The organism is Grimontia sp. THUN1695 (genome assembly GCF_059704325.2).
The window spans coordinates 2364531-2422201 of record NZ_AP046577.1 but is presented as its reverse complement, the minus strand read 5'-3'; the positions used below and the strand labels follow the sequence as shown (position 1 = coordinate 2422201).

The following is a 57671-nucleotide window of genomic DNA, read 5'->3' as shown; positions in this document are numbered from 1 at the left end:
TCGTAGTCAAACAGGCCACTGAAAATTTCATCCAGACAGAGACGGATAATGTTGTCGAGCAGGATGATGGTTTTTCGGCGGCGTCTGCCTTTAGGCTCCGGCACCTTGATGAAACGTTCGATCTCATCGGTTGGGATTTCAATCAAGGCGTAATAGGGAAGCTGGTCTGCTTTTCTCAGTTCGATGGCCAGATAGGAGTAGGCATCTTTTAGAAATGCCAGCACATCCATGTCGTCTGTCAGGATAATCGGCGTGATGTGGGGGAGCAGGTTGCTGACAAAGTGTCTTTTCAGCCAGTTTTGCTGGTATTCGGTCAGTTGTCTTTCGTTGACCAGAAAGATGTGGCGCCGCGCCATTTCCAGCAGAATGTCGTTATAAAGGTGATCGAAATCCTGATTGAGTTTGAGGACTTTATTCTGGATTTTATTGAGGAGCTTTTTGGCTTTGTTGTCGCCACCTTGCTCCTCGTTGATCAATATGCGGCGCTTTACATCGGCAAACCGGACTTGGTAGAACTCATCGAGGTTGCTGGAAAAAATCCCCAGAAAGCGAACCCGTTCGATGATGGGGACGTTTTTGTCTGCCGCTTCCTGCAATACCCGTTCGTTAAAAGACAACCAGCTTAACTCTTTATCAATGTAAAGCGTCTCCTCGCTCATCTTTTTCCCTTTATTCTAGGTTATATCGCTTTCATCAAACTCCACGATCAGATCATCAGAAAGCTGTTCCAGTGCGTCACCAAGATCGTCCAGCGAGAGGGTGTTGGCGATGTCGAGATCAAACTCGGCGTTGAATATCACGCCGCCAAAATTGGCCGCGCTTTGAGTGTTTGTTTCCAGATTGTTGATGTTGATTCCAAACTTGGCAATTTCACGCGTGACTTCCTGCACTATCCCGGGGCGGTCGTTCCCTGTGACGGACAGCGTATGGGTGGTGGTGTCCATTTCTGTTTGTGGTGTTGCGTTTGCGATAAGGACATTTAAATCGGGAATGCGGTTCAGCGCTTCTTTGAGAGCATAAGCATTGTCTTCATTGATATCAATTTGGACAATGCCAGCGAATTTACCTGCAAGTTTACTCAGGCTGCTGGCTTGCCAACTTCCCTGATGCTGGAATACGGTATCGGAGAGCGTTTCTACCAGACCTGGGCGATCTGTGCCGATGAGGGTAATAACTAGCTGCTTCATGGTCGAATCCTTTACGTCAACAGCGGAAGGGGAAATGCTCATTATTAGAGCGGTTTGAAACCCCTGTCTACCTTGGGCGAAACAAGCACTTCCGATCTGTGCCTCATATCAATGTTAATCGAGACTATCGATGTTTTATTACACTTTGATTTCGGGTGAGTAATAGCGTCTTAGAGGATGGGCTGTCACATTTGTGTCATCAAAAATAAATATTATAAACCGCTTAACTAATCGATGAGGTACCAATGGCAAACGCCACCCATGCGCTGACCCAGGGAGACATCCGGCGGCGTTTCAAAGACAGACTTGCGCGCCTTTCCGTCACGGGTGGTGGCATTGCGGTGTTACTGGCTCTGTTGTTGATTTTCTTCTACCTCGCTTATGTGGTGTTGCCGCTGTTCAAAAGCCCGTCGGTTTCGGTTGATCATGTTCTGGATATTGGCTTTGAGCATCCTGCCGAACAACTGGGCATCGATGATAATAACCAGTTGGGTTATCGCTATTCTGATCAGGGCATGTTGACCGTTTTTTCACTGGAGGGCGAAGGCAATGTCGTCGCTCGTGAGCAATTGGCTGTCGCACCAACCAGCTTTTATTCTCCCCACCCTTATGCCGGGATCAGTGCATATGGATTGAAAGATGGCACTGTCAGCTTTCAGCACCTGCGTTTTCTTTCCCACTATGTTGATGGCGTGCGCACGTTTACTCCGGATATCCAGAAACTGGATAGCGTGAAACTTGGGAACGGTGACCCTATTTCCAGCTTGTCTTTTGCCCAGAGAAACAATGGCCGGGTGATTGCTGCGGTGACGGGAAATATGCTCAATGTGGTGATTGATAATGCGGGCAAAGAGCAACATATTGAATTACCGACTCAGATCGGTGCCAATGTTGTGATCACCCCCAATGGGCGTAAGCTGTTTGAATTAGCTGGCCATACGTTGAATGTGTATTCGCTTTCAGAGCGTGAGTTGACGCTGCGTGAGTCGGTCGATATTGCCGAAGTAACGGGAGCCATGCCTCAATCCATGACACTACTTGCCGGTGGCCATTCGTTGATGGTGCGCCTTGATGACGGCAGGATCACCCAATGGTTTGATGTGGCGAAAGCCAACCAGCGTTCGTTAACCATGGTTCGTGAGTTCGCATCAGAAAATGGTCTGCTGGCGGTAGAACCTCACCGCAGTGTATTCGTGAATCTATCATCCAGTGGGGCGTTGACGTTCTGGCATGCCCCGAGTGAAACCCTGGATGTATTCGATGTACCGGATGTTGCTGGTCAGATTGATGCGTTGGCTTTTTCTCCCCGTGCCGATCGTTTGCTGGTTGAAAAGGGCGGCTTACTGATCCTGCTGAAGGTGGATAATCCACACCCGGACGTGAGCATCGGTTCACTGTGGAAGAAAATCTGGTATGAAGGGTATGAAGCGCCCGGTTACGTTTGGCAGTCAACCTCTGGCAGTGAGTCGTTTGAAGGTAAGCTCAGTGTCATGCCGGTGGTGTTCGGTACCATCAAGGTGGCTGCTTATGCCCTGTTTTTTGCCATTCCTCTGGCGGTTGGTGGGGCTATCTATACGGCCTATTTTATGCCCGCTAGCATGAGGAAAGTGGTAAAGCCTACCATTGAAATCATGGAAGCGTTGCCCACGGTAATTCTCGGTTTTCTTGCCGGGCTCTGGCTTGCACCTGTTATCGAAACTCGCCTTCCGGCTGTGCTCCTGATGTTTGTCTCTATGCCGGTTTCATTCCTGCTTTCCGCAGTTATTTGGGCGTTTTTGCCTAAGGTTGTCCGCAAGAGATTGCCCCCCGGAGGTCACCTGTTTGTGCTGGTTCCTCTGATATTGGTGTTAGGTTATGTGTCACTCGCACTTGGGCCTTGGATAGAAAATACCTTTTTAGGTGGAGACAGCCGGGTGTTTGTCACTGACGTGCTGGGTGTAAATTTTGATCAGCGCAACGCCATTGTTGTCGGTATTGCGATGGGCTTTGCGGTGATCCCAACCATTTTTACCATTGCAGAAGATGCAATTTTTTCGGTGCCGAGCCACTTAACGAATGGATCACTCGCACTCGGTGCAACCCACTGGCAAACATTGACTCGGGTTGTGCTGCTCACCGCCAGTCCCGGGATTTTCTCTGCCATTATGATGGGACTGGGACGTGCGGTAGGAGAAACCATGATTGTGCTGATGGCAACAGGTAATACACCATTGATGGAATGGAATCCCTTTGAAGGATTGAGAACCCTGTCAGCCAATATTGCCGTGGAAATGCCGGAATCGGAAGTGGGCAGCTCGCACTATCGTGTGTTGTTTCTGACGGCATTCATTCTGTTCTCATTTACTTTTTTGTTTAACACTGTGGCTGAGTTTGTCCGTCAGCAGTTACGGGAAAAATACCGTGCCTTGTAACTTTATCATTTCCATCCATTTACTCGTTTTGGGGCCAGCAAATGCTTAAGCGGTTAAACAGCAGCTCTCCGTGGGTGTGGGTGACCGCCGGTATGGTTAGCCTGTGTCTGGTGGCGGTGTTGGGCGTGATGTTATTGATTGGCTGGAAAGGGCTTGCTTATTTCTGGCCTGCACCTGTGTATGAATTCAAGATAGAAACGCCCCACGGTGAGGATACGGTGTTTGGCCAGATTTATGGTGTTGAGATGGTTTCCCGCCAGCAACTGGAAGAAGCGGGTGTGACCCTGAAAGATCCTAATCTTGATGAGTATCAGCGCTTGCTTATCAAGGTTGCTAACCGGGAGCGGGAAGCGCACGATTTTATCTCAGTGCTGCAACAGGACATTCTCTTACAAACCGCAAATCCTCATATAGCGGTCATCGAACGCACGGGAAATGGGGTATTTTTTGGCATACCGGTTGGCTATATCGACGGCGGGGAACATGTGATTGATGCGCCGGATCACGTGTTTTTTGAACAGAAAATTGCCTCGGCAGATACCCGTAGAAAAGCGATTGCCCAGATTGAACAGCGTGAGATTGAGACGGTTAATTATCAGCTGACCGCGCTGAAAAATGAGAGGTCCGCTTATATCAAAAAGAGACAAGCGGTACCGGCAAAAGTGGAAGAAGGAATTGCAACGCTGCAGCTTCGCTATCAGTCATTGGAAGACGTGCTGATGCAGCGGCGTAATGAGCTGTCGCTGGACCGTTTAGTGGTGAAAGACCGCCATGGCGAGACCGTTACTATCGCATTAAATGACGTGCTCCGGCTTTGGTATCCTAACGATATGGATTGGCCTGAAAAGGTGACACATTGGGCACAGCAAATTGCCCATTTCGTGACGGAAAACCCACGTGAAGCCAATTCTGAAGGCGGCGTGTTCCCGGCGATATTTGGCACGGTATTGATGGTGTTACTGATGTCTGTCATGGTGACACCGCTTGGTGTATTGGCAGCGGTTTACCTGCATGAGTACGCAGGTAAGAATACCTTTACCCGCATTATTCGCATTGCCGTGGTCAACCTTGCCGGTGTGCCATCGATTGTTTATGGCGTGTTTGGCCTTGGATTTTTCGTTTATTTCGTGGGAGGCAGCATTGATTCGCTGTTTTATTCTGATGCGTTGCCAAACCCGACATTCGGTACGCCGGGGATACTATGGTCATCTCTGACACTGGCTATTTTGACCCTTCCAGTGGTGATTGTTTCTACTGAAGAGGGGTTAGCGCGTATTCCAACGTCGGTTCGCCATGGCTCGATGGCGCTTGGAGCGACACAGGCTGAAACCTTGTGGCGCATCGTATTACCGATGGCAAGCCCTGCTATCATGACCGGATTGATCCTGGCGATAGCGCGGGCGGCAGGTGAAGTAGCTCCTTTGATGTTGGTCGGTGTGGTAAAAGTGGCTCCGGCGTTGCCGCTGGACGGTCACTTCCCGTTTTTGCATTTGGACAGAAAGTTCATGCACCTTGGCTATCATGTTTATGACGTGGGCTTTCAGAGCCCGAACATTGAGACGGCAAGGCCACTGGTTTATGCCACTTCACTGCTACTGGTGACGGTAATTGTTAGCCTCAACCTGGCCGCGATCACTATTCGTAACCATTTGCGGGAAAAGTACCGCGCGCTGGAACAAGAGATTTAGGAAGACTTGGGTTTAAACGAAATGATATCTATCAATGCCAATATTGGATTACCAGGTCCGGTCGATCTCTCATCACTTCCCGATGAGCAGACCGCATTGGTGATCCGTAATCTCAATCTGTATTACAGCAATACCCAGGCATTGTTTGATATCAATATGCGTATTCCCAAAGGAAAGGTGACAGCATTTATTGGTCCGTCCGGTTGCGGCAAATCAACCTTGCTGCGCTGCATCAACCGTATGAACGATTTGGTAGATGGGTGCAAAGTTGAAGGTGAAATCCTCTTGCATGGCACCAATGTGTACGATGAATCCATCGATGTGCCTGCGCTCCGTCGACAGGTTGGTATGGTGTTCCAACGCCCCAACCCGTTTCCCAAGTCTATCTATGAGAATGTGATTTACGGTTTGCGCCTACAAGGCGTGAAGGAGGTACGTACGCTGGATGATGCCGTTGAGCGCTCGTTACGTGCCGCGGCCCTTTGGGATGAAGTCAAAGATCGCCTGCACGACAATGCGTTTGGTTTATCGGGTGGTCAGCAGCAGCGGTTGGTGATTGCCCGTGCAATTGCGATTGAACCGGAAGTGTTGTTGCTTGATGAGCCGACATCCGCACTTGACCCAATTTCTACGTTGACGATTGAAGAGCTCATTAACGATTTGAAGCGTAAATACACCGTGGTCATTGTGACACATAACATGCAGCAGGCCGCACGCGTCTCTGATCAAACCGCCTTTATCAACTTAGGCAAATTGGTAGAATATGCCGATACCGACACACTGTTTACGACACCGAAAAACAAACAAACCGAAGATTACATCACCGGCCGTTATGGTTAAGGAAACACACGCAAATGGATAATCAAAATATCAGTCGCCACATTTCCGGTCAGTTTAATACTGAGCTGGAAGCAATCCGCACCCATGTGCTGGCAATGGGGGGGCTGGTTGAGCGTCAGTTAACGGACGCACTGCGTGCGATACACTATCAGGACATCGAGCTGGCAAAAAAGGTGATCCGTGAAGATCATAAAGTCAACTCGATGGAAGTGGCTATCGATGAGGCTTGCACCCGTATCATTGCTAAACGTCAGCCGACAGCTGGTGACTTGCGGTTAGTGATTGCCATTATCAAAACCATTACCGATCTTGAGCGAATCGGTGATGTGGCTGACAGCATCGCGAGAATGGCGCTGGACAATTTTTCCAATCACCAACAACCATTCTTGGTTTCGCTGGAAAACCTTGGTCACAAAGCGGCGCGGATGTTGCACGATGTTTTGGATGCGTTTGCCCGTATGGATGTGGACGCAGCGATGCAGGTTTACCATCGTGATGATCACTTGGATAAAGAGTATGAGGCGATTTTACGCCAGTTGATGACGTACATGATGGAAGACCCACGCTCGATTCCCAATGTGCTTAAAGTGATGTGGTCAGCCCGTGCTATTGAGCGGGTAGGAGACCGCTGCCAGAACATCTGTGAGTACATTATTTACTTTGTGAAAGGCAAAGATATCCGCCACACCAACAAAGAGCAGTTGGAGAAAATGCTGAAATAGCGATTGTCTGGATACAGATCTGAGAGACAATAAGAAACCCGCATCTGCGGGTTTTTATTGCATAACTTCAAAAAAACCGGAACTTGGTTGATAGTCCCCTTTCATGCCAATCAACAAACTATTGTTGTCGAAAGAGAGGATCAGCTCTTTTTGTTCAGACTCTTCATGTCCGGGTTTTACATATTGAACAAAATACCAAGTTTTAGGATAGCCAGATTCGACTAGCATTGGTGAACCAAGCAAGAATTTAACTTGCTCTTTGGTCATACCGAATTTGAGCTCTTCAACCGCATTTTGGTCGATGTAATTTCCCTGATTGATGTCTATGCGGTAAACCAGCTTGTTGGCCCAAGAGCAACCTGAAAGGCTGATCAGAACAAGTGCTGCCGTAACGATCTTTTTCCAATGCATGACGTCTTACTTTATGTCCCAAATAAGAAATGATAATAAACGAGCTGGTGATAGAAGTAAAAAATTCTTGTCTCAATTTTCCTATTCAACTGTGCATTTTGGAATAGTTTGTTTTCTCAGGCAGTAACCAGTAATTCCTTGGCGTTTGCCAGTGTATGCTCGGTAATTTCACTGCCACCGAGCAAGCGTGCCAACTCTTTGACCCGCGATGGGGTATCCAGCGGGATCATGCTGGTGGTGGTATTGCCTTTCACACTGGTCTTGGCCACAAACATCTGCTGATGGCCGCAACCGGCAACCTGCGGCAGGTGTGTGACACACATAACTTGTGTGGATTCACCGAGTTTGCGCAGCAGCTTACCAACAATAGCGGCTGTTGGGCCACTGATGCCTACATCCACTTCGTCGAAAATCAGGCTTGGGGTATCAACTTTCTGTGCTGTTATTACCTGGATGGCGAGCGAGATACGTGACAGCTCCCCACCAGATGCCACACGCCCTAGTGCCTGCATGGGTTGGCCGGGGTTAGTAGAAACCAGAAACTCGATATTGTCGATTCCCAGCGGTGATAAGTGGCTGGTTGGCTGGCTATCAAGGGCGATATGAAACTTGCCGTTTTCCATACTGAGTTCATGCATGCTGGCTGATATCAGATTGTCCAGCTCTTTGGCATAACGTTTACGGCTCTTGCTGAGTTTTTCTGCAGCGACCAGACATGCCTGATGTTTTAGATCTACATTAGCGGTCAGTTGATCAATTTGATTGTCACTGTTATTCAGGTTTTCCAGCTCATTGACCAGAGCTTGATGGGTAACGAAGAGTTCCTCTGGTGATACCTGATGCTTGCGCGACAGGCGCATAATGGTTGCCATGCGCTCGTCCAGATAACTCAGCCGTGCCGGATCCATATCCAGGCGATCCATATAACTTGAGATCTCATGGCTGGCTTCCTGCACCTGGATACACGCTTCATCCAACATCTGGGTCAGTTCATTGAACCGGCTGTCCATCGCGGCAAGCTCTGCCAGTTTTTGCTGGGCAAATTGCAGCAGTTGCATGGCGTTGTTTTCTTCATTATCGCTCAGTGCCTGCAGCACACTTTGACTACAAATGGCGATGTCACCGCAATTTGAAAGACGACGGTGCTCTTCCTCAAGCTCTGGGTATTCATTTTCACCCAATGCCAGTTCGTTGAGCTCATTGACCTGATACTCCAGCAACTGGCGCTGTGCTTCCAATGCTTCTTTGTTTTTCTCCAGTTGCTTGAGCTCATTTTTCGCCGCGCGCCAGTCCTGGTAGCGTTGTTGCATTGTGGAGAGAAGGTGCTGGTGGCCTGCATACTGATCGAGCAGTGTCAGCTGGTAATCATTTTTCATCAGCAGTTGGTGGGCATGCTGGCCATGGATATTGATCAGGTGCTGTCCCAGTGATTTTTGTTGGGAAGCCGGAACAGGATTGCCATTGATATAGGCGCGAGAGCGGCCTTCTTTAGAGATAACACGCCGCAAAATACATTCCTCACCATCGGCCAGTTCATTGTCTTCAAGCCAACGTCTTGCTGCCGGGTTATTTTGCAAATGAAACTGCACCACAATGTCGGCTTTATCTTCGCCGGGACGAACCATGGCAGCGTCAGCGCGATCGCCTAGACATAAGCCTAATGCATCAATCGCGATCGATTTACCCGCACCGGTTTCACCGGTAATAGTGGTCATTCCCGGCTGGAAGTCCAGCTCGAGTGCTTTAACAATGGCAAAGTTTTGAATTGTGATGTGTGCCAGCATGACTATATACCTGTATTTATCACCACCTGTTGTTTTGCACAGTATATACTGTGTTTGTATACAGTAAAGATGTTCAGGAATGAATTTGCCATCAAATTGTGATGCGGGTTGAAAAATGAACAGATGGCAACTCAAGCATAAAAAAGAGCAGTCTAAACTGCTCTTTTTTATCGATATGTTCTGTTCCCTAAAATAGCTTACTGGACCAGCCCAGCTTGGTACGCAGAGTTTTGTAATAACTGTAGTTTTTGGGATGAATCAACTTAAGCAGTGAAGGGCTGCGGTAAATGTGTACTTCATCACCCGGGTTTACCGGCAGGGAAACCTGGCTGTCGCAACTGACTTCCAGTGTGCTGCCATTATCCGGCGACACCACCAGTTTGATATGGCGCTTGGCATCCACCACCAATGGCCGGCTTGATAACGTGTGAGGAAACATCGGCACCAGCGAGATAGCGTCAATACTGGGCGACAGAATGGGTCCGCCACCAGACAGGCTGTATGCGGTGGAGCCCGTCGGTGTAGAAATAATGATGCCATCTGAGCGTTGAGAAAACGCGAAGTTGTCATCGATATAGACTTCAAACTCAATCATATGGGCTACTTGCCCCGGATGAAGGACAGCTTCATTGAGCGCGGCATTGTGGCTTTTTATCTGGCCATGGCGGTGCACTTCTGCTTCTAAGAGAAAGCGGTGATCTTCCACGTATTCGCCTGCCAGCACCGAGCTTAATGCGTTTTCATAGTCATCAGGATCGAGATCGGTCAAAAAACCGAGGTTGCCCCGGTTTACACCGACAACAGAAATATCAAAGCGGGAAAGGACACGGGCAGCTCCCAGCATATTGCCATCACCACCAATCACAATGGCAAGATCAGCTTTTGCGCCCAAAGAGAGCAGGTCGTGAAAATCTTCGGCAGGGATATCCAGGTAGTTATCAAGCCTGTTGTCGATCAGCGTGCGATAACCTTGATGTGTCAACCATTTATAGAGGCTTTCATGGGTTGCAACCGCGTCGGGGTTTCGCGGTTTTCCGACCAAAGCAATAGTGTTGAAACGCTTTGCCATCTTATTGATCCTGCACTGTTTAGTGGCTTGAGTATAAGTGATTGCCCTTCCGTTGTCGTGCTTTCGGGGAACAGACACCTTGAAACGTGAATATTCATCCCCATAATAAGCAAAACCGTCGAGATTGATGCCCCAATGTATGAGATTTTGGGGGATCAACACAGTGTATTGTGTCGGAGAGAGCATGAGCAAAGAAGAAAACAAGATCCAGGAAGAAGAGTTGCAAAATGAAGCGGTGGACGCACAGGCTGAAGAAAATGCCCTAGATGCTGAAACCGATGCAATGATCAGCCGGATCACTGAGCTTGAGGCTGCACTTGAAGCAAGTGAAGCAAAAGTCAAAGAGCAACAAGACAGCGTACTGCGTGCACGTGCAGATGTGGAAAACATGCGTCGTCGCACAGAGCAGGAAATCGATAAGGCGCGTAAGTTTGCTCTGGAGCGTTTTGCCAACGAATTGCTTCCTGTTATCGACAACATGGAACGCGCGGTGGAAATGGCTGACCGCGAAAACGAGACCCTGAAACCGATGGTTGAAGGTGTTGAGCTGACACTGAAAACCATGAAAGATGCCGTCGAGAAATTTGGTTTGAAAGAGCTGAACCCACAGGGCGAACCGTTTAACCCTGAATTCCATCAGGCAATGTCTATTCAGGAAAGCGAAGAGCACGCCCCAAACACTGTGATGCTGGTGATGCAAAAGGGCTATGAGCTGAATGGCCGCGTTGTTCGCCCAGCAATGGTCATGGTGTCAAAAGCCCCCGCTGGTAACGTAGATGAGCAAGCGTAACTGGCATTTTCAAAGAAAAACCCGCATGTTGCGGGTTTTTTTCATTTCAGGCCTTGAAAGACAATAAGTCGCCCTTATTTAAAAGGCATTAAAAAGAAAATTTAAAAATTTTTCTTGTGCAGGGTTGAACCCTAAAACGCGACCCCCATATATGGGTTAACGTAACATAGACATAAGACGAATTTTCGGAGAAAACCAAATGGGTAAGATCATTGGTATCGACTTGGGTACTACCAACTCATGTGTAGCAGTACTGGACGGTGACAAGCCACGCGTAATCGAAAACGCGGAAGGCGATCGCACAACGCCATCAATCATCGCGTACACCCAGGATGGTGAAACCCTGGTGGGTCAGCCAGCAAAACGTCAGGCAGTGACCAACCCAGAAAACACGCTGTTTGCAATCAAACGACTGATCGGTCGTCGCTTCGAAGACGAAGAAGTTCAGCGTGATATCGAAATCATGCCTTACAAGATCGTTAAGGCTGACAACGGCGACGCTTGGGTTGAAGCAAAAGGCCAGAAAATGGCGGCGCCTCAGGTTTCTGCTGAAGTTCTGAAAAAAATGAAGAAAACTGCGGAAGACTTCTTGGGTGAGGAAGTGACTGGCGCGGTTATCACTGTACCTGCGTACTTCAACGACGCACAACGTCAGGCTACCAAAGACGCTGGCCGTATCGCAGGTCTGGAAGTTAAACGTATTATCAACGAACCCACTGCGGCTGCACTGGCTTACGGCCTGGACAAGCAAGGTGGTGATCGCACTATCGCGGTATACGACCTGGGTGGTGGTACGTTCGATATCTCTATCATCGAAATTGACGAAGTTGACGGCGAGAAGACCTTCGAAGTGCTGGCAACCAACGGTGATACTCACCTGGGTGGTGAAGACTTCGACAACCGCATGATCAACTATCTGGTTGACGAGTTCAAGAAAGACCAGGGCATCGACCTGCGTAAAGACCCGCTGGCAATGCAGCGTCTGAAAGAAGCGGCTGAGAAAGCGAAGATCGAACTGTCTTCCGCACAACAAACTGACGTGAACCTGCCATACATCACGGCAGATGCGACAGGTCCTAAGCACATGAACATCAAAGTGACCCGTGCGAAACTGGAGTCACTGGTTGAAGATCTGGTTCAGCGCTCTCTGGAGCCTCTGAAAGTGGCGTTGGCTGACGCTGACCTGTCTGTGAACGACATCAACGACGTTATCCTGGTTGGTGGCCAGACCCGTATGCCTCTGGTACAGGCGAAAGTGGCTGAATTCTTCGGTAAGGAAGCACGTAAAGACGTGAACCCTGACGAAGCAGTAGCAGTGGGTGCAGCAGTTCAGGGCGGTGTACTGGCTGGTGAAGTGAAAGACGTACTGCTGCTGGACGTAACGCCTCTGTCTCTGGGTATCGAAACCATGGGCGGTGTGATGACCAAGCTCATCGAGAAGAACACCACTATCCCTACTAAGGCGAACCAAGTGTTCTCTACTGCTGAAGACAACCAAAGTGCAGTAACTATCCACGTACTGCAAGGTGAACGTAAGCAGGCGATGTACAACAAGTCTCTGGGTCAATTCAACCTGGAAGGCATCAACCCAGCGCCACGTGGTATGCCACAAATCGAAGTTGTGTTCGACCTGGATGCTGACGGTATTCTTCATGTGTCTGCGAAAGACAAGCAGACTGGCAAAGAGCAGAAGATCACTATCCAGGCATCTGGCGGTCTGAGCGACGAAGAAATCGAGAAAATGGTACAGGAAGCGGAAGCGAACAAAGAAGCTGACAAGAAGTTCGAAGAACTGGCGACTGCGCGCAACCAAGCAGACCAAATGATCCACGGCACTCGTAAGCAAATTGAAGAAGCAGGCGATGCGCTGCCAGCAGACGAGAAAGAGAAGATTGAAGCGGCTATCAACGAGCTGGAAACAGCGCGTAAAGGCGAAGACAAAGCGGCGATCGACGAGAAAGTGCAAGCACTTATCACAGCATCTCAGAAGCTGATGGAAGTGGCTCAGCAGCAAGCACAAGCTGCCCAAGGCGCCGGTGCAGAACAAACTAAGCAAGACGACGATGTTGTTGACGCTGAGTTTGAAGAAGTAAAAGACGACAAAAAATAAAACTGGAAGCAATCCCAGAAACAGGCCTTGCTACTGAAAGAGGGCAAGGCCTGAATCGAAAGATTTAACCGTTTTATTTCGCACGGGCGCAGGAGGAACCTCTCCTTCGCCCGTAGTTGTATGATACGGGGCAAACTTTATCTGTCCGGTATAAGAGCAGGTGACAAGCAAAACATGTCAAAACGTGATTTTTATGAAGTACTTGGCGTAAGCCGCGACGCCAGTGAGCGTGACATCAAAAAGGCGTATAAGCGCCTTGCGATGAAGTACCACCCGGATAAAAACCCGGGTGATGAAACGGCAGCCGAGAAATTTAAAGAAGTGAAGCTGGCGTACGAAATCCTCACCGACGATCATAAACGCGCAGCTTATGACCAATACGGTCATGCAGCCTTTGAACATGGTGGCATGGGCGGTGGCGGCGGCTTTGGTGGCGGCGCAGACTTCAGCGATATCTTTGGTGACGTGTTTGGTGACATTTTTGGTGGTGGCCGTCGCGGTGGTCAGGCGCGTGCGCAGCGTGGCGCAGACCTCCGTTACAACATGGAGCTGACGTTAGAAGAGGCGGTTCGTGGTGTAACCAAAGAAATTGATGTCCCTACCTATGTTGGCTGTGACAAGTGTGGTGGCAGCGGCTCTAAACCTGGCTCGTCTCCCCAAACGTGTGGTACCTGTCATGGCCAGGGCCAGGTACAAATGCGTCAGGGATTCTTCGCTGTTCAGCAAACCTGTCCAACCTGTCATGGTCGCGGTAAGATCATTAAAGACCCATGTGATAGCTGCCACGGTCAGGGTCGGGTACAGAAGACCAAGACACTGAGCGTGAAAATTCCAGCCGGTGTTGATACCGGTGACCGCATTCGTCTGACTGGCGAAGGCGAAGCGGGTGAATTTGGTGCACCAGCAGGGGATTTGTATGTGCAGGTACATGTACGTGATCACCACATCTTCACCCGTGATGGTAACAATCTCTATTGTGAAGTCCCTGTGAGCTTTACCATGGCAGCGCTGGGTGGTGAAGTTGAAGTACCAACACTGGATGGTCGTGTAAGCCTGAAAGTACCGGCTGAGACCCAAACTGGCCGCATGTTCCGCATGCGTGGTAAAGGCGTTCAGTCAGTGCGAGGTGGTGGCCTGGGCGACCTGATTTGTAAGCTGGTAGTAGAAACGCCAGTGAACCTCAGCAGTAAGCAAAAAGAGTTGCTGCGTGAGTTTGAAGAGTCGTTAGGCGGCAGTGCAGCGAAAAAGCACAAGCCTAAGTCAGAAGGCTTCTTTGATGGCGTGAAGAAGTTTTTTGATGACCTGACCCGCTAATTACCCATACCCATTGAAAAACCGGCGACATGATTGCCGGTTTTTTATATCCAGCACTTCCCGTTGTCTGCAATAGCATCCCCTTCTTTTGTCAAATTTGATTGCTCAGAGGCGGCGTTGATAACCATGGTATGGCAATCCGTATCTTTGTCCTGCCGGGATGTGGATTTGGGCTTGGCCTGGATTTTATACACATTGTTACCAGAACCACTGGTTGTTATCGAGAAATCATAGTCATCAGACACCTGGCATTTTGCACAAACCAAACTGTTGTTATCGGGATAACTGCCTGTTGCCGTGTATGTCTGTTCGGTATGGGTTTGGAGTTGATACAAATCTACCTGAGCCCGACTGCGCTCAGACTTTATCAAATACTTTCCTACTGCGGGCACTGCAATGGTTGTGATGGCACCGATGATCGCAATCGCTATCAGGATTTCGATCAATGTCATACCTGTATGTAATGTCTTCGTTCTTGGCGTCATTTTTTGGTTCATTACTCGGAAAATCCAATTTAATTCCAGAAACCTACGTTATCGCCGTTGATAGTATGGAAACAAGGTACAGCAGACGCTAAAGGTATTTGTTGTGAGATATTGGAATCTACAGCGCGGATTTAGCTTAATTGAAATGATAACGACGGTGACGGTATTGGCAGTCGTCACAGCCGTTGCTGTGCCAGCGTATGTTTCTTCTCATAAAGCGGCGGTGGTTGAAAGCAAAACCTCTCAATTGCTTTCTGTGTTGGAAGTTGGCCAATCTGAGTCTTTACGCCGCCATCGTAATATCTATGTGCATTATGTCCCTGTGACCGAAACGGATAATGGCTGCATTGGATTGAGTGAAAAGTCTGACGTGGCGACGTTTAGTTGCTCTGATAGTGAAGGACTGCAGAAAGTCATATTAGAGAAGGGAGCCAAGGTGAATATTCAAGAGCCAGCGTTGACGGATCCAGCGAAACTTTTTTACTTCTCTCCGTTATCTGGCATGCCCTCAACCAACAAAACTCTGAAACTGGCACATGGTGAGGAAACCGGTAAAGAGTCGGGTATTTTGATCCGTCAATATTCAGGGCTGAAAGGGTGTAGCAACACAATAGTGACAGGCTGGGAGTCTTGTTCATCATGATACGTGCCCGGGGCTACACGCTGGTCGAAATGATAGTGGGGATGACAGTTAGTCTCGTTGTCCTTGCTTCTTCTTTAGCACTTTTTACCGTCAATACAGAATTCGGCACAAAGCAACTCCAGAATGACTTTCTGCGAACCCAGTTAACGATCATTGCTGACACCATGAAAAATGAAATTGCCCGTGCGGGGTTTTGTTTCGATTGCACTTTTGTAAATCCATTTATTCACATCGATGCTGCTGGCGCTTCCTCTTCAATATTGATTGATGACAGCGTTTCAAAGGTAATTGCAGGTGAGTGCATAAGGTTCGCTTACAACCATGATAAGCGCTCAGGCGCTTTGTCTTTAAATAAAGATGATGCCAAGGGCTATCGCCTTGGCAAAGACAGCAATGACAATCCCGTCATCGAAACGTACGAGAACTGGAAAGGCCTGACCAATTGGCATTGCGAAAGTGACAGTTCAAATGGTGGTGTATCAGGGTACTGGCGAGATATGACATATGATCGCTTGTATCTGGAGTCACTTAGCTTCAAACGCACCATTCTTGAGGGGGTTGCCTCAACGAACAAAATCCAGACTGTCGAAGTGACGCTCTCTGCTTCATTGAAAAATGACCGCGCAATAAAGGACACGGTAACCTTTACAGTGTACTTGCCGAATGTAGGTGTATAACGAGTATGAATCGTCAGAATGGAATGGCAACATTGGCCGTTGTAAGTGGTGTGTTACTTATCGTTGCCTTGTTTGCTATATCAGTGGCGAGTTCGGGGTTTGCAGATATCAAAAAAAACCAGAATCTCGTCTTGGATGCAAAGCAGCGGGCAAAAGCAAAAGCTGGATTGGATTGCGCCATTGCAGTGTTTGAGCAAAAGGAACTAAATCCGAACGATGCCGGCTTTGATGCAAACTTTAATGTGTGTGAAACCGCATCAGGAAGTTTGATTGGGGCAGATTCCCTTCCTGCACATTGGGTGTTAACGTCGACCTCGGGCTATGCCTCGTCAAGTATTTTGATAAAACATATTGGCGGCAAGCATGCCGCATTTAAAACGACCGGCGACCTCGTTTTGGAAGGTGGGCAAGATTGGACGTCGGTAAAAGGGAAATATCTTGGGGATAAGTATGAATGTACGGCGATCATTGCTGGCGGTTCAGTCTCTATCGATGTTGGGAACAGTGCCGCTGAATTCAAAACAATAACACCTGACTGTTCTGATGATTACAGCACAAATGTCGCTGCCAATACCCCGAAAATTACCAATGCTTTTGAGAGTGACATATTGGTCAACCAAAACGCGTTAACTCTCGACGAGCCGATGGACATCTTTGAAGAGCTTTTCGGTGTTCCCCGGGAGCAGTATCAAAGTGTGATTAATAAACATAACCCTAAGCAGATTCACATCGCCAATGGTGATATGGCGAGTTGTGGTGCAACAATAAAAGATCGGGTTGATGATGGAGACAATGAATCTGGTGTTGCTGATTTTATCTGGGTGAAGGGGGATTGCCTGCTTGATGGAATAACCCAAGTTGGGACGGATGAAAAGCCTGTGATCATTGTTATTCAAAATGGAGTGGTTGCGGTAAATGGTGGCGTTGCGGATTTTAAAGGCACTATTTTTCAGTATGCAGATAGTTCGGCGACGGGTGATATGCGTATGTCCTCTTGGGGAGTCGAGGAAGATAGCGATGGTAACTTGTCATGTACTGCTAACGCGCCAGTTGTCAGTCTGTGCAGCGAGCTGATTAATTCGGAAGACATGACAAAAGAGAAGTGGGAGTCACTAGCATTTTTCTTCAGGGGGGCATTTACCAGTTCGGGGAGTTACATGGTGGATGTTCCAGGAGGGACATCAATAATGAAAGGTTCATTTAACGGTGGTGCTCCTGATGATCCGAAAGGGTTTCTTTCCGGGAAGTTGGCGTTGGTTAAAGGAAGCATACATGACTTCTAATAAGGGCTTTTCGCTTATTGAAACGCTTATTGCTATCTTCGTGGTTGTTCTCTCGGGCGTAGGAACGCTTAAGCTCTACAGCTACCTCGAAGTAGAAAAAGCCAATGCGCTGATGTTTACCGAAGCCAAGCAAATCGCTGAATCCCAAATGGCATTAATACAAACGCTGAACACGACAGGCTCTGTTTGTGAAGGTAAAACTGTTGAGAATATACAAAGCTGCGTGATCGTTTTAGCTGAGGATTCGGCATATCTTCTTACTGTTACGCCGACGGAGACACTTCAACACACGCCGGCCGGTGGTGTTGCTGCAACTTACGCAAAAGTCTTGGATGTGAAAGTAAGCTGGGATGACAGAAATGGTCATGCGCAAGCGTTGATCTTTCCTGTTTCTGTTTCCAAATCCACCAATCTGCTCAATTAATGATTTGTTGGGCGTTGTTTTGGTTTTTTTCTAAAAAAAGCCCTTGCCAGATTTTTACGCCTCCCTATAATGCCGCCTCACCGACACGGAGAGCGGCTCCCAATGCGGAAATGTTCATCCAAACCGGTACGGCGAAGGCCTTAAAAACTGAGACGAAAATAAACGCTTGACGCGTTAAAGTAGAACAGTAAAATGGCCGCCCGCTTCGAAGGGAAATTACCCCGAGAGGCAAGTCAACAAGGTATTTTGAGGTTTGTGCAAATCACGCTGAAAAATCTCAAAATTTCTTCTTGACTTCATCGCCCGGCAGCGTAGAATTCGCAGCCCTGACGGTGAGAAGCGAGGCTTCTTAAAGTCAACGTTCTTTAACAATTTGACCTATGCAATCTGTGTGGGCACTCGTCATTGATAGACAAAAGATTTATCGATGAAACTGAGTGACCAAAACGAAAGCTCTTCGGGGTTATCGGCACAGTCAATTTATACAGTATTTCATCGAGCCGCCTTTGTTCACTTTTTCAAAGTGAGGAAGGGCAGAAAAGATTCTAATTGAAGAGTTTGATCATGGCTCAGATTGAACGCTGGCGGCAGGCCTAACACATGCAAGTCGAGCGGCAGCGACAATAAAGATTCTTCGGATGATTTATTGGGCGGCGAGCGGCGGACGGGTGAGTAAAGGCTGGGAACCTGCCCTGACGAGGGGGATAACCACTGGAAACGGTGGCTAATACCGCATAATGTCTTCGGACCAAAGAGGGGGACCTTCGGGCCTCTCGCGTCAGGATGGGCCCAGTTGGGATTAGCTGGTTGGTGAGGTAAAGGCTCACCAAGGCGACGATCCCTAGCTGGTTTGAGAGGATGATCAGCCACACTGGAACTGAGACACGGTCCAGACTCCTACGGGAGGCAGCAGTGGGGAATATTGCACAATGGGCGCAAGCCTGATGCAGCCATGCCGCGTGTGTGAAGAAGGCCTTCGGGTTGTAAAGCACTTTCAGCCGTGAGGAAGGTTACGTAGTTAATAGCTGCGTAATTTGACGTTAGCGGCAGAAGAAGCACCGGCTAACTCCGTGCCAGCAGCCGCGGTAATACGGAGGGTGCGAGCGTTAATCGGAATTACTGGGCGTAAAGCGCATGCAGGCGGTCTGTTAAGCAAGATGTGAAAGCCCCGGGCTTAACCTGGGAGTGGCATTTTGAACTGGCAGGCTAGAGTCTTGTAGAGGGGGGTAGAATTTCAGGTGTAGCGGTGAAATGCGTAGAGATCTGAAGGAATACCGGTGGCGAAGGCGGCCCCCTGGACAAAGACTGACGCTCAGATGCGAAAGCGTGGGGAGCAAACAGGATTAGATACCCTGGTAGTCCACGCTGTAAACGATGTCTACTTGGAGGCTGTTGTCTAGAACAGTGGCTTTCGGAGCTAACGCGTTAAGTAGACCGCCTGGGGAGTACGGTCGCAAGATTAAAACTCAAATGAATTGACGGGGGCCCGCACAAGCGGTGGAGCATGTGGTTTAATTCGATGCAACGCGAAGAACCTTACCTACTCTTGACATCCAGAGAACTTTCCAGAGATGGATTGGTGCCTTCGGGAGCTCTGAGACAGGTGCTGCATGGCTGTCGTCAGCTCGTGTTGTGAAATGTTGGGTTAAGTCCCGCAACGAGCGCAACCCTTATCCTTGTTTGCCAGCACTTCGGGTGGGAACTCCAGGGAGACTGCCGGTGATAAACCGGAGGAAGGTGGGGACGACGTCAAGTCATCATGGCCCTTACGAGTAGGGCTACACACGTGCTACAATGGTGCATACAGAGGGCAGCGAGACCGCGAGGTGGAGCGAATCCCAGAAAGTGCATCGTAGTCCGGATTGGAGTCTGCAACTCGACTCCATGAAGTCGGAATCGCTAGTAATCGTGGATCAGAATGCCACGGTGAATACGTTCCCGGGCCTTGTACACACCGCCCGTCACACCATGGGAGTGGGCTGCACCAGAAGTAGATAGCTTAACCTTCGGGAGGGCGTTTACCACGGTGTGGTTCATGACTGGGGTGAAGTCGTAACAAGGTAGCCCTAGGGGAACCTGGGGCTGGATCACCTCCTTAACGAAGCTATGAATGCGAGTGTTCACACAGATTGTATAGGTTGAAAAAGTAAAGAGTGGTTTGGTATCCCAATACCAGACATTGTGTTTTTCGGTATGATGTCGCTTCTCGCAAGCTCGTCACTCCACTAACACAACGTTAGCGAAACATGTTTCGCTGACAAACGTTGTGTCCCATTCGTCTAGAGGCCTAGGACACCGCCCTTTCACGGCGGTAACAGGGGTTCGACTCCCCTATGGGACGCCATTGGGTCGTTAGCTCAGTTGGTAGAGCAGTTGACTTTTAATCAATTGGTCGCAGGTTCGAATCCTGCACGACCCACCATCTTCCCCACAGAGGATGTAAAACGCAGTTTGGGTTTTGCCTTTTCAAAGGTGAAAACAAACAATGTGGGCGATTAGCTCAGTTGGGAGAGCACCTCCCTTACAAGGAGGGGGTCACTGGTTCGAGCCCGGTATCGCCCACCACTTTTCCTTTATGCTGCGTTGAAGGTTTTCTCGTTTAGCGAGCTAAACGTCGGAATACTTCGCCTTGCCGAAAGGAAAAGGTCATTTGATGGGGCTATAGCTCAGCTGGGAGAGCGCTTGATTTGCATTCAAGAGGTCTGCGGTTCGATCCCGCATAGCTCCACCACTCTTTAAGTGTTCTTGCGAGAATATTTAAAAAGTGGTTTTAACATCACTTTGCTCTTTAAAAATCTGGAAAGCTGACTAAACAACTTTGTTTCGAAAGAGATAAAGCTTGTTTGTAAAAGTTCTCAAATGTTAACTCTTAAGAGTTAACACCAAACACATTCAAGTGTTCTTGGAATTTGAGTCCGGCGAAATCGTCATCGAACGATGACAAACCTTGGTTGTTTAAAGCTACGAAACCTCTTGGGGTTGTAGGGTTAAGTGACTAAGCGTACACGGTGGATGCCTAGGCAGTCAGAGGCGAAGAAGGACGTGCTAACCTGCGATAAGCCGAGAGAAGACGGTAAGAGTCACGATACTCTCGGATTTCCGAATGGGGAAACCCACTGGCATAAGCCAGTATCATTAACTGAATCCATAGGTTAATGAGGCGAACTCGGGGAACTGAAACATCTAAGTACCCGAAGGAAAAGAAATCAATTGAGATTCCGGCAGTAGCGGCGAGCGACCCCGGACCAGCCCTTAAGCTGATTGTGCGTTAGTGGAAGCCTCTGGAAAGTGGCGCGATACAGGGTGATAGCCCCGTACACGACAACGCACAGTGAGTGAAAACGAGTAAGACGGGACACGTGTTATCTTGTCTGAAGATGGGGGGACCATCCTCCAAGGCTAAATACTCCTGACTGACCGATAGTGAACCAGTACCGTGAGGGAAAGGCGAAAAGAACCCCTGTGAGGGGAGTGAAATAGAACCTGAAACCGTGTACGTACAAGCAGTGGGAGCCCCATCACTAAGTTACTGAGACTTAGTGGTCCAGGTACCTTACTTGAAAGGCGGTTAACAACGCGACGCGTTGGTCAACCTCCCCAATCAAGCAGAGGTGGCTTAGTGATGGGGTGACTGCGTACCTTTTGTATAATGGGTCAGCGACTTACGTTATGTAGCAAGGTTAACCGTATAGGGGAGCCGTAGGGAAACCGAGTCTTAACTGGGCGTTCAGTTGCATGACGTAGACCCGAAACCGGGTGATCTAGCCATGGGCAGGTTGAAGATTGAGTAACATCAATTGGAGGACCGAACCGACTAATGTTGAAAAATTAGCGGATGACTTGTGGCTAGGGGTGAAAGGCCAATCAAACCCGGAGATAGCTGGTTCTCCCCGAAAGCTATTTAGGTAGCGCCTCGGACGAATACTACTGGGGGTAGAGCACTGTTAAGGCTAGGGGGTCATCCCGACTTACCAACCCTTTGCAAACTCCGAATACCAGTAAGTAGTATCCGGGAGACACACGGCGGGTGCTAACGTCCGTCGTGGAGAGGGAAACAACCCAGACCGCCAGCTAAGGTCCCCAAGTTATCGCTAAGTGGGAAACGATGTGGGAAGGCTCAGACAGCCAGGATGTTGGCTTAGAAGCAGCCATCATTTAAAGAAAGCGTAATAGCTCACTGGTCGAGTCGGCCTGCGCGGAAGATGTAACGGGGCTAAGCGATACACCGAAGCTGCGGCAGTGTGTTTAGGCACATTGGGTAGGGGAGCGTTCTGTAAGCGGTTGAAGGTGTGCTGTAAGGCATGCTGGACGTATCAGAAGTGCGAATGCTGACATGAGTAACGATAAAGGGGGTGAAAAACCTCCTCGCCGGAAGACCAAGGGTTCCTGTCCAACGTTAATCGGGGCAGGGTAAGTCGGCCCCTAAGGCGAGGCCGAAAGGCGTAGTCGATGGGAAACGGGTTAATATTCCCGTACTGCTGATAACTGCGATGGGGGGACGGAGAAGGCTAGGTGGGCCAGGCGACGGTTGTCCTGGTTCAAGTGCGTAGGTGGGCGAGTTAGGCAAATCCGGCTTGCTATACACTGAGACACGATGTCGAGCTACTACGGTAGTGAAGTCATTGATGCCCTGCTTCCGGGAAAAGCCTCTAAGCTTCAGGTTATCAGTAACCGTACCCCAAACCGACACAGGTGGTCGGGTAGAGAATACCAAGGCGCTTGAGAGAACTCGGGTGAAGGAACTAGGCAAAATGGTACCGTAACTTCGGGAGAAGGTACGCTGCCCGCGGTGAAGTCCCTGGCGGATGGAGCTATGGGCAGTCGCAGATACCAGGTGGCTGCAACTGTTTATTAAAAACATAGCACTGTGCAAACTCGAAAGAGGACGTATACGGTGTGACGCCTGCCCGGTGCTGGAAGGTTAATTGATGGGGTTATCCTTAGGGAGAAGCTCTTGATCGAAGCCCCAGTAAACGGCGGCCGTAACTATAACGGTCCTAAGGTAGCGAAATTCCTTGTCGGGTAAGTTCCGACCTGCACGAATGGCGTAATGATGGCCACGCTGTCTCCACCCGAGACTCAGTGAAATTGAAATCGCAGTGAAGATGCTGTGTACCCGCGGCTAGACGGAAAGACCCCGTGAACCTTTACTACAGCTTGGCACTGAACATTGAGCCTACATGTGTAGGATAGGTGGGAGGCTAAGAAGCGGTGACGCCAGTTGCCGTGGAGCCATCCTTGAAATACCACCCTTGTATGTTTGATGTTCTAACTTGGCCCCATAATCTGGGGTGAGGACAGTGTCTGGTGGGTAGTTTGACTGGGGCGGTCTCCTCCCAAAGCGTAACGGAGGAGCACGAAGGTGGGCTAATCACGGTCGGACATCGTGAGGTTAGTGCAATGGCAAAAGCCCGCTTGACTGCGAGAATGACGGTTCGAGCAGGTGCGAAAGCAGGTCATAGTGATCCGGTGGTTCTGAATGGAAGGGCCATCGCTCAACGGATAAAAGGTACTCCGGGGATAACAGGCTGATACCGCCCAAGAGTTCATATCGACGGCGGTGTTTGGCACCTCGATGTCGGCTCATCACATCCTGGGGCTGAAGTCGGTCCCAAGGGTATGGCTGTTCGCCATTTAAAGTGGTACGCGAGCTGGGTTTAGAACGTCGTGAGACAGTTCGGTCCCTATCTGCCGTGGGCGTTGGAGAATTGAGAGGGGCTGCTCCTAGTACGAGAGGACCGGAGTGGACGAACCTCTGGTGTTCGGGTTGTCACGCCAGTGGCATTGCCCGGTAGCTAAGTTCGGAATTGATAACCGCTGAAAGCATCTAAGCGGGAAGCGAGCCTCGAGATGAGTTCTCCCTGATACTTAAAGTATCCTGAAGGGTTGTTGGAGACGACGACGTAGATAGGCAGGGTGTGTAAGCGCTGTGAGGCGTTGAGCTAACCTGTACTAATTGCCCGAGAGGCTTAACCCTACAACACCCAAGGGGTTTTGGCGGACTCAAACAGAACATTGAATGTGTTGAGAACAGACAGCTTTCCAAGATTTTAATGGGTGTTCCCAGGGCCGAGTTACCCAGGACCGAGAACCCCAATAAAGAATTTGCTTGGCGACCATAGCGTTATGGACCCACCTGACTCCATGCCGAACTCAGAAGTGAAACGTAACAGCGCCGATGGTAGTGTGGGGTCTCCCCATGTGAGAGTAGGACATCGCCAGGCGTCTAATTTTCTTTCACTTTTTGAAAAAGTGAAGACAAAAAGTACGTTGAAAAGGCCATCCGCAGGGATGGTCTTTTTGCGTTGTGTCGACTAGCTAATCACAAATTCAAGGTATAGTTTGTAGCAATCCCTTACCTGAGATAAAGCTGAATGAAATAATATGACTTGGCACTCATATTAGTATCTGGGTTCATGCTGAGATGACGGGAAGAGTGAGGCCATGGACATGGAGAGAAGTAATGAAAACAAAATTGGGTTTAGCAATGCCAGTTTTACTGCTAAGTGCATGCACATCCCCATTGTCATACGACTATGCCTGTGATGACGGACAGACATTTGGCGCGATGATGATGTCAGATTATGCTGTCGTTCATGTTGATGGTACTGAATACGAGCTTTCACGTATTCGTTCGGCGTCTGGCGTGTTATATGAGTCAGAAGATGGTTCAGTCAAGCTTCATTCCAAAGGTGATGAGGCGTTGCTGGTTGTCCGAGAGCGATCATTGCAGGCATGCACACTGCGCAGATAAAAGAAAGGGTAGCCAGGCTACCCTTGCTGCGAAAATCTTTTGGTTTGCATGAATGAACTGCACTGTTGCCAATCGTTGTCCAATGATAGTTTAAACGTACAGGAACTCTTTGATCTGGCGTACCAGCGCTTCGGCAGTCTCTTTGTCTTCCCACTCTACGAAAATACGCAGCAGGGGTTCTGTGCCTGAAAAGCGTGCCAAGGCCCAGCCGCCATTTTTGAAGTAAACCTTCAAGCCGTCGGCATAGCTGACTTTTTCAATTTCGTAAGCAAATTCAGGCAGGGCTTTTTCTACATAAATTTTGTTGTAAAGCACTTCACGCTGGGATGCCTTGAAGGTGCAATCGCCTTCGGCGGTATAGGCGTAGCCGTACTTTCCGTAGATTTCGTCAAGCAGCTCTGATAGTTTCTTGCCTGTCACGCTTATCATTTCCACCAGTAAGCTTGAAGCAAATACCCCGTCTTTACCCTTGATGTGACCACGGATTGTCAGGCCACCCGAGCTTTCACCCCCAATCAGCGAATCATCCGCTTCCATTTGCGAGCTGATGTGTTTAAAGCCAACCGGTACTTCGAAGCTTTTTTCATTATGATCAGCGGCAACCTTATCCAGCAGGTGAGTTGTGGCAATGTTACGCACCACTGAACCTTTCCAGCCTTTGTATTCAAGCAGGTAGTAATAAAGCAGAAGCAATACTTCGTTCGGGTGAATAAAGTTGCCTTTTTCGTCGATGATGCCGAGACGGTCTGCGTCGCCATCAGTACCAATACCAATATCATACCCTTCATGAGCAACTAGATGTTTCAGGCGATAAAGCGTCGCGGCACTCGGTGATGGCATCAGACCGCCAAAGCCTGGGTTTGCCCCGTCGTTGATGACGTCAACATCACAGCGTCCAGAGATCAGAACCGTTTGCAGGGCATTTTTTGCCACCCCAAACATAGGATCGATCAGCACCCTCAGGTTGGCTTTTCTGATCGCATCAATGTCGATGAAATTGATGATCGAATCCACGAACTCGTTCATCGGGTTGATGATCTTGATCAACCCCGCTTCAATGGCTTCTTCAAAATCGATGATTTTGATATCGCTAGGCTGAAGTTGACTGATCTGTGTTTCAATCTTTGCGGTGATCACTTCATCGGCATCGCGGCCGCCTTTGATAAAGACTTTTATGCCGTTGTAGTCTGCCGGGTTGTGGGAAGCCGTGATGCAGGCAGAGTAGTGGGTTTCCATTTCTTTTGCCTTGAACATCACAATGGGTGTTGGCACATACTTGTCGATAAAGCTGACGGTAATGCCGTTTGCTGCCAAGACTTCGGCAAACCAGGCTGCTGCCTTGTCAGAGAGGAAACGGCGGTCGTAACCAATCACAAAGCCAGGTTCAACAGCATTCTCGTTCAGCATGATGTTGGCAAGGCTCTGGGCAACGAGGCGCACGTTGTCACGGGTAAACTCTTCGCCAATCAGGGCACGCCAGCCGCCGGTACCAAATTGAATCATGGTGGAACTCCTTTAAACCGATAAAACGGGGCGCAAAGGCCCCGGCTTTGGGATTAACCCAGAACAACAATCACTTCGTTCACAGAACCTGCTGCCTGTGCAGGAATGGTGCCTTTAACAGGTTGGCCGTTCAGGGTGATGGATTTCACGCCTTTGCTGACGCCATTCGGGTTCTGTACCTTGATTTGATATGTTGCACCGCGCCACTCACGGTTCACTTCAAAACCTGGCCAGCTGGTTGGGATACACGGATTCACCGTCAGGCCATCGAAACCGGTTTGTACACCCAGAATGAAGTTGGTGACGGCGAAGTATGCCCAGCCCGAGGTGCCTGTCAGCCAAGGGTGGTTAGCACGGCCATGGTTTACGTGGTCACGGCCCATAATGAACTGGACGTAAGAATAAGGTTCAGCGACACGCGTCTCGATGATGTCGTTTTGGTTGTAGGGGTTCAGCGCATCGTAGAACTTCATGGCACGGTCACCACGTCCCAGTTTGGCTTCAGCAACCCATGCCCATGGGTTTGGATGTGAGAAGATCGCACCATTTTCTTTTACACCCTGATAAACACGGGTGACGAAACCGATGTCGTCATTGGGTGTCGCAAACGAAGGTGAGTTCAGGTGTAAGCCGTACTCAGAGAACAGGTTCTCGTCGACAGCATCCATCGCTTTCTCACCACGGTCTTGGGAAGCGAGGCCTGAGAGAACCGCCAGAGTGTTTGACTCAAGGTGGACTCGCCCTTCGGTTTGCTGTGCAGTACCAATCTTTTCGCCGTCTTTGGTCAGGCCACGGATATACCAGCCGCCCTCTTCATCCCAAAGGTGGGTTTCACAGGCTTCACGCACGTTGGCAGCCATCACGGTATATTTCTGGACGTCATCCTGGTTGCCTTTGTACTTCGCCAACTCGATAAACTCTTGCAGCGCCCAGAAATGCAGGAAAGACACCATGGCTGACTCACCGCCGCCCAGATTCAGGCAGTCATTCCAGTCTGCGCGCAAGCCTTTACAGATACCGGTTTGGCCGACGTATTCTGCAGAGAAATCCAACGCCGCTTTCATGTGCTCATAGACAGTGGCGCTTCCGCCGTCTGCGTATGGGATCACTTCATCAAGGAAACCTTCCTCACCGGTTTCAGTGATGTAATTAATGATGGTGGGTACGATCCAAAGGTGATCATCAGAACAGGTGTCTTCGATACCGTGGATCTTGTCTTCGTCACTAGGGGTGGGCACAACGGTCGGTGACTTGGACGGTTTAACGTCCGCTTTTTCTGGATCGAACCAGTCAGGATCGAACAGGTGAAGACCGTAACCCGCTTTTACCTGGCCGCGCAGCAAGTCAACCAGACGTTTGCGGGTCATGGCCGGGTTTGAATGCGGGACAGAGATCGCGTCCTGTGCAGTGTCGCGATAACCTAGGCCGGTACGTCCACCCACTTCAATGAAAGAAGCAAAGCGTGACCACACCACGCAGGTTTCTGCCTGGTACAGAGTCCATGTGTTGATCATGGTGTCCAGACCTTCGTTGGGCGATTTCACCTGGAACTTGTTGCAGCGACTGTCCCAGTGGGCTTTGATATCAGCAAACGCCGCATCCACATTGGCGAAATCCTGGTATTTCGTGCGCAGGCGCTGACCTTCACCTTTACCGATACCCAGAATAAAGATGAAGCGCACTTCTTCACCCGGTTGGATAACGAATTGCTTGTGCAACGAACCACAGTGGTTGTAGCAGGTTTGTACGTGGTTAGAACAATGGCCACGCTCAACGGCAACAGGGTTGGCTTCATCACGGTACAGGCCGAGGAAACTGTCGCGCTGGCCATCATAGCTGTCTGGATCGAAGCTTGATGCCAGGTAGTAGAAGCCTTCGTAGTCGTTGGTGTTGTAGTACAGGTCGTACTCAATCACCCCGTTGTCGTATGATGTACCTGCAGAGTAGAGGCTCATCTGGTGGTTCTGGTTATCTGACTGGATGTGGCTGAACGAGAACTCGACAAAAGAAAATGCGCTGATGGTGCGCGGTTTGTCGCTGTCATTTTTGATCTTCACATCCCAGATCTGTGCGTCTTCACCTTTCGGTACGAACAGGGTTTTCTGGGCGGTAATGCCGTTGTACTCACACTTGAATTTGGAATAAGACAAACCATGGCGCACTTCGTATTTGGCTTCTTCCAGGCTCTTTGCCACGGGTTGCCAGGAGATTGACCAGTAATCACCGGTTTCGTCATCACGCAGGTAGACATAATGTCCCGGGCGGTCGAAGGTAGCGTTTGGGCGGAATTTGGTTACGCGGTTGTACTCAGGGCTGTTATAGAACGAGTAGCCACCTGCGTTGTGTGAAATGACGGTACAGAATTTCTCTGTACCCAGATAGTTGGTCCATGGCGCCGGTACATCAGGACGGGTAATGACATATTCCCGGTTGTCGTTATCAAAGAAGCCGTAATTCATGGCGTATTTCCTTCTACAAATCTTAAAAATTGAAGTAATTACCGACGATAGTTAATACCCAGACGATCCAGGTATTGCAGTTGTCCGCTAAGACGGGCCTGAAAATCCGCCCAGTCCCGCTGTTCCTTGGCGCTCCAGCACACTTCTGCGATCGCCAGAAGGCGAGGGTAGATCATGTACTCGAAGCGGCTTTGGCTATTGACCATCTCGCACCAGAGTGCGCATTGAATGCCTTTCACCTTGGCAAATTCCTCGGCGGTGACGTTAGAATTGGCGAAAGGCTCATAGTGGTAGGCTTTTTCCAGCGGTACCTTGCAGGCCCAGTCTGTGCCTGGCTCACAGGCGGAATAGTCCTGTGCCATGTCCAGATAAGTTTCCTGACCGGGTTGGAGCACAATCGGGTATCCGTTGCGAATACAGTCGATACCGGATTGTTCGCTTACCCAAGAGAAGATCACGGTGTCTTTGCTGACCTTGTCGCCAAACACCGCTTCCTCCCAGCCAAACATTTGCTTGCCTTTGGTGCTGAGGAAATTCTCGGCATGGCGAAGCAGGTGGCCTTGCAGATCTTTAAAGTCTTTGTAGCCGTGGGTTTTCATTAACGCCCGGCAGGCTGGACTGTCCGTCCAGACACCTTCGGGGACTTCGTCAGCACCGATATGAACATACGGCGCTGGGAAGAGTTCACACACTTCTTTCAGCACGGTTTCAATAAAGGTGTACGTGCCTTTAAGGCCCGGATTGAGGACGTTATCGGTGTAGTTTTGAATGCTGCGGTACACGGAGGTGTCTGCATCTTCTACTAATAACTGCGGCAGCGATTTGATGGCGGCGCGGCAGTGTCCCGGAATATCAATTTCCGGTACCACGGTGATACCGCGCTGTGCGGCATAGGCAATAACCTCGCGGACGTCGTCTTTGGTGTAAAAACCGCCGTGAATCCTTGAAAGCGAGGTGTACTGAGGCTCGAGTGTTTCAAACGGGCCCCGCCACGCACCGATTTCTGTCAGCTCAGGATAGGCATCAATCTGGATGCGCCAGCCTTCATCATCGGTCAGGTGCCAGTGGAAGTGGTTGAACTTGAAACGGGCCAGTTGGTTAATCAGGTCTTTTACGCGGTTCACTGGATGGAAGTGGCGCACACAATCCAGCATCATGCCGCGGTAACCGAAGCGCGGATGATCTTCAATCTCGACACAAGGCAGGGCGTAATCGAAATAGTGTCGGTGTGATGCCTGCACCGGCAACAGTTGAAGAACCGTTGCGACACCATAAGTGAAGCCGTTGCTGTCGGATGCCGAAATCACCACGCCTTGCGGTGTCACACTGACGCGATAATGGGCGGGCTTGAGTTTGTCATCCAGGGTCAGGTGAATCTGGCCTTGCTGCTTAATGCTCACATCGCGGCGCAGGTGTCTGGACATTTCATCGGCCAGCCACAGGGCAGCCGGTTTGCTGGTGTCACAGCCTGAAACAATGGCCACCTCATCAGTCAATGCAAACTGCCCCTGTTTGACTATCAGGGCTTTGGGCTGCGGGATCAGGTTGATGGCGTTGGGCGGTGGCAATGTTAATGGGACACGCTCCGGCGTTTGCCGGCCAAGGTTAATCACCGTGGTTTCTACCGGTATGGCGTTAACCCCTTGATCTGTCGTGATCAGCAGGCAGGCGTCACCAATACCTTCATCATGGAGCGAAAAAGGTTTGGTGGTATGGCTGAATTCCAGATAGAGGTGATCGTTGGCGTTTAGCGGCTCGCCGGTTTCAAAAATACACAAACTGCCAATTTGCTTTAAGTTGCCGTGTGACACACTGGCAGGCATCACATAACGGCTGACGGTGAAAGTCAGTTGCCAGTTTTGGATGTTGGTTTCAGACAGGTTATGAAGCACCAGCGCGAAACGGCTCTCTTCGGGCTGTATATCAATAACATTGAGGTCTAGGCGAAAGTTCATGGCTTACCTCGAAAAAGGAAAAAGGTTGTGATCACCGCGCGCCATCAAAATAGCGCCGGCCATAGCATCAAAATAGCGCCGGCCATAGCATCTGCCTGTGGGGGAACCAGCAAAGATTGAACGGCCGGGGATAGCCAGGGCACAATGCGTTCTCCAATGCTGCCCATGAGTGCAATTTGTTTTGCCCCTTTTCGGTTAAGACCGAGGATCAGGCGTTCAATGTCGTCAGCAGAGTCTTGCAGTAACGCCATCGCAAGTTCATCTCGCGCCATTGCCAGTTCGAAAATTGTCGGACTGAACTGACCGTAATCCCGCGGTTTCGCAGTTTTAGACCATTCAACAATGGCGTCGAGATCGTGATTGAAGTGGGCCAGGACGTGATCTGACAAGGAGGAGCGAGAGCGAAGGCCGTCATGTGCCAACAGTGTTTGCTGGATCAGGCGTAATCCCATCACAGCACCTCCGCCTTGATCGGAGATGGGGAATTCGCGGCCACCAACCACGTGCTGGTGGCCATTTTCCAGATAGAGACCGACAGAGCCGGTGCCTGCAATGACGATTGCTCCGTTACCACCACCAAATGCCCCCATACAGGCACCATACCCATCCGTGTTGAGAGTCATGTGCTTGTAAGGGTGAGGCAGTGCCATAAAGGCATACCAGGCTGATTTTTGCTCGGCAGCAGCAAGCGCAAGGCCGACCGACAGGGTAGATAAATCAAGGATACTCGCTTGCTCAGCCGCCTGGGATATCGCACGTTGGATATTCTCCATGGCGAGCTCTACACCCAGAAGGATATTGGCGCTGCCGGTTTTGGCTTCACCCAAAAACTGGCCGTTTTCGTCTACGATGCGTGCACGGCAGGATGTACCGCCACCATCGACTCCACAGTAGTAACTAGCCATGGGCGACATCCTTCTTCTGCATCGCAATGGCTAACAGGTACCAGGCGGCGTGCGGGATCCATTGCTCGCCCCAACGCCAGTTCTGCAGCATGTCGTCTTTTTGTCCCTGCGGGTTGAAAGCGATGTCATGCTCATTGTCAAAACCGGCGGTGATACCGTTGCAGATACCACCTTTGGCATTGAAAAAGCCCAGATGGGGCAGGTAATCCGGGTTATTGTGCCCATGGCCGTCAAGCATGCACATGTCGTAAGGGTTGAGACCCACAATCCAGTTCAGGGCATGCTGACCATATTCGCGGAGTCTGGCTTTTTGCGTGTCATCAGACACATAACCGGTGGCCATATAGGCCATGGCGGCGAGTGAGCCTAAACGGGCATTCTCCCCTTGCCACCAGTAGCCGGTTTCATTGCGCTGGGCGATAAAAAAGCTGGTGCGTTTTTCCGCATCGACATTTTTGATGTACTGGCGAGGGTAGCCGAAAGGGTTGTTCACTTCGGCAGTAATGCTGAGCTCAAAATCCAGCGCATTGAGAAGAATTCCTGTGAATTTCGCTTTCAGCGTGCTGTCACCTTCCACCTGAAGGTACTGCATCAATGAAATTGCCGGTAAGCCTGCTTCAGCCGCATGGAAATACGGGCGGGAGCCGTCACCGTTAGCGGACCAGAAGTGATTAACGCGATCATCACTCTGTTGTTGTTCGGCAAGGCGGGTTGCCCAATAACGTGCTTCTTCAAGGTAGCGCTCACTGGTTGTAAGTTTGAACAGTTCGGTGGCTGCCAGCAGCGCGCAGTAAAAATCGATAGTGTTTTCCTGACCATCATCCAGGTAGGAAGGGTTATTTTCCTTCAAGTGCCAGTAGCCGGTTTCTGCGGTCTTCTGGTAAGTCTTGACATCGAATTCGCCAGCGACACCTAAACGGGCAGCAGCAGCTAAGGCGGCAATGGCAACACCTGCCCCCTGACGGAAACCAGCCTGGTAAGCGCTGGTTTTATAGCCTTGCTGCGTCTCATAGGCACAGACTTCACGCTGGCTGGTGTCTTTGCTCCATTTGTCGAAAACGGTCAGGTAAAAATACCCGGCAGGATCTTGCATACGAACTAGAAAATCTGCGCCGAACAGCGCTTCGTCATACAGACGGTTTTTGGCAAACGGGGCCAGTTCTGAAGAAAGGGTGTCCAGGGTGGTCAGCATATTCCAGACAACCATCGGAATTTGCTGGGGATTTAGATAATTGGCATAAGAAAGGTGGCTGAGGTATTTACTGACGTCACCTGACGCATCGTACCATCCACCATGAACATCAACGAGACGGTCGGTGCCGAAGATCGGCGTGGCGCGATCGCGTTGATCAAACGTGCCTGTACAACGCTGGGATTTAAAGTAGTGGATCACATCTGAAAAGGTGCGATCAAACAGGATACCGTCTGCGATAGAAAAAGCCGGAGACGACACGCCCCCGACTCTGACAAAGAAATCCCCGCATGTCTGGAGCGCAGAGAAATCAATACGGTAAACATCGCCGGTATGCCATTGGTCTACTGAACCACAAGCACAAACAGGCAGCTGCATCACTGATTGCCCTGTGTGGCAATCTACGATATCGGCGTGTGTTGCAGTCATTTCTTGCCGGGCAAGAATCAGCGCTTGTTTACTGCCAAAGCGCTCATAACCGATATGGTTGGTCAACAGCTGCATTTTACCTCCTAAAATGCTTGACGAGGATCACTCGTACAAGTAGCAGCGAACAAAGTGGTTATCGCCCAGTTTGGTGACACCGGGCAGTGCTTCACGACACTTCTCTGTCGCCTGCAGGCAACGGCCTGCAAATGGGCAGCCTACAGAATCCGGGGTCCAAAGCGGGATCTCGCCTTTGTTGCCTTCCAGCTCGGTGTGGATGGATTTAGACGGATCTGGCACGGCTGACACTAACAGGCGCGTGTATGGGTGCTGGGGACGGTGAATGATCTCTTCGCAATCGCCCCATTCCACCATATGACCGACGTACATCACCGCCAGATCTTCTGCGATATAACGGGCAGTGGCGATATCGTGTGTGATGTACAGCAGGGCCATCTCTTTCTCGAACTTCATCTCCTCCATCAGGTTCAGAACACCTGCGCGGATAGAGACGTCAAGCATGGAAGTGGGTTCGTCGGCCAGCACCACTTCTGCACCGACTGCGATGTTCCTTGCCAGGTTGACACGCTGGCGCTGGCCGCCGGAAAGCTGATGGGGATACTTTTGTGCGGTTTCTTTGGGTGGTGTCAGACCGACCTGATCCAGCAGATCATATACCTGCTCTTCCAACTCTTTCGGATTGCTGCTCGCTTTTTTGTGAATGTGCAGCGGGCGGGCAATGTGATGGAAGATAGTATGTGTGGGGTTCAGGGAGCCGAACGGGTCTTGCCACACCATCTGAACGCCTTCACGGTACGTCATCAGATCGTTCTTTTTGGTGATGGTCGCAATATCACGCCCTTTGTACTCGATAGAACCTGCCGTTGGCGCATACATCTTGGCGATCATTTTGGCGGTGGTAGATTTTCCTGAGCCGGATTCACCTACTACCGACAGACCGCGGCTTTTATACAGTTTGAATGACACATCATTCAGTGCGCGCATCATTGGCTTGTTGAGCGCGTTACTGCTGATCGGGAAGTCCTTTACCAAGTTTTTCCCTTCAACAATCGGTTGGCCTAATTCTTTAGTCATGCTCACTCCTACAAGTCGCGAAAGCCGATTACTTGCCTGTAAATCGGTGGCAGTTGGTGAATCGGTTTGGCTCAATCTGAGTCAGGGTTGTTGCGTCCTTAAAACAGGTATCCTTGGCTTTGCTACAGCGAGCCTGGAAACGGCAGCCCTGCGGAATTTCAAGCAGGTTCAGCGGGTTACCAGGAATGCCTGAAAGGTGCGTTTTAGGCCCTGTCAGCGGAGGGAATGAACTTGCCAGGCCTTCGGTGTAAGGGTGATACGGGGTTTTCAGGATCTCTTTTGACGGTGCAACTTCAATCAACTGACCGGCATACATGATGCCGATGCGATCAGTGAATTCGACCATCAAGGATAAATCGTGGGTAATGAACAGAATTGAGAAGCCGAACTCTTCTTTTAGCGCATAGATCTTTTGCAGGATCTCACGCTGTACCACCACATCGAGGGCAGTCGTCGGCTCGTCCATGATTATCATTTTTGGGTTCAATGCCAGAGCAATGGCAATCACCAAACGCTGACGCATACCACCGGAGAACTGGTGCGGGTAATCCGTTAAACGGCTTGGGTGGATATCTACGATTTCCAGCAGGCCTTCTGCGCGGCGTTTTGCCTGATCGCGTGTCATATTGGTATGGCGCATGATCACATCACAGAACTGCTCTTCCATGGTCAGGACCGGGTTCAGGGCGTTCATCGCTGACTGGAACACCATGGATATCTCTTTCCAGCGAAAGCGGCTCATGCGTTCATCGCTGTATCGCATGATGTCTTCGCCGTTGAAGAATACTTCGCCGCCACTGATATAAGCGGGCGGCTTATGAAGGCGCATCAGCGAGAAGGCAACAGTAGATTTACCACAGCCGGACTCACCGGCCAGGCCAAAAACTTCGCCTTTGCCAATATCAAAGCTCACGTTGTTTACCGCGCGTACATCGCCCGCGTCAGTAATGTAGTCAACACATAGGTTGCGGATAGAGAGTTGTGTTTCAGTCATTATTTTTCTCCGCTCAAAACTGTAGCTTGTGGTGCAACGTCAGCCTGTTCGCGGGCTTTCTTTTCTTCCTGCTGGACCTTCTTCCAACGCTTAAGGCCTTTCTGGGCACGTAGCTGCGGGTTCGCGATCTCATCAACAGCGAAGTTAACCAATGCCAGCGCAAATGACAGGAGACTCAGAGCCAGACATGGCGCCAGTACTTCCCACCAGATACCCAGTTGCATGGCAGAAGAGGTGCGCACGTTGTACAGCATCGAACCCCAGCTCACGGCATTTGGACTACCCATGCCGATGAATGACAGCACAGACTCTGTCAAGATGGCGTACATCACTGAACCGATGAAGCTTGCGCCGACCAGAGGGATAAGGTTTGGCAGGATTTCAACAAACAGGATGCGGGGGCGAGATTCGCCCAGAACTTCTGCAGCTTTTACAAATTCTTTTTCACGGATGGCCAATGTCTGGGAGCGGATTACCCTGGCTCCCCATGCCCAGGAGGTTAAGGCAATAACCAGTGCGATGGTAAGCGGCCCAGCCTGACCGACAAACGCGGCAACGACCATGACAATGGGGAGTTGTGGCATCACCAACATCACGTTCATCGCACCGGACAACACGTTATCGACACGTCCACCGAAATAACCGGCAGAGATCCCCATAATGGTCGCAACCACACATACGAAGATACCGGCAGTGAAACCGACAAACAAAGAGGTTCGGGCTCCGTGAACCACCTGTGACCAGATATCGCGGCCCAGACGGGTCGTTCCCATTACGTGTTCAGCATCTTTCGAAATGCGAAGACGGCGTGGGTTGTCAGCCAGATTTTCCGCTACCCATCCATCTGGATTTGCTTGCGCCATCTTTACCACTACGGCAGGGTACTCATGCGGGTTACCTGTACGTTTCTGTGGGTCATACTTTGACAAAAAAGGGGCAAATACTGCTGCGATAATGAACATAAAAATGAGGCTGACACCGACAAGCGCTTTAGGGTTGCCCCGGATAATTGAAAAGATACCGTTCATGATTATTTGCCTCCTTTACGCAGGCGTGGGTCGAGCAATACGATGAGAACATCAGCAATGAAGTTGAAACACAGCATGACCAGCGTCAGGATAATCAGTAGTCCTTGCAGCACTTGGTAGTCGCGGCCATTAACGGCGTTCAGCATTGCGGTGCCGAGACCCGGATACTGGAAAATCATTTCAACCACCAGCTGGCCGGCAACCGCCATACCCAGTGCCATAGAGAGTGCAGTCACTGTTGGGAGCAGTGCGTTACGTGCGGCGTAGTTGAATACCACCCGGTTCTCTGTCAGGCCTTTTCCCTTGGCCATGGTGATGTAGTCTTCTGCCAATAGGTTGATCATGTTATTACGCATGTTGATCAGAAAGCCGCCGATTTGGGCGATGGTTGCGCAAAACAGGGGAAGTACAGCGTGGTACATGATGCCGGTGTAAGTGTCCCAGCTTGACCAGTCAAGGATGGCACCTTCGGGCATACCGTAAGAAGTCGGGAACCATTTCAGAGTGATACCGAAAACGAAAAGGATCAGCATACCGATAACCACAGGTGGTATTGCCTGCAGTGCCATAAAACCCGGGGAGACAAAAGAGTCGAAGCGGCTTCCGCGACGCCAGGCCGCAAAGATACCCACAACAGAGCCGATGCAGAAAGCCATGACGACAGAGGTGCCCGCCAAGAATAGAGTCCAACCCAGTGACTTTGCGATTAACTCATTCACTGTCATTGGGTAGAAAGTGGTGGAAACACCCAATTCCCAGGTGAAGATGCTTTTTAAGTAAGTCAGGAATTGAATATGGATGGGACCGTCTACAAAGCCGAGCAGCTCTTTCATCGCTGCAATACGCTCAGGAGTGACCTGTACGCTGGCATTGGCAAACATCATGGTCACAGGGTCACCTGGCATTGCGCGTGGCAAAATAAAGTTCAGCGTAATCGCGATAAGCAACGCGCCAAAATAAAACAGTAATCTATTAAGAAAAAATCCCATAACTCACACCTTACGTGGCACGATAAAGCCGCAACCAAAGAATTAAAGCTCCAAGGTCAAAAATACCGATTGTCTATCTTTGGAAAGAGGCGGCGCGGGTGCGCCGCCAGATTTAGAGATTAAGATTTAGGCTTCAGATCAAGGATGTGCAGCAGACGCTCATTGATACCTTGCCAAATCATTGGACGGCCTTTTGGATTCTCTGCATCCCACCAACCAGTGAAGCGTGTTTCGTTGAACTGGTAAGTAGACGCCGCAGACAGTACTGGGATAACAACTTGATTATCAGACAGGATCTTTTCGATTCTGTGTGCCATTTCCAGTTGCTCAGAACGATCCGCTGTTGAGTAGAATTTCTCCAGCAGGGTGTCTACTTCTGCGTTCTTGAAGCGGTGCATCGCGAAACGTGGGTTACCTTCTTTCGCCATGAAGCGAGAGTGGAAGCCAGTGTCCCAAGTCTGGTGTGGATCTGGACCCGTGAAGTAGTTGGTCAGCGCAACATCAAACGTACCACCCGCCATCTCTTGGTTGTATACAGAGAAGTCAGGCGTAACGGCTTTCGCTTTGATTCCTACGTCTGCCAGGTTTTCAGCAGCCAGTTGTGCTGTGTTGTTCCAGTCAGTCCAGCCAGATGGCGTCTGGATAGCCAGCTCAAAGCTCTTGCCTGATGGGGTTTCAACGAAACCGTCACCATTGGTGTCTTTAAAGCCTGCTTTCTTCAGAAGCTCTTTAGAGAACTCAACGTTATAAGTGTTGAATTTCTTCGCTGCTTCATAGGTGTTTTTGTCTGACCAGCTTTGGTAAAGCTCAGCAAGACCAGCAGCAGAGTGGTTTGGAGAACCGGCGCCGTAGAATGCGATGTCAATGATGGATTGACGGTCGATAGCAGTCGACATTGCGCGACGGAAGTCAACGTTAGTCAAGGCTTCGTTTTTCGCTGCATCTGGGTGTTCGAAGTTAACCAGCAGGTTAACCGCACTACCTACAGGTGCTGGCCAGTACTTGTGGTTTTTGTTCACTGACGCGTAAACCGCATCGATGTCTGGGATGAACGATGACGTCCAGTCCAGCTCAGAAGCAACAATCTTAGACAGCAGGCCATCGTTGTTGTTGATCAGAGGCATGCGCAGGCAGTCGATTGCAACGCTGTCCGCGTCCCAGTAGTTCGGGTTTTCACACTGAACATACAGGTTGCTGGTGAAGGTATCGACTTCGGTGAATGGGCCTGAGCCTACAGGGTTTTCGTTTGCGAAAGCTTCAGGCTTGTCAATCTTGCTCCAGATGTGCTTAGGAACAGGATGCGTTTGAACCAGTTTGAAAGGTGCAGAAGAGTTTGCTTCTTTCAGGGTAATTTCAACGCTGTTGCCTTTCACTTTAACGTCAGTGATCAGGGCTGCGTTACCCGCCAGGTCAAGTGCTGAGTTTTCGCGGATCAGGTTATAAGTGAATGCCACGTCTTCTGCAGTGAAAGGTGTGCCGTCAGACCACTTCACACCGTCACGGATTTCGAAGGTCACTTTTTTCAGGTCATCTGAAATGGTGTAGTCCTTCGCCAGACGCATAACAGGCTTATTGCCGTCCAGCTGGTTGAAGATAACCAGTGGCTCGTAAACAAAGTCCAGAGTCGTCTTCAGGTTGTTCTGCAAGAACGGGTTGAAGTTACGGGTAAGCTGTGGGTAGAAGTCAGGTACAATAGTCAGTTCAGTTCTTTCTGCAGCGCTGACAACCGGTGCTGTCAGTACCGACGCTGCGGCCGCAACGACGGCTACTGCAAGTTTTGTTTTCTTAAGATTGGCAAGCATAGCTGTTCCTTACTAGTTGCTTTGTTCCACTTGGTTCTGACCGTTAATCAATGAGGTCAGGCCGGAACCCGCTATGAATAAACAGACAAGTGATCCTGTGTATTCACATGGCCGTGCAGGCTCAGTGCAATGTAAGGAAACGCCGGTTCCACGTTGGGGTCAATTCGGTCGCCCGTTAAAACCGTTAAAAATAAAAATGGCGGCGTCAAAAACGTCAATATTAACGTTTTTAACACCACGTGTTGCTTATTGACGCAGGTCAAAAAACGCACGTCATTAATGCGTCACCTTAATCTATGTTAGTTCTCACTCTCTTTTTTGGCTCTTATTAATATGACTTTTCGTTTTAGATTTTGTTTGGGTGATCTGGATCGCTGTTTGTTATCTCCGTTAATTTTTTGCTGAAAATTTGAGGCGTGAGTTTGTTGTGATTCTGTTCTCATAAACAGAAAATCAATCTGAGTACGTTTGAATATGGTTAAAAATGGTGCAGATTTTCTGGTGGAAAGAATGGGTTACTTAGCAGGAGTAAGAGCAAACATATGTTGAATTTCATGCAAAAAATAAGTGGATAATCATGCCCTAAACCAGAGCGATAAACGGTGTGCGGAATGTGACAAGGTCAGGTGTGTTAACATCTTTAGGGAAAAGGAAAACTGCCCCCGAAAGGGGCAGTGCAGACTGCTGACAAAGCCCTGGCCATTTGGCTGGGGCTTTGATCTAATAAGGGATAAGCAAATCAATCATGGATGTGGTGACATGCTTAAAGACCCTGGCCCTCAGCAATATGAATTCGAGATGGTGACACTCGAACAGTTGGTTCCCAAAAACCATCTTGTTCGCAAAATCGATGCTGCCGTCGACTTTGAGTTTATCCGCGACGAAGTCGCCCATCTCTACTGCCACAACAATGGCCGTCCTGCGATAGACCCCGTTCGCCTGTTCAAAATCCTGCTCCTAGGCTTCCTCTTCGGTGTTAAAAGTGAACGCCAGCTCGTCAAAGATATCGAGGTCAACGTCGCTTACCGCTGGTTCCTTCGCATGTCGCTAACCGAAAAGGTGATTGATGCGTCCACCTTGAGCCAGAACCGCCGCCGTCGCTTCAACGATACCGACGTGTTCGAGCGCATCTTCATCCGCATCGTCGAGCAGGCGATGAACAAAGGCATGGTCGAGGGACGCGTCTTATTTACCGACAGCACTCACCTGAAAGCCAATGCCAACAAGCGTAAATACCGTAACGAACTGGTGAAACAAAACGTCAGTGCTTATGCCGAGCTGTTAGATGAAGCGGTTGACGCTGACCGTGCAGCAGAAGGAAAACGCCCACTCAAACCGAAAGATGGTCACATTGAGAAAAACACCAAAGTCAGCACCACCGACCCAGACAGCGGGTTCATGACACGGGACCAAAAACCACAGGGCTTCTTCTACCTTGACCATCGCACCGTCGACGGCAAACACGGCATCATCCTCGACACCCATGTCACGCCAGGCAATGTGAATGACGCCCAACCGTATATCGCCCGTCTGGATACCACGTTAGCGCGCTTTACGCTCTCGCCTGTTGCCGCCGGGCTTGATGCCGGTTACTTCACCGCGACTATCTGCCATGAACTGGAGCAGCGCCAAATGCTGCCGGTGATGGGATACCGCCGGCCGCACCGTACGAAGAATCCTATCAAGAAAAAGCACTTTCATTACGACAAAGAGACGGACCGCTATCTCTGTCCTCAGGGACAGGAGCTGGTTTACAAGACCACCAACCGTCAGGCATACCGCGAGTATCACTCTGACCCACAGATATGCAAAACCTGTCCGCTGCGCGATGATTGCACCAAGAGCAAGAATCACAAACGGGTGATAACCCGGCACCTGTTCGAGAAATCGGTAGAGAATGCCAATGCCTTGAGGCTGACAGCCTGGGGAAAGAAAGTGTACCGACGACGGGCAGAGATGGTGGAGCGAAGCTTCGCAGATGCCAAACAACATCATGGCCATCGCTATGCGAGGTTCCGTGGTCTGTTGAAAGTACAAATCCAATGCTGGTTGGCGGCAGCAGCGCAAAACATCAAGAAGATAGCCTTACTGGAGGCTTATCTTCGCAAAATTGGGCTTAATACGCGCCAAATAGCTCAGATAGTGAAGCAAATCAGCTTCTGTGGGTTAAAAGCAGCCTGAACATAACAATATGGAAAAATAGCGCGATCGCGGCCTTCGGCCACTAACAAAAGAAAACCCCGCTTGAAAAAGCGGGGTTAGTCAGCAATCTGAACTGCCCCCGAAAGGGGCAGTGAGGTAAGGGCTAACGGGCGATCAGTTTTTGGAGACGCTCCCTGAGCATTTCGAGTTCGCTTCGCTCCTTGTTCTCATCGCTGCAGCGTTCCAACACAAAATCAATCGTGCTGATCACCGTTCGCCAGCGCGGGGATTTGGGTACTGTCTCGACGTGCAGGTATTTATCCAGTGTCCGGGTTTGTAGGGTGCTTCGGTCCAGATACACACGCCACAAGCCGCTTTCTTCTGCAAGATCAAACTTGGTTTTTCCGGTTGAGTGGCTCCAGTAGCCCAGTGTCATGGTCATGACCTTCACTAAGGTTTCACGCAATATATTGGCTTTGTCCGGCTTGTTACCTGAGAAACGGTCTGCCATACGGGTAAACTCCCCACCCAGTTCCCTGAGTTGTTGCAGTTTCTCCAGATCGCCGTCATAGGCATAATCGGCGAGGGCCGATACCGCATTCTCCAGCAGGTGTACCCGGTGTGATGAGGCTTTTTTACCGGTGTTCAGGATAAGCATCATCTGCAGGCCTGATGACTCCGGCAAGGTGATGAGATCGGTATCAATATTGACGATGTCACCTTCCACTTTAAACCTGAACTGGCCACTGTAATGGCCCCGGCTTGCTTCCGGCTCAGGCAGTGCCATGGCAAGGAAGTCATCCAGTTGGTGGCGTTCAATCTGCTCGGCACTTAAATGGAAAATCTCACTACAAGCATCGTTGGCATAGGTGATACGCCCACCTTCCTGTACGCAGATAATGCCTTCCGAGGCGGTATCCAGCATGCCGAGTAGTCGGTTTTGCACCTCCCTAAGGCCCGCTTCTACTTGCTCTCTGAAGTGGATTTCTTTTTGCAGGGCACGGTTTTGTTCCCGCTCCTGTTCTGTCAGGGAGGCATTAATATAGGCGCGGATGCGGGCACTAAGCTCATCTTTATTAAACGGCTTAGTCAGGTAATCGTTGGCACCGGCATCAAAGCCCTTGACCTTGTCCTGAACCTGCCCCAGTGCAGAGAGCATAATGATCGGCAACTCAGCACGACTGTAGCGCTCACGAAGATGAGTGCATACTTCATACCCGCTGAGCTCTGGCATCATCACGTCAAGCAGCATCAGTGCCGGTTTTTCCATGGTGATGGACTCAATCGCTTGCCGACCATTTTCTACGGCCTTGACACGATACCCTTCCAGACGCAGGAAGTTGTTCAGGATCTGCAGGTTCACTGGTTCATCATCGACAACCAGAATAAGAGGGCCGTCCGGGTTTTCCGGCAACTGGGTGTAATCAACCGGCTCAAGCTCGGCATGTGGAGCTGCAAAGTGCACGTTGTTGGCAAGGCGGGTTTTGGCTTTGTCTTCTTCAGTTGCCAGTGGCAAGGTAAAGCTGAATGTTGTGCCGACCATAGGTTGACTGGATACATACAGCTGGCCTCCCATAATATCAATCAGCTGGCGGCTGATTGAAAGGCCAAGGCCGGCACCCTGGCGGTACTGGTTATTGTTGCCGTTTGCTTGCGTGAGTGGTTCAAAAATGTATTCCAGCTGATCGGAAGGGATCCCCTGGCCGGTATCCACTACCTGAATGCGTAATTGCCCTTCCAGCACTGTTGCGGAAATGATGATTTTGCCTTCGTCGGTATACTTAATGGCATTGCCTATCAGGTTGTAAAGCACTTGCTCGAGGCGTTGTCCGTCTGCCCTCACCAGTGGCAGGTCAATCGGTACCTGATTGATAATACGTACCGGTTTCCCGCCTAACAGGTGGCTGGAAAGCTCAATCACCAGACGCACAGCATTGGCGGTGTCTACTGCTTGTGGGGAAATTTCAAGATCGCCATAGCGCATTTTGTGGTAGTCGAGCAGGTCATCAACCAGGTTCGACAGGCGTTCACCGCTGTTGATGATCATACGAAGCTGGTGTTTCTGGCGCTCCGGTAATGGCCCTTCAGCCCCGGCAAGCATCGATTCAGCAATCCCTACCATGCCGTGAAGCGGTGTGCGAAGCTCATGGGATGTGGTGGCAAGGAAGTCATCCTTCATTCGATCTGCTTGCTGTAATTCTTCATTCTTTTGCTTGATAAGCTGGATGTTTTGCTCAAGCTCCTTATTCTGCTCGCGAATAAGCGCCAGTTTGTCACGTACTGAGCGCTGCATACGGGCAAAGCTGACCGCAAGCCGACCAATTTCGTCTTCACGATCGGTATTATTTATCTTCTGGTCCAGATCGCCTGCTGAGACTTGCTCCGCGGCCCAGGTGAGCTTCAACAGTGGTGCGGTAATAGAATGAGACAGAAGGTGTGAGCCGATGACGACCAGTAAGATAGCGATCACCATGACGACCACAAAAATTTTTTCCAGCTGATAGATGCGTGCGAATGCCTCCTCTTCCGGTAATTCGAGAATAAGTGCCCAGGTTTTATCCTGTATCTGAACCGGTGCGTAAGCACCGAGTACACGCTCATTATTGGGGCTGAGGAAACTGCCGACATCACGAAGCCCGGATAGCGCCGCTTCAATGGCATTGCTATTGATTGGGGTGAGCTTTTCTGTGCTGACAATATTTCGCGGGATCATGTCACTTCCCACCAGGAGGGTGCTGATATACCCCTTTTCCTGCGGGGAAATTTTTAGCATCTTATCCAGTGTTGTATTTGTCAGCCGGAACAACACATAGCTGTGTAGATATCCCTGCTGGATGATGGGGGCTGCAAACCAGGCCACCATCTCGCCATTTCCCTGCTGGGAAAAATCGCTGAAAACGATAGGCATATCGTCGTCATCAACCAACGGGGTATTGGCAATATCATGGAGCTCAGCAAAGGTTTTGCCGATGGCGGTATCACGCCATTGCTCAGACAACAGGTTGGCGGCAAACACATCATCTTTCAATGCGGAATAGGCCACATTGCCGTGGATATCGACAAGCAGGATGTCAGAAAAATCCGAACGCTTCAGGTGCTCCTTGTAGGCCCAGTCATAGCGTTTGTGAAGCAGGCGATAGCGTTCGCTGCCAATGAAGTTGGCATCTTGGGGCGTTTGGGCCTGGTTCTGGGGTGGGGAGGCCGCGTATCGTTCACGTGCCGTTTTGCGTGCTTCTTTTTCCGTATCGCCAAGTTGATGGAAAGCGGCGATCAAACCATAAAAACGGCCACCACTGGCAGTGGCCAGTTCAGAACGGCTGAAGGATTTTACTTCGGATTGACGCGCCGCAAAATAACTGATGATTTGCTCTTTCTTATTGTCACGAAGGAAGGAAAGGTGTGTGGTGCTCTGTTGTTCGAGATCGCTGCTGTGAGATTCCAAAAAGAAGATCGCCAGCAGGGTGAGAGGCGTAATACTCAGCACCAGAAAAGCGAGCATCAGCGTGTGCTTCAATCGCTTGAATTTCTGTTTTTTTTGCATGTTTCTGCCTGACAAATGAAAAGGCGCTATAAGTCAGCCGAGCTTGTGGAAGTTGACGACGGGAGGACGACAGCGCATATGTATGAAAGAAATCGATCTTTTGTCCTTATACCGGCTTAATTTTTGTTGGCAAGTAAGTCAGTAATGAACTACGTGCCAGTGCGCAAAATTAACGTTTTTAACGAGGGGGTATAGATTTCTTCAAGAAGGGAGCCTTCCTGCTCTCCCCCCCCCCCCCGATTTAGCCGTTTTTAACGGCATGGTAAATAGTGAATTTATTGTTTTTCGCGGGTGTATGACAGTGTCCGAATGCACTTTCGATAAAAGGCGGATAACGAAGGAAGTTATTCGCCACAATCATCAGTTGCCCCTGAGGATGCAAATGCGCTGGGGCTTCGCTAAGGAAGGTTTCTGTTGCCGTATAATGGGTTTTCAACCCGGCATGAAACGGTGGGTTGCTGACGATGTTATTAAACGGGGTGTTAATGTCACTGTATACATCGGAAGCGAAAACCTCACCATCAAGGTGGTTAAAACGCAGTGTTTCCCGGGCGGAAGCGACAGCCAGTGCGCTGATATCGACCAAGGTGATATGGGTTTCCGGATAGCGTTGTTTAATGGCAGCGCCAATCACACCTGCGCCGCAGCCAAAATCCAGTACGCTGCCAGTTAATGCTGGCAGGGCATCCAGCAACAGTTGGGTTCCGGCATCCAGCTCGCCGTGACTGAACACCCCCGGCAAAGAGCGGATAGTCAGTGATTGCTCACCCACATTCAACGGATAACTCTTATACCAGTCGTCCAAAGAGAAGGGTGCAGGTTCCTTGTCGCATTGCCCCCAATAGAAGCTGCAACGGCGGGCTGAATCGAACTTGGTAACCTTGCCATAGGGGACAAACGCTTTCTCAATACTCTTCACACCGCTTCGGTTTTCGCCAACCACCACAATCTCAGTCCCTTTACCGAGGGTGGCCATCAACATCGCCAGAAGGAACTCGGCTTCGGCTTTGGCTTTCGGCCAGTACAGCATCACCATGTTGACAGGGGACGTTGGCTGGTAGACCTCACCAAACTGGACATCAATGCCGTCAAAGCGGCGCATCTGGTTAGCGTATGCCAGATTGGTGGTAAAAATGCTGACACTTTCTGCCGTACCCAACAATTCTGTCGCAAAAGTATCTTCCAGCTCGCCGGCAAGCAGTACATGTTTGCCTTCAAAGTAGGCGAGTTGACGGGCCGCGATCTGGCTGGGGGCAGTGTAGGGCATGGATACCTCTGGCTATCAAACTAGGAGGCGCGGATTCTCCCACAAACTGGGGTGGGAGGGAATACAGCCGCGCCGTTGCGGTCAGGTGTTGTCCTGTTTCTCCAAAAAGCTGTGGAATTCTGTTTCGTACATACGAAACAGTACCAGAGTCAGTGAGAAGATAATCGGTCCATAAATCAATCCCATCAAGCCATAGACATGGAGGCCCCCAATCAAGGAGAAAAAAATCAGCAGGGTATTCATCCCCGAATTGCCCTGCATCAGAAGCGGACGCAGGAGATTATCAACTGAGCCAACAACAATCACCCCCCAGCCAGCCAGAAACGCAGCCCATTCCCACTGTCCAATCAAGAGCAGGTAGGCGGCAGCCGGGACCCAGATAAGCGCCGTACCGACGACGGGAATAAAGGAGGCAAATGCCATCATGGTGCCCCAGAAAAGGCCGGCAAAACCTGCCAGCCACATAGCAAAGCCCCCGACAAAACCCTGTGCCAATGCGGTGAGAAAAGAACCCAGCACGGCAGATTTGGCGACCTTTTCCGCTTCATCCAGCAGGGTATCTTCCTGGCTGCGGGAAAGCGGACTGACGTGGCGCAATGTGTTGATGATCTTTTCATGGTCGCGGAGCAGAAAGAAGAGCACAAACAACATCAACAGGAAGTTGACGAAAACACCGGTCACATCGCCCAGAATCTTTGAGCTCATCCCTATCATCTGCGAACTGAGAGCCGAAACGGTGGAAGCGGCTTTGGCGACCAGCTCTTGCGGATTAATTGATTCCGTGGGTAGCCATTTGTCGACCAGGGTCAGAGCAGATTTAACCAAAGGCGCATCGAGTATCGCCTTGGCGCCCCCTTGCGTCAGCCATTCGTAGGCGCCGGTGAAAAATGTCACTCCCTGGCCCAGGATAGCGGCAGCAACAAAAATCATCGGGATAATAATCATCACCGTCAGCAAAGTGCAGGAGAGGGCTGCTGCTATGTTGGTGTGTGATGGCAGTTTTTGCTCGATGCGGTCATGCAGGGGGAAAAACAACAAGGAGACGATGAAGGCCAGCACAATTGAGCCCATGTAGGGGGCGATCAACATATAGCAGGCATAAGCGGCCAGGGCTAATGCGCCAATCAATATCCAGTGTCTCGGTTCGGCTTTGAATGATGCCACGGCTCAGCTCCTCAGTTTCTCGCTAAAAGGTCTGGAGAACAGTGTAGTGTGACGCTTATGATACGTTGTGACGATTCAACGAGAAAGGATAAAAATCATGCCGTGCTGTGATGGCAAGTGTGAGCCTAAAAAACGACGCAGGGTGAGCCTGCCGTTGTTATGCCTTGCGGTAATTGTTGTGCTGGTGGCGTTGAACTGGCAATAAAAAACGGAGCCTGAGCTCCGTTTTCAGATTGCTGACTAACCCCGCTTTTTCAAGCGGGGTTTTCTTTTGTTAGCGGCCGAAGGCCGCGATCGCGCTATTTTTCCATATTGTTATGTTCAGGCTGCTTTTAGCCCATAGACGCTAAATTGCGTCACTATCTGGACTATTTGCCGTGTATTGAGCCCGATTTTGCGAAGATAAGCCTCCAGTAAGGCTATCTTCTTGATGTTTTGCGCTGCTGCCGCCAACCAGCATTGGATTTGTACTTTCAACAGACCACGGAACCTCGCATAGCGATGGCCATGATGTTGTTTGGCATCTGCGAAGCTTCGCTCCACCGTCTCTGCCCGTCGTCGGTACACTTTCTTTCCCCAGGCTGTCAGCCTCAAGGCATTGGCATTCTCTACCGATTTCTCGAACAGGTGCCGGGTTATCACCCGTTTGTGATTCTTGCTCTTGGTGCAATCATCGCGCAGCGGACAGGTTTTGCATATCTGTGGGTCAGAGTGATACTCGCGGTATGCCTGACGGTTGGTGGTCTTGTAAACCAGCTCCTGTCCCTGAGGACAGAGATAGCGGTCCGTCTCTTTGTCGTAATGAAAGTGCTTTTTCTTGATAGGATTCTTCGTACGGTGCGGCCGGCGGTATCCCATCACCGGCAGGATTTGGCGCTGCTCCAGTTCATGGCAGATAGTCGCGGTGAAGTAACCGGCATCAAGCCCGGCGGCAACAGGCGAGAGCGTAAAGCGCGCTAACGTGGTATCCAGACGGGCGATATACGGTTGGGCGTCATTCACATTGCCTGGCGTGACATGGGTGTCGAGGATGATGCCGTGTTTGCCGTCGACGGTGCGATGGTCAAGGTAGAAGAAGCCCTGTGGTTTTTGGTCCCGTGTCATGAACCCGCTGTCTGGGTCGGTGGTGCTGACTTTGGTGTTTTTCTCAATGTGACCATCTTTCGGTTTGAGTGGGCGTTTTCCTTCTGCTGCACGGTCAGCGTCAACCGCTTCATCTAACAGCTCGGCATAAGCACTGACGTTTTGTTTCACCAGTTCGTTACGGTATTTACGCTTGTTGGCATTGGCTTTCAGGTGAGTGCTGTCGGTAAACAAGACGCGTCCCTCGACCATACCTTTGCTCATCGCCTGTTCGACGATACGGATGAAGATGCGTTCGAACACGTCGGTATCATTGAAGCGACGGCGGCGATTCTGGCTCAAGGTGGACGCATCAATCACCTTTTCAGTGAGTGACATGCGAAGGAACCAGCGGTAAGCGACATTGACCTCGATGTCTTTGACGAGCTGGCGTTCACTTTTAACACCGAAGAGGAAGCCTAGGAGCAGGATTTTGAACAGGCGAACGGGGTCTATCGCAGGACGGCCATTGTTGTGGCAGTAGAGATGGGCGACTTCGTCGCGGATAAACTCAAAGTCGACGGCAGCATCGATTTTGCGAACAAGATGGTTTTTGGGAACCAACTGTTCGAGTGTCACCATCTCGAATTCATATTGCTGAGGGCCAGGGTCTTTAAGCATGTCACCACATCCATGATTGATTTGCTTATCCCTTATTAGATCAAAGCCCCAGCCAAATGGCCAGGGCTTTGTCAGCAGTCTGAAAACGGAGCCTGAGCTCCGTTTTCTGACACCTTTCAGGTTTATTCTGCTGCCAGTTTGGCAAACGCGCGGTCTGCTGCGGCAAGCGTTGCTTCCAGCTCTTTTTCACCGTGGGCCAGTGATGTGAAGCTGGCTTCAAAGGCTGATGGTGCAAGATACACGCCTTCTTCCAGCATCAGGTGGAAGAAGCGTTTGAACTTCTCAATATCACATTGCTGCACGTCAGCAAAACAGGTGATACGTGCTTTGTCGGTAAAGAAGAAACCGAACATGCCGCCGACCTGGTTGGTAGTCAGGGCAACACCGTGTTTGTCTGCAGCGGCTTTGAAACCTTCAGCCAGACGCTTGGTCAGCTCTGCCAGGCGTGCTTCATTGCCTTCTTTGGCAAGCTCCGTCAGTGCCGCTTCACCGGCAGCCATGGCAACAGGGTTGCCTGACAGGGTACCCGCCTGATAAACCGGGCCTGTTGGTGCAATGTATTCCATCACGTCACGACGACCGCCAAAGGCACCGACCGGCATACCACCACCGATAACTTTACCTAGTGTTGTGAGATCGGGTTTGATGTTGTAATGTGCCTGCGCGCCGCCCAGTGCAACACGGAAGCCTGTCATTACCTCATCAAAAATCAGTAACGCACCAAACTCATCACACAGTGCTCGAAGGCCCTCAAGGAAGCCTTCCTGTGGCGGGATACAGTTCATATTGCCTGCTACCGGTTCGACGATAATACACGCGATCTCTTCTGGATACTGCTCGAAAGCGGCACGGACGGACGCCAGATCATTGAAGGTACAGGTCAGGGTGTGTTTGGCAAAATCAGCTGGCACACCCGGAGAAGTCGGTTCACCCAGTGTCAGAGCACCAGAGCCTGCTTTCACCAGCAGGCAGTCTGCATGGCCGTGGTAGCAGCCTTCAAATTTGATGAATTTATCGCGGCGGGTAAAACCACGTGCCAGACGAATTGCGCTCATGGTGGCTTCAGTCCCAGAGCTTACCATGCGCACCATTTCCATTGATGGCACCAGCTTGCTGACCAGCTCGGCCAGGGTAATTTCGCGCGCTGTCGGTGCGCCGAAACTCAGACCGTTTTCCGCTGCTGCAATCACAGCATCACGGATGCTTGGATGATTATGACCCAGAATCATCGGACCCCACGAGCCGACATAGTCGATATAGGCTTTGCCGTCGGCATCGTAAATGTAAGCGCCGTCAGCACGCTCGATAAAAATAGGGTCGCCCCCTACACCTGCAAAAGCGCGAACCGGGGAGTTCACACCACCGGGGATGGTTTTTCGGGCTTGTTGAAATAGCTCGGCTGATTTTGTCATGGTTCTTTCCTGGGCCATTTGGGTCATAAATTCACGGTTGTTACGTATTGTACGGGATACGTTTACTGGGTGCGAGATAGATGATGAGGTAGGCATCACATCCGCCCCAAACATGGTGTATATTGCGGGTTAAATTTCCATTTGATGACCAATACTTGAACGTTTTAGTCAGGTACTGGATAATGCAATCAAATAAAAAGACGTTTTGTGAGGTAGAAATGAGCGATACCACGTTGCCGTTGCAGTTTACTGAAACCGCGGCGAATAAGGTAAAAACGCTGATCCAGGAAGAGGAAAACCCGAACCTGAAGCTGCGTGTGTATATCACTGGCGGCGGCTGCAGTGGCTTCCAATATGGTTTTACGTTTGATGAAAACGTAAACGATGGCGACATGACCATTGAAAAATGTGGTGTTACTCTGGTGGTTGACCCAATGAGCCTGCAATACTTGATTGGTGGTGAAGTCGATTACACCGAAGGGTTAGAAGGTTCACGTTTCTTCGTCAATAACCCGAATGCAACCACGACTTGTGGTTGTGGTGCATCTTTCAGCGTATAAACTGTATAACACGTACAAACATCCGGTGCACTTTGACGCCGGATAGTTCATCAAACGGGCTTGATGGATATGTGCCCGTTTTCTTCTCACTGCAGTAACCACGTCAGGATGAATTACTATGGCGAATGCAGGCACGAAAACGTCTTTTTTATCCCAGCGTCCCTGGATCATTTCCCTTGTGCTGTTGTGTGCCCTGCTGTTTTGGGTAGGTACAGGACACAGCGATGAAGCCCCGCCACCGGCAAGCAAAGAGACAGTTGCTCCCCTCACTAAAGTGTCGGTCGAAACCTTTCTTTCTGAGCCTGTTACACGCTCAATTTCATTATATGGCCGGACCGAACCTGACCGGGATGCCACCATTTCTGCCGAAGCATCAGGGCGGGTTATCAAGGTGAGTGTCAGGAAAGGTGCTGCAGTGAAAAAGGGCGATCTGTTGATTTTTATCGACAAAGGGGATCGTGAAGCCCAGATTAAGCGCGCGAAAGCCCTGTTGCAGGTTCGCCAAAAAGAATACAACGCAGCCAGCTCTTTGAGTCAAAAAGGTCTGCAGGGTGAAGTGGCCTTCTCGCAGGCACAAGCCAATCTGGCTGAGGCTAGGGCGACGGTGGAAAACCTTGAACTGGCGCTGTCGAACACGGAAGTCCGTGCACCGTTTGATGGCATCGTGGATGATATGAATGTGGAAGTGGGCGATTATCTGGGGGTTGGCGACCCGGTTGCAACACTGCTCGACCTCGATCCCCTGATCGTGACCGCGGATGTCAGCGAGCGCCATATCCGCAATATTGATGCATCGCTGCCAGCCAAGGTACTGCTCGTTGATGGCACCACAAAAGAAGGGCGCCTGCGCTACCAGTCGAGCATTTCCTCACCCGAGACCCATACCTTCCAGATTGAACTGGAAATTTCTAACCCAGACCAAACCCTGCCAGCTGGGATCAGTGCCGAAGTCGATTTGGCACTGGAGCAAAAACGCGCCGTCAAACTTAGCCCATCTATGCTGGCGCTCGATGAAAAAGGGAACCTTGGTGTGAAAACCCTGCGGGGAAGCAACGTTGCCTTTGTGCCTGCCAATGTTGTGAAAGCCGAGCAAAACGGTGTCTGGCTGTCTGGGTTGGGTGATGAGGTAGAGATAATCACCAAAGGACAAGGTTTTGTGCGCGATGGTGATGCTGTCGATGTGGTGCACCAGTCCCCAGCACAGTACACGATAACAGGAGCATCAGATGAGAAACGTGATTGATGCTTCACTGGCACGTACACGCACCATGATCACTCTGCTGCTGGTGCTTCTGGTAGCAGGCTTTTATACCTATCAAACTATTCCCAAAGAATCTGATCCTGATATCACCATTCCGGTGATTTACGTTTCTGTCAGCCATGAAGGGATTTCCCCAGAAGATGCAGAACGTCTTCTGGTGCGTCCTGTTGAGCAGGAGCTTCGGTCCATTGAAGGCATCAAGGAGATGACAGCCATCGCTTCAGAAGGGCATGCGTCTGTCACCCTGGAGTTCAATGTCGGTGTCGATCTGGACGAGGCGATGGCGGATGTGCGTGAAGCCGTGGATTTGGTTAAACCGCGACTGCCGGATGACAGTGATGAGCCGACGGTGAACGAAGTGACCTTTGCCAATATGCAGCCCGTACTCTCCATTGCCCTGTATGGTGATGTCTCAGAGCGGGCGATTGTCAACGTGGCCCGTGAGCTTCAAGAGAAGCTTGAGGGCTTCAAACAGATTCTGGAGGTCGATATTGCCGGCGACCGGGAGGATGTGGTCGAGATCATTGTCGAGCCACTGCTGCTCGAAAGCTATGGTCTTGACCAGCAAGATATCTTCAACCTGATTTCAAGGAATAACCGTGTTGTCGCTGCTGGCTATGTTGATACCGGTTACGGACGCTTTTCAGTCAAAGTCCCATCGGTATTTGAAACCGCCAAGGATGTCCTGACTCTGCCGATTAAAATTGATGGCAACCAGGTGGTGACGTTTGGCGATGTTGCCAAGGTGCGCCGGGCATTCAAGGATCCCGAAAGCTTTGCCCGGCTGGACGGCAAGCCTGCTGTGGTACTGGATGTCAAAAAACGTGCCGGTGAGAACATTATTGAAACCGTTGAGCTTGCCAAAGCGGTGATGGAAGAAGCACAGACATCGCTGCTTTGGCCTGCTGCTCTTCAGGTTAAATACACCTGGGACGGTTCTGACGATGTCCGTTCAATGCTGACCGATCTTCAAAACAACATCCTGTCCGCAATCCTGCTGGTGGTGATCGTTATTATCGCTATTCTGGGGGCCCGTACGGCGCTGTTGGTCGGGGTATCAATTCCTGGCTCTTTCCTGACTGGATTGGTGGTGCTCGCGCTGGGTGGTCTGACGGTAAACATTGTTGTGTTGTTCTCGCTGATTATGGCGGTGGGCCTGTTGGTGGACGGCGCGATTGTTGTTACAGAGTATGCCGATCGCCGGATGCGGGAAGGTGTCGAACGAAAAATGGCCTACCGCGAAGCGGCGCACCGGATGGCATGGCCAATCATCGCCTCAACGGCGACGACCCTTGCTGCGTTCGCCCCACTGCTTTTCTGGCCGGGGATCACCGGTGAGTTTATGGGATATATGCCGCTGACACTGATCGCCACGCTGTCGGCATCGCTGGCGATGGCGCTGCTGTTTGTGCCCGTGCTGGGTAGCATGATGGGGAAGCCCTTGCCGCTGACTGCAAAACAGCAGGCACGTACCTATGCGCTTGAACAAGGTGACTTCGCCCAGGCCCGTGGCATTACCAGGGCATACATAAAAACACTGTCGGTCGCGATCAGACACCCGATCAAAATCCTCATTGCTGCCTTGATTGTGGCGGGTGGCGTCTTCTTTGCTTACGGAAAATCCGGATTAGGCTCTGAATTCTTCCCGGATGTCGACCCGCCGTTTTTCAATATCAAAGTCCGCTCACACGGCGATTTATCCATCTTCGAAAAAGACGCGCTGATGAAAGAAGTCGAGCAGCGTGTGATGGGCATGGACGAAATCGAATGTGTCTATACCAAAACCGGCGGGCAGGATGAGATTGGCATCATCCAGATGAAGCCTGTGGACTGGCAACAGCGGCGCAAGGTGAAAGAGATCATTGAAGAGTTGCGTGATAAAACCGCCGATCTTGCCGGTCTGGAGCTGGAATTCAAAAAGCCGGATGCCGGACCACCCAGTGATCATGACTTGTCGATTGAAGTCAGTGCGGCTGACAACAGCTTGATTGCGCCTGCCGCCAAACAGATCCGTGCTTTGCTTGAGCAGGATCCCGCATTCACCAACTACAGTGATACCCTGACCAAACCGGGGATTGACTGGGCCATTGATATTGATCGTGAAGATGCCGCCCGTTTTGGTGCTGATGCCCTGTTGGTCGGAAATACCGTCCAGTTTATTACCAATGGCCTCAAGATTGGCGACTATCTGCCAGATGATGCTAACGAAGAAGTCGACATTCTGGTGCGTTACCCTGAAGAGAAACGCGATATTGGCCGTTTTGATGAGCTGAGGGTGAAAACGCCATACGGACTGGTGCCTATCACCAATTTTGCCCGGATTAAGCCAGAGCCAAAGCAGGGCAACATTGACCGCGTTGATGGACGGCGGGTAATCAAGGTGATGGTGGACATGGCGGAAGGTTACAACCTCAGTCTCTCCTTACCGGGCCTGAATGAGAAGATTGAAGCACTGGGCTTGCCACCGGAAGTGATCATTACCCTGCGCGGCCAGAACGAAGAGCAGGATGAAAGCTCCGCGTTTCTAGTGACCGCTTTTATGGCAGCACTGGCAGCGATGGCACTGATCCTTATCACCCAGTTCAACAGCTTCTATCAGGCATTTTTGATCCTGAGTGCTGTGCTGTTCTCCACGGTCGGCGTTTTCCTTGGCCTTCTGATCTTCCAGCGCCCGTTTGGGGTGATCATGTCCGGGGTCGGTGTGATTACGCTGGCGGGGATTGTGGTAAACAACAATATCGTGTTGATTGATACCTACAATGTGTTGCGTCGCCGTGGTCTGGAAAAAGTCGATGCCATTTTGCGCACCGGTGCCCAGCGCCTGCGCCCGGTACTGCTGACTACTGTGACGACGGTTCTTGGTCTGATGCCCATGGTGCTTGAGATGAACGTCGATTTGGTTAACCGTGGCGTCGAATTTGGTGCGCCAAGTACCCAGTGGTGGTCGCAACTTGCGACGGCTGTTGCTGGTGGTCTTACCTTTTCTACCTTGCTGACTTTGGTGCTGACACCGTGTCTTTTGATGCTGGCGAGAGAGCCTAAAGGAGCAAGTAAAAAAGACAAGCAGGGCAACTGGCAAGTGGAAGAGAGAGAAAGCGATTTCCCAATGCCGCAACGGGAGGTTGATCCTCAGTTCTGAGGTGCTATGCAATAACAAAAAAGCAGCGTGAGAAACGCTGCTTCAGACTGCTGACAAAGCCCTGGCCATTTGGCTGGGGCTTTGATCTAATAAGGGATAAGCAAATCAATCATGGATGTGGTGACATGCTTAAAGACCCTGGCCCTCAGCAATATGAATTCGAGATGGTGACACTCGAACAGTTGGTTCCCAAAAACCATCTTGTTCGCAAAATCGATGCTGCCGTCGACTTTGAGTTTATCCGCGACGAAGTCGCCCATCTCTACTGCCACAACAATGGCCGTCCTGCGATAGACCCCGTTCGCCTGTTCAAAATCCTGCTCCTAGGCTTCCTCTTCGGTGTTAAAAGTGAACGCCAGCTCGTCAAAGATATCGAGGTCAACGTCGCTTACCGCTGGTTCCTTCGCATGTCGCTAACCGAAAAGGTGATTGATGCGTCCACCTTGAGCCAGAACCGCCGCCGTCGCTTCAACGATACCGACGTGTTCGAGCGCATCTTCATCCGCATCGTCGAGCAGGCGATGAACAAAGGCATGGTCGAGGGACGCGTCTTATTTACCGACAGCACTCACCTGAAAGCCAATGCCAACAAGCGTAAATACCGTAACGAACTGGTGAAACAAAACGTCAGTGCTTATGCCGAGCTGTTAGATGAAGCGGTTGACGCTGACCGTGCAGCAGAAGGAAAACGCCCACTCAAACCGAAAGATGGTCACATTGAGAAAAACACCAAAGTCAGCACCACCGACCCAGACAGCGGGTTCATGACACGGGACCAAAAACCACAGGGCTTCTTCTACCTTGACCATCGCACCGTCGACGGCAAACACGGCATCATCCTCGACACCCATGTCACGCCAGGCAATGTGAATGACGCCCAACCGTATATCGCCCGTCTGGATACCACGTTAGCGCGCTTTACGCTCTCGCCTGTTGCCGCCGGGCTTGATGCCGGTTACTTCACCGCGACTATCTGCCATGAACTGGAGCAGCGCCAAATCCTGCCGGTGATGGGATACCGCCGGCCGCACCGTACGAAGAATCCTATCAAGAAAAAGCACTTTCATTACGACAAAGAGACGGACCGCTATCTCTGTCCTCAGGGACAGGAGCTGGTTTACAAGACCACCAACCGTCAGGCATACCGCGAGTATCACTCTGACCCACAGATATGCAAAACCTGTCCGCTGCGCGATGATTGCACCAAGAGCAAGAATCACAAACGGGTGATAACCCGGCACCTGTTCGAGAAATCGGTAGAGAATGCCAATGCCTTGAGGCTGACAGCCTGGGGAAAGAAAGTGTACCGACGACGGGCAGAGACGGTGGAGCGAAGCTTCGCAGATGCCAAACAACATCATGGCCATCGCTATGCGAGGTTCCGTGGTCTGTTGAAAGTACAAATCCAATGCTGGTTGGCGGCAGCAGCGCAAAACATCAAGAAGATAGCCTTACTGGAGGCTTATCTTCGCAAAATCGGGCTCAATACACGGCAAATAGTCCAGATAGTGACGCAATTTAGCGTCTATGGGCTAAAAGCAGCCTGAACATAACAATATGGAAAAATAGCGCGATCGCGGCCTTCGGCCACTAACAAAAGAAAACCCCGCTTGAAAAAGCGGGGTTAGTCAGCAATCTGAAGCAGCGTGAGAAACGCTGCTTTTTTTGTTTTGTAACGGGTGATTTTATGAGACCCCCCGCTCCAGCGTGCCAATCGATGCCAACAACTGTGCTAACTTGTTAAGCTGTGCCATCCGGTCTTTGGCCAGTGCCATAAACGCGGTTTTTTCTTTTCCTTCCAGTGACTTGGCTTCAGGTAATTGTACCGTCCGTGGGTTTTTGTGAACGCCGTTTACCAAAAACTCATAATGCAGGTGAGGGCCGGTTACACGTCCTGTTCCTCCGAGGGTACCGATGGTTTGTCCCTGTTTTACCCGCTGTCCTGTTTTCACTTTGCGCTTGGTCAAATGCAGGTACTTGGTAATGTAAGTTGAGCTGTGGCGGATAAACACATAATGGCCGTTAAATTTGTTGTAGGCCGATTTCATCACAATACCGTCACCAGCAGCCCAAATAGGTGTACCTACCGGAGCCACATAGTCAGTACCACGGTGTGCCCTTACCCTGCCTGTGACTGGGTGCAGGCGACGTGGATTGAAGTTTGAACTCACGTAACGGAAATTGACGGGCGAGCGCAGGAAGGCTTTTCTCATCGCACGCCCTTTCTCGTCATAGTACTTTCCGTTTTCAGCGCGGATCGCGGTGAAGGTTTCTCCCTGGTTGGTGAAAGTGGCAGCCAATATGTTGCCACGGCCGATTAACTCACCTTCTACCAGCTGCTCTTCGAACAACACGGAAAACTTGTCACCTTGGCGGATATCAAGGGCAAAGTCGATGTCCCAGCCAAAGATGCCAGCCAACTCCATGATTTGGTTGGCATTGAGCCCGGCGCTGACGCCAGCATTCCAAAAGCTGGAGGTGATAGTGGCAGAGGCGAAGTTT

40 protein-coding genes, 4 tRNA genes and 3 rRNA genes (2 of these 47 cut by a window edge) are annotated in these 57671 nt (G+C 50.5%); 25 read left to right on the top strand and 22 right to left on the bottom strand.

Annotated elements, in window-relative coordinates:
• Positions 1–659, bottom strand: the 5' end (the start) of a protein-coding gene (ppk1, locus tag AC6IB1_RS14485) for a polyphosphate kinase 1 (protein WP_497567240.1). It extends 1438 nt beyond the left edge of the window; the window shows 659 of its 2097 coding nt (coding positions 1–659); it begins with the start codon at positions 657–659; the stop codon falls past the left edge of the window.
• Between the two features lie 15 nt (positions 660–674).
• Positions 675–1187: a glycine cleavage system transcriptional repressor gene (locus tag AC6IB1_RS14480; RefSeq protein ID WP_497567239.1), complete on the bottom strand. Its 513-nt coding sequence runs from the start codon at positions 1185–1187 to the stop codon at positions 675–677.
• A gap of 245 nt (positions 1188–1432) precedes the next feature.
• Here AC6IB1_RS14480 and AC6IB1_RS14475 point away from each other — a divergent pair, with 245 nt between their 5' ends.
• The 4 genes from AC6IB1_RS14475 to phoU are packed head-to-tail and all read left to right on the top strand — an operon-like array spanning position 1433 to position 6848.
• Positions 1433–3598: an ABC transporter permease subunit gene (locus AC6IB1_RS14475; RefSeq protein ID WP_497567238.1), complete on the top strand. Its 2166-nt coding sequence runs from the start codon at positions 1433–1435 to the stop codon at positions 3596–3598.
• A gap of 41 nt (positions 3599–3639) precedes the next feature.
• Positions 3640–5286, top strand: coding sequence for a phosphate ABC transporter permease PstA (pstA, locus tag AC6IB1_RS14470; protein ID WP_497567237.1), 1647 nt, complete (start codon positions 3640–3642; stop codon positions 5284–5286).
• Positions 5287–5307: 21 nt separating this feature from the next.
• Positions 5308–6126, top strand: a complete 819-nt coding sequence (gene pstB, locus AC6IB1_RS14465) for a phosphate ABC transporter ATP-binding protein PstB (RefSeq protein WP_497567236.1) — start codon at positions 5308–5310, stop codon at positions 6124–6126.
• A 14-nt stretch (positions 6127–6140) separates the two neighbouring features.
• Positions 6141–6848 (top strand): phosphate signaling complex protein PhoU, encoded by a 708-nt coding sequence (gene phoU / locus AC6IB1_RS14460; protein WP_005507032.1) that lies wholly within the window; start codon positions 6141–6143, stop codon positions 6846–6848.
• Positions 6849–6902: 54 nt separating this feature from the next.
• Here the strand turns inward: phoU and bamE are convergent, their stop codons facing one another.
• The 3 genes from bamE to nadK all read right to left on the bottom strand — a co-directional run bounded on the left by bamE (position 6903) and on the right by nadK (position 10112).
• Positions 6903–7259, bottom strand: coding sequence for an outer membrane protein assembly factor BamE (gene bamE / locus AC6IB1_RS14455; protein WP_497567235.1), 357 nt, complete (start codon positions 7257–7259; stop codon positions 6903–6905).
• A 116-nt stretch (positions 7260–7375) separates the two neighbouring features.
• A complete protein-coding gene (gene recN, locus AC6IB1_RS14450) occupies positions 7376–9043 on the bottom strand; it encodes a DNA repair protein RecN (protein WP_497567234.1) in 1668 nt (555 codons plus the stop codon).
• 187 nt (positions 9044–9230) lie between these two features.
• Positions 9231–10112, bottom strand: a complete 882-nt coding sequence (nadK, locus tag AC6IB1_RS14445) for an NAD(+) kinase (protein WP_497567233.1) — start codon at positions 10110–10112, stop codon at positions 9231–9233.
• Positions 10113–10296: 184 nt separating this feature from the next.
• Here nadK and grpE point away from each other — a divergent pair, with 184 nt between their 5' ends.
• The 3 genes from grpE to dnaJ all read left to right on the top strand — a co-directional run bounded on the left by grpE (position 10297) and on the right by dnaJ (position 14326).
• Positions 10297–10902 (top strand): nucleotide exchange factor GrpE, encoded by a 606-nt coding sequence (gene grpE / locus AC6IB1_RS14440; protein WP_005507026.1) that lies wholly within the window; start codon positions 10297–10299, stop codon positions 10900–10902.
• Between the two features lie 199 nt (positions 10903–11101).
• Positions 11102–13012 (top strand): molecular chaperone DnaK, encoded by a 1911-nt coding sequence (gene dnaK / locus AC6IB1_RS14435; RefSeq protein ID WP_497567232.1) that lies wholly within the window; start codon positions 11102–11104, stop codon positions 13010–13012.
• A gap of 174 nt (positions 13013–13186) precedes the next feature.
• Positions 13187–14326: a molecular chaperone DnaJ gene (gene dnaJ / locus AC6IB1_RS14430; protein ID WP_497567231.1), complete on the top strand. Its 1140-nt coding sequence runs from the start codon at positions 13187–13189 to the stop codon at positions 14324–14326.
• A 44-nt stretch (positions 14327–14370) separates the two neighbouring features.
• On the opposite strand, the gene AC6IB1_RS14425 is transcribed toward dnaJ, so the two are convergent.
• The gene (locus AC6IB1_RS14425; protein ID WP_497567230.1) at positions 14371–14823 is read right to left on the bottom strand and encodes a type IV pilin protein; all 453 of its coding nucleotides are present in this window, start codon (positions 14821–14823) and stop codon (positions 14371–14373) included.
• A gap of 91 nt (positions 14824–14914) precedes the next feature.
• On the opposite strand from AC6IB1_RS14425, the gene AC6IB1_RS14420 reads away from it, so the two are divergent.
• From AC6IB1_RS14420 to AC6IB1_RS14365, 12 genes are all read left to right on the top strand, one after another.
• Positions 14915–15454 carry a prepilin-type N-terminal cleavage/methylation domain-containing protein gene (locus AC6IB1_RS14420; protein ID WP_497567229.1) on the top strand — a complete coding sequence of 180 codons (540 nt, stop codon included), beginning with the start codon at positions 14915–14917 and terminating at the stop codon, positions 15452–15454.
• Complete coding sequence (locus tag AC6IB1_RS14415) at positions 15451–16131, top strand: PilW family protein (protein ID WP_497569146.1); 681 nt, start codon at positions 15451–15453, stop codon at positions 16129–16131. Before AC6IB1_RS14420 ends, AC6IB1_RS14415 begins: the two co-directional genes overlap by 4 nt.
• Positions 16132–16136: 5 nt before the next feature.
• Positions 16137–17414 (top strand): hypothetical protein, encoded by a 1278-nt coding sequence (locus tag AC6IB1_RS14410; RefSeq protein ID WP_497567228.1) that lies wholly within the window; start codon positions 16137–16139, stop codon positions 17412–17414.
• The gene (locus tag AC6IB1_RS14405) at positions 17404–17838 is read left to right on the top strand and encodes a type IV pilus modification PilV family protein (RefSeq protein WP_497567227.1); all 435 of its coding nucleotides are present in this window, start codon (positions 17404–17406) and stop codon (positions 17836–17838) included. Before AC6IB1_RS14410 ends, AC6IB1_RS14405 begins: the two co-directional genes overlap by 11 nt.
• Before the next feature lie 546 nt (positions 17839–18384).
• Positions 18385–19936, top strand: a 16S ribosomal RNA gene (locus AC6IB1_RS14400).
• 170 nt (positions 19937–20106) lie between these two features.
• Positions 20107–20182: transfer RNA gene (locus tag AC6IB1_RS14395), tRNA-Glu, on the top strand.
• Between the two features lie 2 nt (positions 20183–20184).
• A tRNA-Lys gene (locus AC6IB1_RS14390) sits at positions 20185–20260 on the top strand.
• Between the two features lie 67 nt (positions 20261–20327).
• Positions 20328–20403, top strand: a tRNA-Val gene (locus tag AC6IB1_RS14385).
• Between the two features lie 90 nt (positions 20404–20493).
• Positions 20494–20569: transfer RNA gene (locus tag AC6IB1_RS14380), tRNA-Ala, on the top strand.
• Positions 20570–20823: 254 nt separating this feature from the next.
• Positions 20824–23815 (top strand): 23S ribosomal RNA (locus AC6IB1_RS14375).
• Between the two features lie 131 nt (positions 23816–23946).
• Positions 23947–24062, top strand: a 5S ribosomal RNA gene (rrf, locus tag AC6IB1_RS14370).
• The 16S, 23S and 5S rRNA genes sit together here with 4 tRNA genes alongside, the layout of an rRNA operon.
• Before the next feature lie 239 nt (positions 24063–24301).
• Positions 24302–24592: an MliC family protein gene (locus AC6IB1_RS14365; protein WP_497567226.1), complete on the top strand. Its 291-nt coding sequence runs from the start codon at positions 24302–24304 to the stop codon at positions 24590–24592.
• Positions 24593–24682: 90 nt separating this feature from the next.
• Here the strand turns inward: AC6IB1_RS14365 and AC6IB1_RS14360 are convergent, their stop codons facing one another.
• The 10 genes from AC6IB1_RS14360 to AC6IB1_RS14315 all read right to left on the bottom strand — a co-directional run bounded on the left by AC6IB1_RS14360 (position 24683) and on the right by AC6IB1_RS14315 (position 38940).
• Positions 24683–26095: a phosphoglucomutase/phosphomannomutase family protein gene (locus tag AC6IB1_RS14360; protein ID WP_497567225.1), complete on the bottom strand. Its 1413-nt coding sequence runs from the start codon at positions 26093–26095 to the stop codon at positions 24683–24685.
• 53 nt (positions 26096–26148) lie between these two features.
• Positions 26149–28554, bottom strand: a complete 2406-nt coding sequence (locus AC6IB1_RS14355; protein WP_497567224.1) for a glycoside hydrolase family 94 protein — start codon at positions 28552–28554, stop codon at positions 26149–26151.
• Between the two features lie 38 nt (positions 28555–28592).
• Positions 28593–30509, bottom strand: a complete 1917-nt coding sequence (locus tag AC6IB1_RS14350; RefSeq protein ID WP_497567223.1) for a beta-N-acetylhexosaminidase — start codon at positions 30507–30509, stop codon at positions 28593–28595.
• A gap of 44 nt (positions 30510–30553) precedes the next feature.
• The gene (locus AC6IB1_RS14345) at positions 30554–31414 is read right to left on the bottom strand and encodes a glucosamine kinase nucleotide-binding domain-containing protein (RefSeq protein WP_497567222.1); all 861 of its coding nucleotides are present in this window, start codon (positions 31412–31414) and stop codon (positions 30554–30556) included.
• On the bottom strand, positions 31407–33110 hold the full coding sequence (locus AC6IB1_RS14340) for a glycoside hydrolase family 9 protein (RefSeq protein ID WP_497567221.1): 1704 nt from the start codon (positions 33108–33110) through the stop codon (positions 31407–31409). Before AC6IB1_RS14340 ends, AC6IB1_RS14345 begins: the two co-directional genes overlap by 8 nt.
• A gap of 27 nt (positions 33111–33137) precedes the next feature.
• A complete protein-coding gene (locus AC6IB1_RS14335) occupies positions 33138–34127 on the bottom strand; it encodes an ABC transporter ATP-binding protein (RefSeq protein ID WP_497567220.1) in 990 nt (329 codons plus the stop codon).
• A 28-nt stretch (positions 34128–34155) separates the two neighbouring features.
• Positions 34156–35121 (bottom strand): ABC transporter ATP-binding protein, encoded by a 966-nt coding sequence (locus tag AC6IB1_RS14330; RefSeq protein WP_497567219.1) that lies wholly within the window; start codon positions 35119–35121, stop codon positions 34156–34158.
• A complete protein-coding gene (locus AC6IB1_RS14325) occupies positions 35121–36149 on the bottom strand; it encodes an ABC transporter permease (protein WP_497567218.1) in 1029 nt (342 codons plus the stop codon). The genes AC6IB1_RS14330 and AC6IB1_RS14325 overlap by 1 nt, the downstream gene beginning before the upstream one ends.
• 2 nt (positions 36150–36151) lie before the next feature.
• On the bottom strand, positions 36152–37138 hold the full coding sequence (locus AC6IB1_RS14320) for an ABC transporter permease (RefSeq protein WP_005503958.1): 987 nt from the start codon (positions 37136–37138) through the stop codon (positions 36152–36154).
• A 119-nt stretch (positions 37139–37257) separates the two neighbouring features.
• A complete protein-coding gene (locus AC6IB1_RS14315) occupies positions 37258–38940 on the bottom strand; it encodes an ABC transporter substrate-binding protein (RefSeq protein WP_497567217.1) in 1683 nt (560 codons plus the stop codon).
• Positions 38941–39013: 73 nt separating this feature from the next.
• Between AC6IB1_RS14315 and AC6IB1_RS14310 the strand changes: the two genes are divergently transcribed.
• The gene (locus AC6IB1_RS14310; protein ID WP_497567216.1) at positions 39014–39193 is read left to right on the top strand and encodes a hypothetical protein; all 180 of its coding nucleotides are present in this window, start codon (positions 39014–39016) and stop codon (positions 39191–39193) included.
• 506 nt (positions 39194–39699) lie between these two features.
• Complete coding sequence (locus AC6IB1_RS14305; protein ID WP_497567215.1) at positions 39700–41121, top strand: IS1182 family transposase; 1422 nt, start codon at positions 39700–39702, stop codon at positions 41119–41121.
• A gap of 124 nt (positions 41122–41245) precedes the next feature.
• On the opposite strand, the gene AC6IB1_RS14300 is transcribed toward AC6IB1_RS14305, so the two are convergent.
• The 5 genes from AC6IB1_RS14300 to hemL all read right to left on the bottom strand — a co-directional run bounded on the left by AC6IB1_RS14300 (position 41246) and on the right by hemL (position 50209).
• A complete protein-coding gene (locus tag AC6IB1_RS14300; RefSeq protein WP_497567214.1) occupies positions 41246–44623 on the bottom strand; it encodes a response regulator in 3378 nt (1125 codons plus the stop codon).
• Between the two features lie 241 nt (positions 44624–44864).
• Positions 44865–45890, bottom strand: coding sequence for a 16S rRNA (guanine(1207)-N(2))-methyltransferase RsmC (gene rsmC / locus AC6IB1_RS14295; protein WP_497567213.1), 1026 nt, complete (start codon positions 45888–45890; stop codon positions 44865–44867).
• 81 nt (positions 45891–45971) lie between these two features.
• Positions 45972–47054: an AI-2E family transporter gene (locus AC6IB1_RS14290; protein WP_497567212.1), complete on the bottom strand. Its 1083-nt coding sequence runs from the start codon at positions 47052–47054 to the stop codon at positions 45972–45974.
• Between the two features lie 321 nt (positions 47055–47375).
• Positions 47376–48797, bottom strand: a complete 1422-nt coding sequence (locus tag AC6IB1_RS14285) for an IS1182 family transposase (protein WP_497567121.1) — start codon at positions 48795–48797, stop codon at positions 47376–47378.
• Between the two features lie 122 nt (positions 48798–48919).
• Positions 48920–50209 (bottom strand): glutamate-1-semialdehyde 2,1-aminomutase, encoded by a 1290-nt coding sequence (gene hemL / locus AC6IB1_RS14280; RefSeq protein WP_497567211.1) that lies wholly within the window; start codon positions 50207–50209, stop codon positions 48920–48922.
• 218 nt (positions 50210–50427) lie between these two features.
• Here hemL and erpA point away from each other — a divergent pair, with 218 nt between their 5' ends.
• The 4 genes from erpA (at position 50428) to AC6IB1_RS14260 (ending at position 56716) form a co-directional block, all read left to right on the top strand.
• Entirely contained in the window at positions 50428–50769 is a 342-nt protein-coding gene (gene erpA, locus AC6IB1_RS14275; protein ID WP_040528752.1) for an iron-sulfur cluster insertion protein ErpA, read from the top strand.
• A gap of 118 nt (positions 50770–50887) precedes the next feature.
• Positions 50888–52012 carry an efflux RND transporter periplasmic adaptor subunit gene (locus AC6IB1_RS14270; protein ID WP_497567210.1) on the top strand — a complete coding sequence of 375 codons (1125 nt, stop codon included), beginning with the start codon at positions 50888–50890 and terminating at the stop codon, positions 52010–52012.
• Positions 51996–55169: an efflux RND transporter permease subunit gene (locus AC6IB1_RS14265; protein WP_497567209.1), complete on the top strand. Its 3174-nt coding sequence runs from the start codon at positions 51996–51998 to the stop codon at positions 55167–55169. Before AC6IB1_RS14270 ends, AC6IB1_RS14265 begins: the two co-directional genes overlap by 17 nt.
• Positions 55170–55294: 125 nt before the next feature.
• Positions 55295–56716 (top strand): IS1182 family transposase, encoded by a 1422-nt coding sequence (locus AC6IB1_RS14260; RefSeq protein ID WP_497567189.1) that lies wholly within the window; start codon positions 55295–55297, stop codon positions 56714–56716.
• Between the two features lie 138 nt (positions 56717–56854).
• On the opposite strand, the gene shyC is transcribed toward AC6IB1_RS14260, so the two are convergent.
• Positions 56855–57671, bottom strand: partial view of a peptidoglycan DD-endopeptidase ShyC gene (gene shyC / locus AC6IB1_RS14255; protein ID WP_497567208.1) — the 3' portion only. Its footprint extends 503 nt past the window's final position; only the last 817 of its 1320 coding nucleotides appear in the window; the start codon falls outside the window, past its right edge; its stop codon occupies positions 56855–56857.

Excerpts from the sequence above, each read along its gene's own strand:
- AC6IB1_RS14340 (WP_497567221.1), bottom strand. The coding sequence starts at position 33,110 with ATGCAGCTGTTGACCAACCATATCGGTTATGAGCGCTTTGGCAGTAAA.
- AC6IB1_RS14345 (WP_497567222.1), bottom strand. The coding sequence starts at position 31,414 with ATGGCTAGTTACTACTGTGGAGTCGATGGTGGCGGTACATCCTGCCGT.
- AC6IB1_RS14350 (WP_497567223.1), bottom strand. The coding sequence starts at position 30,509 with ATGAACTTTCGCCTAGACCTCAATGTTATTGATATACAGCCCGAAGAG.
- nadK (WP_497567233.1), bottom strand. The coding sequence starts at position 10,112 with ATGGCAAAGCGTTTCAACACTATTGCTTTGGTCGGAAAACCGCGAAAC.
- AC6IB1_RS14425 (WP_497567230.1), bottom strand. The coding sequence starts at position 14,823 with ATGAACCAAAAAATGACGCCAAGAACGAAGACATTACATACAGGTATG.
- AC6IB1_RS14270 (WP_497567210.1), top strand. The coding sequence starts at position 50,888 with ATGGCGAATGCAGGCACGAAAACGTCTTTTTTATCCCAGCGTCCCTGG.
- AC6IB1_RS14405 (WP_497567227.1), top strand. The coding sequence starts at position 17,404 with ATGACTTCTAATAAGGGCTTTTCGCTTATTGAAACGCTTATTGCTATC.
- bamE (WP_497567235.1), bottom strand. The coding sequence starts at position 7,259 with ATGCATTGGAAAAAGATCGTTACGGCAGCACTTGTTCTGATCAGCCTT.
- pstB (WP_497567236.1), top strand. The coding sequence starts at position 5,308 with ATGATATCTATCAATGCCAATATTGGATTACCAGGTCCGGTCGATCTC.
- AC6IB1_RS14315 (WP_497567217.1), bottom strand. The coding sequence starts at position 38,940 with ATGCTTGCCAATCTTAAGAAAACAAAACTTGCAGTAGCCGTCGTTGCG.
- AC6IB1_RS14475 (WP_497567238.1), top strand. The coding sequence starts at position 1,433 with ATGGCAAACGCCACCCATGCGCTGACCCAGGGAGACATCCGGCGGCGT.
- pstA (WP_497567237.1), top strand. The coding sequence starts at position 3,640 with ATGCTTAAGCGGTTAAACAGCAGCTCTCCGTGGGTGTGGGTGACCGCC.
- AC6IB1_RS14265 (WP_497567209.1), top strand. The coding sequence starts at position 51,996 with ATGAGAAACGTGATTGATGCTTCACTGGCACGTACACGCACCATGATC.
- hemL (WP_497567211.1), bottom strand. The coding sequence starts at position 50,209 with ATGACAAAATCAGCCGAGCTATTTCAACAAGCCCGAAAAACCATCCCC.
- AC6IB1_RS14365 (WP_497567226.1), top strand. The coding sequence starts at position 24,302 with ATGAAAACAAAATTGGGTTTAGCAATGCCAGTTTTACTGCTAAGTGCA.
- AC6IB1_RS14410 (WP_497567228.1), top strand. The coding sequence starts at position 16,137 with ATGAATCGTCAGAATGGAATGGCAACATTGGCCGTTGTAAGTGGTGTG.
- AC6IB1_RS14305 (WP_497567215.1), top strand. The coding sequence starts at position 39,700 with ATGCTTAAAGACCCTGGCCCTCAGCAATATGAATTCGAGATGGTGACA.
- AC6IB1_RS14320 (WP_005503958.1), bottom strand. The coding sequence starts at position 37,138 with ATGGGATTTTTTCTTAATAGATTACTGTTTTATTTTGGCGCGTTGCTT.
- recN (WP_497567234.1), bottom strand. The coding sequence starts at position 9,043 with ATGCTGGCACACATCACAATTCAAAACTTTGCCATTGTTAAAGCACTC.
- AC6IB1_RS14325 (WP_497567218.1), bottom strand. The coding sequence starts at position 36,149 with ATGAACGGTATCTTTTCAATTATCCGGGGCAACCCTAAAGCGCTTGTC.
- grpE (WP_005507026.1), top strand. The coding sequence starts at position 10,297 with ATGAGCAAAGAAGAAAACAAGATCCAGGAAGAAGAGTTGCAAAATGAA.
- dnaJ (WP_497567231.1), top strand. The coding sequence starts at position 13,187 with ATGTCAAAACGTGATTTTTATGAAGTACTTGGCGTAAGCCGCGACGCC.
- AC6IB1_RS14480 (WP_497567239.1), bottom strand. The coding sequence starts at position 1,187 with ATGAAGCAGCTAGTTATTACCCTCATCGGCACAGATCGCCCAGGTCTG.
- erpA (WP_040528752.1), top strand. The coding sequence starts at position 50,428 with ATGAGCGATACCACGTTGCCGTTGCAGTTTACTGAAACCGCGGCGAAT.
- AC6IB1_RS14335 (WP_497567220.1), bottom strand. The coding sequence starts at position 34,127 with ATGACTAAAGAATTAGGCCAACCGATTGTTGAAGGGAAAAACTTGGTA.
- AC6IB1_RS14300 (WP_497567214.1), bottom strand. The coding sequence starts at position 44,623 with ATGCAAAAAAAACAGAAATTCAAGCGATTGAAGCACACGCTGATGCTC.
- rsmC (WP_497567213.1), bottom strand. The coding sequence starts at position 45,890 with ATGCCCTACACTGCCCCCAGCCAGATCGCGGCCCGTCAACTCGCCTAC.
- AC6IB1_RS14310 (WP_497567216.1), top strand. The coding sequence starts at position 39,014 with ATGAATAAACAGACAAGTGATCCTGTGTATTCACATGGCCGTGCAGGC.
- AC6IB1_RS14355 (WP_497567224.1), bottom strand. The coding sequence starts at position 28,554 with ATGAATTACGGCTTCTTTGATAACGACAACCGGGAATATGTCATTACC.
- AC6IB1_RS14260 (WP_497567189.1), top strand. The coding sequence starts at position 55,295 with ATGCTTAAAGACCCTGGCCCTCAGCAATATGAATTCGAGATGGTGACA.
- phoU (WP_005507032.1), top strand. The coding sequence starts at position 6,141 with ATGGATAATCAAAATATCAGTCGCCACATTTCCGGTCAGTTTAATACT.
- AC6IB1_RS14330 (WP_497567219.1), bottom strand. The coding sequence starts at position 35,121 with ATGACTGAAACACAACTCTCTATCCGCAACCTATGTGTTGACTACATT.
- dnaK (WP_497567232.1), top strand. The coding sequence starts at position 11,102 with ATGGGTAAGATCATTGGTATCGACTTGGGTACTACCAACTCATGTGTA.
- AC6IB1_RS14360 (WP_497567225.1), bottom strand. The coding sequence starts at position 26,095 with ATGATTCAATTTGGTACCGGCGGCTGGCGTGCCCTGATTGGCGAAGAG.
- AC6IB1_RS14415 (WP_497569146.1), top strand. The coding sequence starts at position 15,451 with ATGATACGTGCCCGGGGCTACACGCTGGTCGAAATGATAGTGGGGATG.
- AC6IB1_RS14285 (WP_497567121.1), bottom strand. The coding sequence starts at position 48,797 with ATGCTTAAAGACCCTGGCCCTCAGCAATATGAATTCGAGATGGTGACA.